Genomic DNA, 56,823 nt, shown 5'->3' with positions numbered 1-56,823 from the left:
CGCGCGAGCCACCAGCCGATCATTACAAAACACATGCCGAGCGCAGCGCAGACGATCAGCAATCCGGCTGTATTAGCCGCAACGCCTGCATAACCCAAGGTCTTGGCGTCGATAAAGGGATAAGGGTAGAAGCCGGACATCTTTCCGCGCACCAGGGCGAAGCCGAGATAGAACAGCGGGTAGATCAGCCACAGCAGCGGATCGTACCACCGCAGCCCTGCCTTGCGAACACACGTCAACCAGAACAGAACATAGGCCACCGGCATCACGGTATGCAGCGCAGTGTCTGCGAACCATTGCGCACCTTTCGGCTCCCACAGGTGACGCAGCAGGGTGTGATAGGTGAGCCCGACCATCGTGATATAGACCGCGACAGCGGACCGGACGAAGGGATGCACAAGCCACTCGTCCATCCCGGCCTTGATCGCAAAGGCCGTGAGCACGAGCGCTGCGAGGATATTGGTCTGCACGGTGAAATAGGAGAAGAAGCGGATCAGCGATTCCGCGAGCGAGAGGCCGAGCCCGTTCGTGACCTGAATGTGCAAAACGAGCTGAAGCAACAGCGAGAACCAGCAAAACGCCGCCAGCAATCCGACGCCCATGCGTTTGATTCTTGCCGATCCGATCGCCATCGCCATCGTGCCTCGCGTTTGATCAGAACGGACTGACCGAGAAATAGCGCAGCCACAAATCGGTGTAGCGGCCCTTTTCCCATAGCCGGAACATCGCCCAGTTCAGCGCCTGCCGCAGCAAGTCGTTGCCACGTTTCACGCCGATGCCGACGCCCTCACCAAAATAGCGGCTTTCGGTGAAAGGGCCGCCGCTGAACGCGCAGCAATCCGAAGAATCAGTGCCGTTGATCCAGAACGCCAGCGAAATCGCATCACCGAAAATAAAATCGACCTCGCCGCGGCGGAGCGCGAGGCGAAGCGCCTCATCGTTGGGAAAGCTGACAATCTGTGCATCGGTAAAAAGCGTTTTCAAATACGCTTCATGCGACGAGCCTGCGATGGCGCCGACCTTCTTGCCCTCGAGATATTCCGGCCGCACCTCCGCCATCACCGCATCGCGCCGCGACACGAAGCGCGCCGGGGCACGGTAGTAGGGATCGCTGAAATCGAGCTTTGCGCGCAACTGCGGCGTGACGGCCAGAGACGCGATGATCGCATCGCCGCGATTGCCGTTGATAGCATCCACCAGCGTCTCGAACCGCCGCATCTGGATCGTGCACGCCACCTTGATTTCTTCGCAGATCATCCGCGCGAGATCGACGTTGAAGCCAGCCGGATTGCCGTCGGGGCCAGTGAAATTGAACGGCGGGTAATCCGTCTCCGTCAAAAAGCGGATCACAGTCAACCGCGCCAGATCAGGCCGGTCGGGCCGCCGCCGCGGGTCCCAGAATCCCGGCACCGCTTGGGGGGCGGCGGGCTGTGGGACGATGGCGGGAGGCGGGGACGGTTGCGACGGCGTCGCGGATGGCGCGCCCTGCGCATGTGCGGGTGACATCGCGGGCACATGCATCGCGGAGATGCAGACCGCCGCCGCAGTTGCAACGGCTAGATCACGCAATCGGATGTTGAAGGGGAATACCATCTGTGGTTGCATCAATTGGGGGGTCCGCGTGCGGGTCTTATAGACCATCCGCAGGCGGATTCGAGTGCCGTTTGTGGCGTGGGGTGGCGGTCAAATGGCCGTGGCTGAGCGGACAAGGCGATTTGACAACGCACCTGAGCCGCGTTTCGGCCGTCTGGCGGATTCTGCCCGCCGTTTCAAAGCCGCGTTCACCAGCCGTCTTGGCTTTCCGCTGCGCAGCGACCAGATCGTCCTCCGCGACAGACCTGCTCTCGAACTGGATTGTCTGCGCGGCGTGCTTCCAGGTTCGTTTCTGGCCTCGGCCGAGCGCCGCGCCCGGGAGATCGGCGTTTGCGCCGACCGGGTCCTGATTCAACGGGGCGTCATCGACGAAGAGGTGTACCTTGATCGACTGGCCTCCTACACCGGCGTCGAGGTCGAGAACTTCACTGACATAGACCGGCGCGACTTTCCGCTGCCCGACAGTGCATTCCAGTTCGTCGCGCGGCACGGCTATCTGCCGATCCGCAGAAACGGCGAGTTGATCTACATCATCTCACCGCGCGGAAACACGACTCGCAACATAACGGAGTTCCTTCGCCGGTTTCCGGAGTTAGGCCATCGTATCCGGCTGACGTCGCAAGCCCGGCTCAACGAATTTCTCGAGCGCCAGTGCGGTGATTCACTTGCCCGCAAGGCCGCAAAAGGCCTCGCGGAGCAGTCTCCCGCATTGTCCGCAGCGCCTTCCGCGCCAACACAGCGTCATCCGCTGACATCGGCGGCCCGCCATCTGTTGCGCCTCGTACTTCCCGTGACTGTGCTGATCCTGGCGCCGCTTGCGGTACTCGACTTTTGCAGCATCGTGTTGTCGGTGTGGTTCCTGCTTTTCACAAGCCTGCGTCTGGCGGGAAGCATTTCGCCGCAAAAGCCCGTTGTTCCTCGCTCCCGGTTGTCCGACGATCAACTCCCTGTCTATACGGTGGTCGCAGCGCTTTATCGCGAAGCATCGTCGGTCGCGCCGCTGATGCGCTACATCGGTGAACTCGACTATCCACGCGAAAAGCTCGACATCAAGCTCGTCATCGAACTGGACGATCTCGGCACGCGCGCAGCCATCGCGCGGCTCGGACCGATGCCGCATGTCCAGGTCATTATTGCACCTGATGTCGGACCGCGCACCAAGCCGAAAGCTCTTAATTACGCGCTGACTTTCGCGCGCGGCACCTTCATCACGGTGTTCGACGCCGAAGATCGCCCTGATCCGGATCAGCTTCGCGCCGCGCTCGATATTTTCCTGACGCGCGATGAGGACGTCGCCTGCGCACAGGCCAGTCTTTGCATCGACAACACCAGCGACGGCTGGCTGCCGCGCATGTTCACGGCCGAATACGCCGGGCAGTTCGACGTATTCCTTCAGGGGTTTTCCAACTTCGAAATGCCGTTGCCGCTCGGCGGATCCTCCAATCATTTCCGGACCAGCGTACTTCGCGAGGTCGGCGGCTGGGACCCCTATAATGTGACCGAGGATGCCGATCTCGGTTTCCGGCTCGCCCGGTTCAAGTATCGCTGTGTGATGTTTCCCTCAACGACCTACGAGGAGTCTCCTGCGCGGTTTGGGGCATGGCTGCGTCAGCGTTCGCGCTGGATGAAAGGGTGGATGCAAACCTGGAGCGTGCACATGCGCTCTCCGCGGCAACTCTGGCGAGATGCCGGCGGCGGCGGATTTTTCACCCTGAATATCATTGTCGGCGGAAACGTTTTGAGCGCGCTGGCGCATCCGTTCCTGCTCGGCGAGATTCTCGTTCGGGCAGTCATGAGCGCGTTTGACAGCAGCGTGACATCGTTCTTCGCAAAACCGTTCATTGAACTTTATCTGGCGACGATTGCAGCCGGCTATCTCAGCACCGTCGTGATCGGGATGATCGGGCTGGCCAGACGAAACCTGCTGCATGAAGCATGGATTCTGCTGCTGACGCCGATCTACTGGATTTGCTTGTCCATCGCGGCCTGGCGCGCGCTCTACCAGTTATTGGCCGAACCATATCATTGGGAGAAGACCGAACACGGCCTCGCGCGACACTCGCGCATGGCGTCCCGACTTTCTCAATCAGAACCCATGCGTCACGCAAGGAAGCAGATCAGAGATAGCGCTTGAGATCGGCGGCGGCTTCTTCCGGCTTCCGCTTCAGATCGAAAGGCCGGACGAAATTACCCTTGCTGTCCATCAGATAGATCAGCGCGGTATGATCCATCGTGTAGTCGCCGTCTTTCAGAGGAATTTTCTTGGCATAGACCCTATAAGCCGAAATCACGCGCGCAATCTCTTCCGGGCTTCCGGTGAGGCCTTTCAGGTTCGGATCGAAGCTCGAAATGTAGTCCTTCATTGCGGCCGTGGTATCGCGCTCAGGATCGACCGACACGAAATACGCATTCACTTTGCTCGCGTCAGGCCCCATGGCGCGCAGGACCTCCGACATTTCAAACAACGCCGTCGGACAGACATCGGGACAATGCGTAAATCCGAAGAATATGATTGAAGGGCGGCCGATGAGGTTTTTCTCGGTGACGGCCTGTCCCGTCTGATCGGTGAGCCGAAATGGCCCTCCGATCGCCGCGGGCGCGGTGACCCCGCGGAAGCCGCCCAGCAGCCACAATGTCACCAGCAACCCGATGGCGAGACTGCCGGCAAACGCCGCGATGATCACGAGCGGCCGGGTTGTCCTGTCCATCGTATTGCGATCCTTGATCTTTCGTGCGGCAGGCGGTCCGCGAACGGAATGCCAGCGGCCTGTCCTCAACGTGCTTGGGATAGAGCGGGACGCCTGCGCAGGCAAGCGTCGCCCTCGCACCGGGGGATCACATGACAGGGAGCAAATACGGCAGACAACAGGCTTTTTGTCAGCGCGCGTGAGCCGACGCCTGCGCATCCATGTAACAGGGGCGATACATGCTGGTCAGTTCGCGCCCGCGCAGGAAGATCATGCGCTGTTTCAGGCCGCCGCGCCGCGAGATCCAGCTCCGGATCGAGGTCGGATACATCTCGTAAAGCATCCGCGTGGCTTCGAGGTTCGTTACCGGCCGGCCACCGGCTCCAAAATCCCAGGCGGCGTGAAATCCGAGACTGGCGCGGGATGTCACGCAAATCTTGTCGCGGGGAACAGCTCCAAGCACGATGGTGCAGGCCGACGCGCACAAGCCGTCGATCATGACGGTTTCACCCGACCCCTTGAGACTTTGATATTTGTCCACATAGGTGCCGATGCGGCCGCCCCGGTCCTCGGAAATCCGGACCACGGCGTGGCTGGCGCCGACCCCGATCACGAGAAGCACCGCCGCGAGAATCCCCGTCACAATCTTCATTGCCGGCCCCGTCGCCCCCTGCCTGTCGATCGTCGGGGCACTGTCAGCGTGTTGTGACTCAGCGATTTTGTCCAGATCGGTCAGCGCGATGGAGACAGAATCTGCCGCAGTGTTGCTGGCTTGCTGCACCTGCACGATGTGATCCCGATTTGGAACAGAGCGAGCGTGGTTCATTGAACGAGTTGAACTCGCAACCCGCTCCTTCGCGCGCAATTTTCGTTGACCGGACTTCGCACGCCGCGCTTCAATCATACCGGCTGGGGAGATTGCGAACTATGGCAAACGATGCGGACGTGATTGTCGTCGGCGCAGGGCTGGCGGGCCTTGTGGCGGCCACCGAACTGGCCGACGCGGGCAAGCGCGTGATCGTTGTCGATCAGGAAGGCGAACAGAATCTCGGCGGACAGGCTTTCTGGTCGCTCGGCGGGCTGTTTCTGGTCGATACGCCGGAACAGCGACGGCTCGGCATCAAGGATTCCCACGATCTGGCATTGCAGGACTGGATGGGAACCGCCGGTTTCGACCGCGACGAGGATCACTGGCCGCGAAAATGGGCCGAAGCCTATGTCGCCTTTGCCGCAGGCGAGAAACGCGGCTGGCTGCAGGCGATGGGACACCGGATTTTCCCGGTGGTCGGCTGGGCCGAGCGTGGCGGCTACGACGCCATGGGCCATGGCAACTCGGTGCCGCGGTTTCATGTCAGCTGGGGCACAGGTCCGGGTGTGGTCGAGCCGTTCGAGCGGCGCGCCCGTGAGCACGTCAAGACCGGGCGCATTGTTTTCAGATTTCGGCACCGCGTCGATGCGCTCGATATGACGAACGGAGCCGCAACCGGCGTCAGCGGAAAAGTTCTCGAACCGTCGTCCGAACCCCGCGGCGTCAGTTCGTCGCGCACCGAGACCGGCGACTTCACGCTGCAAGCACAGGCCGTGATCGTCGCGTCCGGCGGCATCGGCGGCAATCACGATCTGGTTCGCGAGAATTGGCCGAAACGTCTCGGCACCCCGCCCAAACACATGGTGAGCGGCGTTCCCGCACATGTCGATGGCCGCATGATAGGCATCACAGAAGCCGCAGGCGCGCGCCTCATCAATCGTGACCGCATGTGGCATTACGTCGAAGGCGTCCACAACTGGAACCCGATCTGGCCCGGCCACGGCATTCGCATCCTGCCGGCGCCGTCGTCGATGTGGTTCGACGCCATCGGCAAGCGCCTGCCCTCGCCGCTCTATCCCGGCTACGACACGCTTGGGCAACTCGATTACATCATGAAGACCGGCCACGACTATTCGTGGTTCATCCTGACTCAGAGCATCATCAAAAAGGAATTCGCGCTGTCGGGTTCGGAGCAGAACCCGGACCTCACCGGCAAGAGCTGGCGCATGACCATCCGCCGCGCCTTCAACAAGGGCGCGCCCGACCCGGTCGAAGCCTTCAAGCAGAAAGGCGCGGACTTCATCGTCCGCGACACTCTCGACGATCTCATTGCGGCCATGAACAAGCTCAGCGGCGCGAACCTGCTCGACACGGCGTCGATCAGACAACAGATCGAGGCGCGCGACCGCGAGATCGACAATCCTTACGTCAAGGATACCCAGGTCATGGGCATCCACAACGCACGGCGCTACATCGGCGACAAGCTAATCCGCACTGCCAAGCCGCACAAGATTCTCGACCCCGCGCATGGACCGCTGATTGCGGTCAAGCTCAACATCCTGACGCGCAAGACGCTCGGCGGCTTCGAGACAGATCTGGAGTCGCGGGTATTCGGCAACGATGGCCAGATCATTCCCGGGCTCTATGCCGTCGGTGAAGCCGCCGGGTTCGGCGGCGGCGGCGTCCACGGCTATCGCTCGCTCGAAGGGACCTTCCTCGGCGGCTGTCTTTTTTCCGGCCGCAACGCGGGGCGCGCCGCCGCGAAGGCCGTCGCCTAGCAAGCCACGTCACCAGCGCGCTTCGAGATTATCGTCCCATCTTGCGAGATGCGACAAAACGGCGCAGTCTATCCTCCTGAAAACAACAAGAATTCAGGGAGATGCCCCGTGACCGCCTCGGCCCCATCTGCGACGGCGCCCGTCAAAGTCGAGCAATCGAAGCTTGCCGCTGTACTGCGCGTCACCAGCGGCAATTTCCTCGAGATGTTCGACTTCTTCCTGTTCGGATTCTACGCAACCTACATCGCGAACGCGTTCTTTCCGGCTCGTGATGAATTCGCCTCGCTGCTGCTGACGTTCATGACCTTCGGCGCGGGATTTCTGATGCGGCCACTCGGCGCGATCGTGCTCGGCGCTTATGTGGATCGCGTCGGGCGCAGGAAAGGCCTGATCGTCACGCTGGCGATCATGGCGATGGGCACCGTGCTGATCGCCTTCGTGCCAGCTTACGCGACCATCGGTCTCGCCGCGCCAGCGCTCGTGCTGATCGGCCGGCTGCTGCAAGGCTTTTCCGCCGGCGTCGAACTTGGCGGCGTATCGGTCTATCTGTCGGAAATGGCTCCGCCGAACCAGAAAGGCTTTTACGTGAGCTGGCAATCCGGCAGCCAGCAAATCGCGATCATCGTCGCCGCGATCATCGGCTACGTTCTCAACACCACCCTGATGCCGCAAGCGATGTCGGACTGGGGCTGGCGCATCCCCTTCTTTATCGGCTCGCTGATCGTGCCGTTCATCTTCGTCATCCGGCGGTCGCTGCAGGAGACCGAGGCGTTCCTTGCACGCAAGCACCATCCAACTTTTTCAGAAATCTTCGTGTCGATCGTATCGAACTGGTGGATCGTGTTGGCTGGGATGCTGCTGGTGGTGATGACCACCGTGTCGTTCTATCTCATCACGGTCTACACGCCGACCTTCGGCAAGAGCGTGCTGAAACTCTCGATCACGGATTCGCTGATCGTCACTTTCTGCGTCGCGGTCTCGAACCTTTTCTGGCTGCCGGTGATGGGAGCGCTGTCGGACCGGATCGGACGCCAGCCCATCCTGCTGGGGTTCACAGTCCTCACCATTCTCACCGCCTATCCGGCGATCTCCTGGCTGGTCTCGCATCCTTCTTTCGAGCGAATGCTGATGGTCGAGCTGTGGCTGTCGTTCCTGTACGGAAGCTATAACGGCGCGATGGTCGTCGCGCTCACCGAGATCGTTCCAGCCAGCGTGCGAACGGTCGGTTTCTCGCTGTGCTACAGCCTTGCCACCGCGTTGTTCGGCGGCTTCACACCGGCGGTCTCCACCGCTCTGATCGAGGCGACCGGAGACAAGGCTGCGCCGGGTCTCTGGATGACGTTCGCAGCCGTCTGCGGGCTTGTCGCAACGCTCATGGTCTACCGCCGCGGCGAAGCCAATCGTCTTGTCACCGCGGCGGCTGGCTGATTCCGCGGTTACACGCGTCAGAAGCCGATCCAGTAGGCGTCGACTTCGCGCACGCGATTGCCCCAGTCGAACTCCTTGTCGGCTCCGAAGGACGGCGCTTTTTTCAGTTCTTCGTCGCTCATCAATGTTAGGAGTTCGTAGGCTTCAATCGCGGGGTTGTATTTCATGCTTCCCCACGGCAGCGGGCGATAATCTTCGCCGACCCCGAGAAAGCCACCGAAACACAGCACCGCGTAAGCGACGTTGCCGCTGGTCTTGTCGATCATCAGCCGTTTGATCGCGCCGATCTTTTTGCCGTCGGCGTTGAAGACCCGCGTTCCTTCGACCCTGTCGCTGGCAACAAGGCGATGAGGCGTGATTTTGATTGTGTCCGCAAGCATGTGAGCCTCCAATCGTTGAGGCCGATCTCACAAGACGATCCGTCACCGCGCAACATGTCCGGATCGTTCCGGAGCGAGGCCTGTCAGCCGGCAGGTATCGGGACTTATCGACGCCGTCCGGCATACGTACTGTAAGATATACAGCACGAGTCGCGGCTTCAACAGTCTGCGGTGAAGCATGCGGCAGTGCAGTACAAAAAGGCGAACGCTGCCTCCGTCAGACCGGGAGATGGCAGCGGCGATAAGCGTCGCCAAGATCAGGTCGTCGCCCGAATCTGATCCGGCGCAAGACCCGGCGAGCCCTTCCCCGTTTGCTCGGCATCGCGGATCAACGCCAGGATGCGCGCGGAGAGCGGCGCGCTCAGCCCATGACGTTCGGCGAGCGTGACGATCAGGCCCTGAAGGTGGTCGATCTCGGTGCGGCGGCCGCGCTGCAGATCTTCCCACATCGAGGAGCGCGCTGTCGGGTCGATCTTCACCATCGACGCGGCGACGCGCTGAAATAACGCATCAGGCAGCTTCAGAATGAACGGCGTGAGCGACGCCGGCAATGGCGTCGTCGATACGGGATCGATGCCTTCGGCTTTGACAACACGAAGCGCCTCCCGCCACTGATCCGCGAACAACGCGCGCCAGGGCCGTTGGGACAACTGCTCGCGCAGCGGCAGGTTGGAAAGAGCGACCAGCGCGTTGTTCAGATTGACCAGCAACTTGCCCCATTGCACGCCGGTGATGTTGTCCACCGCGCGAAACGCCAGTTCAGGCTGCCAAAGTTGCTTGGCCGTGTCGGCGTCATCCCTTTCCAGCAGGATGTCGCCGGAGGTGGCGCGATGGAAATGTCCGTCGCCGAGCGATAACACGTTGAAAGGCACCATGCCCGCAAGCACGTCATGATCCGGCAGCGCGTCGCGCAGCACCGAGACGTTGCCGGTGCCGTTCTGGAGGCTGACGATCACCGCATTTCTTGCTGCGTGGCGCGCGATCAGGCCCGCGATCTCTGGCGTGTCGTCGCTCTTGACCGTGACCAGAATAATTCCTGCATCTGCAAAAATCGCGGGGTCGTCCGAAAGTGCGATCTCCGCCGGGGTCAGGCGGTGCTCGATGCCTTCAAAACTGGTGACCTTGAGCCCGTTCCGATTGATGTCGTCGATCACGCGCGGCCGCGCCAGTAGCAAGACCGGGCGTCCGCCGGCACGCAACATGCCGCCGACGAAGCAGCCGATGCTGCCCGCGCCCGCGATGCAAATGGATTTTGACAAAGCCATGAGGGTTGACCCGATCCGCAATGAACCGGAGCGTCGCCTAAACCTTGCGAAATGGCAATGCGGGGCCGTTGAGCTTGCGCAGGCCCGGCTCGCGGCGCTCCAGCCACCAGCCGTATTGCTTGGGCCAGGAGTCGAACGTGCCGTCGCCAATCTCGCCCTTGGTGTCGCGCAACGCGAGTTCGGCATGGAGCGGCCAGTTCGGATCGAACAGCGCCTCGCGGCCCACCGCCACAAGGTCGGTCTTGCCTTCGGCGACGATGTCTTCGGCCTGTTGCGGATGCAGGATCAGACCGACCGCCATGGTGGCGACCTTGGTCTCGTTGCGGATCTGCTCGGCAAACGGCACCTGGAAGCTGTAGCCGCGCGGGATGCGGGCCGCCGTGGCCGATCCCATCAATCCGCCGGACGAACAGTCGATCACGTCGGCGCCCCGCGCCTTCGCTTCGTTCACGAACGCGACTGAGTCGGAAATATCCAGACCGCCGTCGATGCCGTCGATCGACGAGATGCGCACGAACAGCGGACGATCCTTGGGCCACGCCGCGCGCACCGTCTCGACGATCTGGAGCGGAAATTTCATCCGCCCGGCGCGGTCGCCGCCGTAAGCATCGCTGCGCTTGTTGGACAGGGGCGAGAGGAATTCGTGCAGCAGATAACCGTGAGCACAGTGAAGCTCGAGCACGTCGAAGTCCGCCTCGACCGCCCGCAACGTCGCAAGACGAAAATCCTCGCACAGCTGCTTCAGTTCCAGTTCGGTCAGTTCGTGCGGCATCAGCCAGCCGTCGCCCATGGGAATGGCGCTCGGCGCAACGATGATCCACGGCTTGTCGCCACGCGCGTGATCTGCGGCGGTGAGTGCGGCGTTGCCATACCACGGCCGCTGCATACTGGCCTTGCGGCCGGCATGAGCCAACTGGATCGCAGGCACCGAGCCATTGGCGCGCAGAAACGCCGCGATGCGTTTCAGCGGTGCAATTTGCGCGTCGTTCCACAGGCCGAGATCACCATGAGTGATACGGCCTTCGGGATTCACGGAGGTTGCTTCCGTCATCACGATTCCGGCGCCGCCCTGCGCGAATTTGCCGAGATGGACCAGATGCCAGTCGTTCGCCACACCGTCCTCCGCCGAATACTGGCACATCGGCGAGATTACGATTCGGTTTTTGGCGGTAATGTTTCGGAGCGCGATTGGCGTGAACAAGCGGGGCTGTGACATCAGGCCTCTGTTAATTGGATCATTGGAGGGCCCAACTTAACAGCCCGCCTGCGAAAGCCAAGGAACAGCTCTTGTCGCCTGGGACGAAGCGGTTTGGCGCGCGCGGTCTAGTCCGACGCCTGCGGCGGCCACGCCCGATCCGGCCTATAGAAGAGCGCCAGCTTGAGGCTTTCAGCAATGCGATTGGCCTTCTCGCGAAAAACGGCGCTGACTGTGTCGTCAAACATGTCCTCACACGTTTCGCCGAACAGTTTCAGCCAGACGGCAAACAGGTCGAACCGCATTCCATCCACCGCGAAATGTTTGACGACCGGATTCCCCTTGTAACGTCCGCTTGTCAGCATGACGGACGACCAGAAGGCATACATCTTTTCCAGATGCGGCTGCCAATCGCCGGGGATCGCGGTTGCAAAAACCGGTCCCAACTCGGGATCCGCACGCACCTTGACGTAGAACGCATCGACGAGCTGCCGAATGTTATCCTCGGAAACACGGTCATGTTTTTTTGTCAGGCCCATCATGCGACAACCCATACCACCACGACGCCAAGCACAGTCCAGACCAGCGAATTGACCAGCATCCGCACCAGCGAGCTGTGTTCGGCAGAGCCAATCGCGCGAGAGGCGATATTGCCCGGCAGTAAAAATGGCCACGCGATGATGTCACCTGGCGAAACGAATTTGCGCATTGGAGCAGTCCTTCAAGTGAGTGCTCAAGGCAGCTTATGACAGGACTTGCCATAAAGCAATATTTGAAATATATCTTATAATCCAGATACGAGGCTGACATGCGACTGACGTCATATTCCGATTATGCGCTGCGAATGCTGATGTATCTCGCAGTGAAGCAGGACCGGCTGGCGACGATTGCGGAGATCGCGGCGAGCTACGACATCTCGGAAAATCATCTGATGAAGGTGGCTCATCAACTCGGCGTCGGCGGCTATGTCGAAACCGTGCGCGGACGCGGCGGAGGGTTGCGGCTGGCAAAGCCGATGGAAGACATCCTGCTGTCCGACGTGGTGCAGTACACCGAGCCCGACATGGCGATCGCATCGTGCTTCGAACCGCTCGATGTACCTTGCGCGATCGGCTCTTGCTGCGTTCTCAAAGGCGCGCTGGCGAAGGCCCGCGATGCATTCATGGAGGTTCTGGAGGGCTATTCGCTCGCCGACCTGGTGCGCCCCCGCGCCCGACTTGGGAGCCTGCTCGGGATTTCCCCTGGCCCTTCGCCGCACTGATTAAATTCGTCGATACGGTCACAGGCAGGCTGGAGCGGGCGAAGGGAATCGAACCCTCGTATGCAGCTTGGGAAGCTGCCGTTCTGCCATTGAACTACACCCGCACAAGGCCGACCTTAGCCACACCCGGCGAGCCGCCGCAAGATGGCTTCCCGGACAGGATTCGGGTGGCGTGGGGTCTCGAAAAGCGCAAGATTCTCCAAGAATCATGAACTCAGCCATGCCAGTCTGGAACGCAATGACGACCGGTTTTGCATTGTTCGATACGGAGATCGGCCGCTGCGGCGTCGCCTGGGGCGACCGGGGCCTGCTGGGCGTGCAATTGCCGGAAGCGGACGACGCCCGAACCCGCGCGCGCATCCGGCAAAAGGCACCCGGCGCGCGGGAAGCGACAATGCCGGATCATGTCCGGCAGGCCTGCGACGCAATGGCGGGACTTCTGCGCGGCGAAGCAAGGGACCTTTCCTTCATTGTTCTCGACCTGGAGAAAATTCCTGCCTTCAGCCGCAGCGTCTATGACATCGCCCGGACCATCGCGCCCGGCGCGACGCTGACTTACGGCGATATCGCCACACAACTCGGCGACAAGCTCTTGTCCCGGGCCGTCGGCAAGGCGCTGGGCGAAAATCCATTGCCCATCGTGATCCCCTGCCACCGGGTGTTGGCCGCGAACGGCAAGACCGGCGGCTTTTCGGCCAATGGCGGGGTCACCACCAAGTTCCGGATGCTTTCCATTGAACGCGCGCGCATCGCTGGCCATGCATCCGAGGACGCGCCGATGCTGTTCGATCCCGGGTTGTCGATTGCCCCGCGACGGCGGCGCGGCTAGAATTCCGCGTATGCAGGTCACCTCGTTGCTGCACAACGCATCGCTCTCCGTGGTCGCCTACCGGTGCAACATGGGACCGGACGACGCTCCGTTCCTCGAACAGCACACATGTCACTCGCTGTCCTATGTCCGCAAAGGCAGCTTCGGCTACGACACACACGGCCACAGCCACGAGCTTGTGGCAGGCGCTGTGATGGTCGGTCACGCGGGCGACGAGTACACCTGCTCACATGATCATCATGTCTGCGGCGACGAATGCCTGTCGTTCCAGCTCGCACCCGCGCTGGCCGATGACATGGGCCTGCGCACAGATGCGCTGCGCCTCGGCAGCGTACCGCCGCTGCCCGAACTGATGGTCTATGGTGAACTCGCGCAAGCGGCGGGACGCGGCGACAGCGACATTGGGATCGATGAGGCCGCGATGCTGTTCGTGAATCGCTTCGTCGAAGCGACATCCGGGAAATCGCAGAAAACGCAATCGGCCACGACCCGCGACCGCCGACGCGCGGTCGAGAGCGCGCTGTGGATCGATGCCCACGCCGACAGCAACATCGATCTCGACACCACCGCATCGGCGGCCGGGATCAGTTCGTTTCATTTCCTGCGATTGTTTTCAAATGTGCTGGGCGTGACCCCGCATCAATATCTGGTGCGCTCGCGGCTGCGCCATGCAGCCAGGCTTCTGGCCGACGATGCGCGATCCATCACATCGATCGCATTCGACGTCGGTTTCGGTGACCTGTCGAATTTCGTGCGCACTTTCCATCGGGCCGCCGGCGTCTCGCCCCGGCGCTTTCGCGAGGCCGCGCGCGGCGACCGCAAGATTCTCCAAGAACGGTTACAGTCCGCCGCCGTAGGCTGATCTCCACAATCAGGGAGATCATCATGTACGACCATATCGGACTGAAAGTCAGAAACCTCGATGCCAGCGTGCGGTTCTATACCGCGGCGCTCGCACCGCTCGGCCATGTGCTGTGCTCACGCGACGACAGTGGCGCAGGATTTGGACCGAAAGACGCGCCCGCGCTGTGGCTGCATGTTTCAAAAGAGCCGGAAGGCCCCGGCGCGCATGTCGCGTTCCGCGCCGCTGATCACGATGCCATCAAGGCGTTTCACGCAGCGGGGCTCAGGGCCGGCGGCCGCGACAACGGCGGCGCGGGCCCGCGCGCGGATTACAGCCCCACCTACTACGCCGCTTTCCTGATCGATCCTGACGGCAACAATGTCGAAGCCGTTTGCACTTGAACCGTCTGCAACTTGCGAGAGCTCGATCCATGGCGTCAATTCACAAAGAAATCCTACTTGCTGCGCCCTCTGACGGCGTCTGGGAGGCGGTGCGCGACTTTCCTGCCGTGCACACGCGGCTCGCGCCGGGCTTCGTGACCGAATGCAAAATGGACGGCGATACACGAATCGTGACATTCGCGAACGGCACGGTCGCCCGCGAACTGCTGGTCGATTGCGACGACACAAGACGCCGGCTCGTCTATGCCATCATCGGCGAACGCATCAAGCAACACAGCGCTTCCGTGCAGATTCTCGACAACGGCGAGGGGCGCAGCAGATTTATCTGGACTGTCGATGTGCTGCCGAACGAAATCGCGCCATACATAAGCGCGCAAATGGACGAAGCCGTTATCAAGATGAAGAAAAAACTCGAAGACTGAGTTTGCCGGACGATATGCGCGCGACACATTCCGGCGACAAGCCGGAGTAAAACGCTCATCTCCTGTGCGAGACGGGAAAACCGCACTGAACAAGCGGGATACAAACAAACTGCTCGAATTTAATCGCTTAAATTCGAATCTCTTTCGCACCTTTAACCTTACCGAATTATACAAGTGGATGGTTCGGCAATTCCACATTTGCGACCGCCCCGTGACGCTAAGACATTCTCCTCGAAGAGCACGGAGAGTCGCGAATGCAGAATTCGAAACTTGCGGAAGCAGACACAGTAGCGACGTTCGGCCAGCGTAAGGTGACGCCGCGTGTGTGTATTGTTGACGAAAAAAGGCATATTCGCACCTTTCTCGCGGAAGCCCTTGATGAGCTCGGCTTCATCGCGTGCGAATGCGCGGCCGCCGACGAGCTTCCCGCACTGCTCGACCGTCACTTGCCTGACCTCGTAGTGCTTGGAATACCGCATGACGGCACTCAAGCTGGCCATATCCTGAAAGCCCTTACCAGCAAGCAGTTCACCGGCAAGGTGCTGCTGATCGGTCCGAAGGATTCGATCGTCCTCAATGCAGTGCGCCAGCTCGGTGAGGAAATCGGCATCGCGATGCTGCCGCCGCTTGCCACCCCGTTCAGCGCGGACGGGTTGCGCTCCAGCGTGGCCACCTTGCTTCCGGTCAAGGCTCCGCCGAGCCCGCCCGTCGATGTCGCGGAGGCGCTCAAGGCCGGCTGGCTGGAACTCTGGTATCAGCAGAAAATCGACGCGCATACGCTGGCGCCGCGCGGCGCAGAAGCGTTGATCCGTCTGCGTCATCCAGCGTGGGGCGTCGTTCCCCCCGCCTCTTTCATTCCCGACGCAAGTGACCCGCAGTTCAAGGCGTTGTCGGAGTTCGTGGTGAACCGCGCGCTGGAGGACTGGCACTATTTCGTCGACCAGTACGGTCCCGTCGATCTCTCGATCAACCTGCCGATCAGCTTTCTCGAGGATCCGGCTTCAGTCAGCGGACTCTGCCGCCAGATCCCTGATCATCCGGCATTCGGAGGTCTGATCATTGAAGTGAAAAGCAGCGAGATCATTCAAAATATCGACCTGGCCATCGATGTCGCCAAACGCGTCCGCTTTCATAACATCGCCATCTCTATCGACGACGTCGGCGTCGATTGGCCCTTGTTCGCGGATCTGCCAAGTTTCCCGTTTGTCGAAATGAAGGTCGACCGCGAATTCGTCACCGATTGCGCCGACAACCGGCTGAAGCAAACGGTCTGCCGCAGCATCCTTGAGCTTGCGGACCGGTCCGGGGCGCGCACTGTCGCCAAGGGCGTGGAGACGAGGTCCGATCTGGTCGCCACACACGAAATGGGTTTCGATCTGGCGCAGGGCTATCTGTTTGGCAAACCGGCCAACGCGAAAAAATTCGCACGCGCGACCTTGTCGCGCCCGGTCACGGCCCTCGCGTAACAGTCCCGATCATTTAGCGGCGGCGGATGAAGCTCTCGATCCCCAGTCGGTGAACCGCACAGCGGCGGCTGCAAGAACGCCGAGCACAACCATGGACGCTGCCGCCAGCCAGAAGAATTGCGGGCTGCTCGCGCCCTGCGACATCAGCCACCATCCTCCGGCAATGACGAAGACCAGTCGCGCCGTCTGCGCCAGCACGGGGCCAAGAACTTTAGCCGCGCCCTGCGATGAGAAGAAGAGCGAGATCGAAAGCCCGACGAACCCGAGGAAGGGCGCTGCCGTAGACAGGTATTGACGGCCCGCGGCGCGGACAGCCGCGTTATCGGTGAAGAGATTGACCCAGATATCCGGGAAAACGGCGAAGAACCCGCCAAGCACACCGACCGCCACGAACGACAGGCCTCCGGCGGTCCATGCGATACGCCGCGCCCGCGCGATACGGCCGGCGCCGATCGCCATTCCGATCATTGGCACCGACGCAATTCCGACAGCAAACGCCAGCGACGTCAGCATGAACTCCAGCCGCGCGCCAATACCATAACCGGCCAGCACTTCAGTGCCGAAGTTCGCCAGCAGGTGCGTGAAGATCGTCACCGTCAGCATGATTTGCAGCGGAGAGAAGCAACCGACCGCGCCCACCTTCAGAATGTCGTAGAACATTGCGCGCTGAAACCGGAAGCCCTTAAAGTTCAGCTTCACGCGACTACGGCCCGACAGCAGATACCATGTCATGATGGCAGCACCGATCAAGAATGCGATCAGCGTTCCGGCAGCGACGCCACGCATCCCGAACTGCGGCACGGGTCCGAACCCCAGGCCCAGAATGCCCCCGAGCAGAATCTGAAACAGCGCGGAAGTGAGAATGATCGCCGACGGCAGCTTCATGTTGCCGGTGCCGCGCAGCAGCGCCGCCAGCATATTCATGATCCACGGAATGACGGCGCCAGCGAAAAAGATCTGTGCGTAGCCGACGGCTTCGCTCAAGACGCGGCCCTGTCCTCCCAGCATCGCGAGCACCCACGGCCCGAACACAAGCATCGTGACCGTGAACGCCAGCCCGAAGCACAGGCCGATCATCAGCGCGTGGATCGCCAGGCTCGAGGCGCGCCCGGCATCGTCGGCGCCGAGCGCGCGCGCGATCGCGGATGCCACGCCGCCGCCCATCGCGCCGCCGGACATGGTCATCATCAGGATGACAAAGGGAAACACCAGCGCCATCGCCGCGAGCGGCTCCACACCGAGGCGGCCGATATAGGACGTTTCGGCAATCGCGACACAGGTGCCGGCGGTGAGCGCTATGACGTTGGGAGCCGCCAGCTTCAGCAATGTCGAGAGGATCGGCCCATCAAGCAGAGGATTCCTGGTCGGCCCTTTGATGGGCGGCAACGGTGGCTTGGTGTCCACCGCCACGACAGGTATCTCGGCAACCCCAAGCTCGGACATGCACTCCCCTGCGCGGCTATCGTTTATGATCGCAGCCGCTTGTCAGCGACACTTACCACCGAAATACCGCTCGGCAACACGACCGGCGCGCATGGCGGCTATCCGCTGCTCCGAACAAACCCGTTCAGGCCGGTTCGAGGAGGGCCGACGCATTGGCCATCGCCACCGGCCGGTCGCCAAGCAGCCGGTCGGCAATGGCGTCACCCCGCCCGTCGGACAGGACGGCAAACGGGTCCTGCGCAGTCAGCCGATGATCGACGACCAGCCGCGACAACAGCAGGCGGCGGGCATCGCCGCGCATCGCGTGTATCCTGCTGCCTTCCCATGCGAAGGTCACAGCGCTCGCGACATGATAAAGCGTGCTGGTGGCGCGGCGCGCCTCCGCTTCGTTTTCGGAGCGGCCCGCCACCTCGCGGGCAAAGCCGATAGCCTTGTCTGTCAGGCCGCGCAATCGGTCGCGCCAGACTTGCGGAATGCTTGCAGTATCGTCGATCCGCGCGTGCAAATCCGCGCCCAGTGCGGCTTCCGCGCCGTGACGACCAACCGCACGCTTCAGCGTATCAAGGGCGACGATGTTCCCCGTGCCCTCCCAGATCGAACCGAGATGAGCGTCGCGTAGCAGCCGGGGCGTCGCGAACTCCTCGATGTAACCGATGCCGCCGCGCATCTCGATCGCGTCGCCGCACACCTTGCGGGCGTCGCGCGTGGCGCGATATTTCAGCGTCGGTGTCAGCACGCGCAACAATGCCGCCGCATCCTGGCTGCCTGCCTCGGCGCGATCCAGCGCATCGGCGGTGACGAAGCTCATCGACACCGCCTGTTCGGTCGCGAGCATGATCTTCATCAGTTGCCGGCGCGCCAGCGGCATGTCGATGATGCGGCGGCCGAACACCACACGATTGTTGGCAACCGTGTTGGCGTCGTGATGGGCGCGCCGCATCAGCGCAGCAGACTTCACGCCATTCGAGAGCCGCGACCAGTTGACCATCTCGGCCATCTGCACGAAGCCGCGATCGAGGCGCCCTACGGCATAGGCGATCGCGCCTTCGAGCTTGATTTCGCCCGATGCCATCGAACGGGTGCCGAGCTTATCCTTGAGGCGAACGATGCGATAATGGTTGGGCGATCCGTCATCGAGTCGCCGCGGCATCAGGAACAGACCGACGCCCTGTGTGCCACCGACAGCGCCTTCGGGCCGCGCCAGCAACATCACGACTTCGGCGTCCGCATTCGAGCAGAACCATTTTTCGCCGTGCAGCCGCCAGTGATCGCCCTCCTGCACTGCCGTGGTGGTGAGCTTGCCCACATCGGAGCCACCCTCCTTCTCCGTCATGAACTGCCCGCCCTGCGTGAGCTTGCCCATGTCGGTCTGCGTGAGGCCGTCGAGATACCTTGCCTTGAGCGCATCGTCGCCGAAACGCGACAACAACCGCGCCGCGCCATCGGTCACGTTGATCGGACAGCCGAGTCCGAACTCGGCTTGATTAAAGAGGAATGTGAACGCGTGCTTGGCGACCGCCGGATAGGTCTCCGCCCAGCCGAGAATACCCTTGCGATGCGACATCGCGTGGATGCCAAATTCGCCGTAGGCGGCGCGTTCGAGTTCGCGGTAGGCCGGATGATATTCGATCCACTGCCGGTCGTTACCGAACCGGTCGCGCTGATGCAGCACGGGGCCATGCTTGTCGGCCAGCCGCGCGCACTCATCGAGATGACCGCCAGCGAGTGCGCCGAGACGATCCAGATGCGGCTCGATGTGCTGAAACAGCGCCGCAGAAAGATGGACGCGTAACAGATCGGCGAGAACCGGGTCGGCACGATAAAAATTCATACCCGACGTGTCAGGCGCGATCAGGCCAAGTTCCGGTTTCGGCGCGGGCGCACTCAGAGGCTTCGCTGCGGCGGTCATGGCGTTCTCCCGAACGATCTTTATCTCGGGAATGATCCGGCATTTGACGTGCAACGGCAAGCAGACCTGAAGATCGGACCGACATGGGAGAACTGTGCCGCTCGAAGATATAATCCGCAGAGCGGAACTGCGAAAAACCAGATCCCGAGATGCCTAGGTCCGGAAATGCTTCGACAACTTGAGGCCCTGCCCCTGATAGTTGGACGCAATCTTCTGGCCATAAAGCGCGTCCGGGCGCGACAGCATTTTCTCGTAGACAAGACGGCCGACGATCTGGCCGTGCTCGAGAATGAACGGCACTTCGCGCGAGCGCACTTCCAGCACCGCGCGCGAACCCTGCCCACCGGCGCCTGCGTAGCCGAAGCCCGGATCGAAGAAGCCTGCGTAGTGGACGCGGAATTCGCCGACCAGCGGATCGAACGGCACCATCTCGGCGGCAAAATCGGGCGGCACCTGCACCGCTTCCTTGGAAGCAAGAATATAGAACTCGCCGGGATCGAGGATCAGGCTGCGATCCGGCCGTGCACGGATCGGCTCCCAGAATTCGCCGACGGTGTAGCCGGAGCGGCGGTCGACATCGACCACGCCGGTATGACGCTTGGCGCGATAACCGACAAATCCGTCGGAGCCTTCGCCGCTGAGGTCGACACTGAGCGCCACTCCACCGGCGAGATCGGCGTCGTCGCTGTCGACCAGGCGCTCGGCCGCGTGCAGCGCGTGCAGTTCATCGGCATCGAGCAACGGATGACCAACGCGGAAACGGATCTGCGATAGCCGCGATCCTTCGCGCAGCAGCACCGGAAATGTCTTGGGACTGATCTCCGCGTAGAGCGGGCCGTGATAGCCCGCCGCGATCATGTCGAAGCGCCGCGTGCCGTCGGCGATCACGCGCGTGAAGACGTCGAGCCGTCCGGTCGAGCTTTTCGGATTGGCGGCTGCGAGAATCGTCGGCGGCAGCGCAAGGCTTTCCAGCAGCGGCACGATGTAGACGCAGTTGGTCTCCAGCACCGCGCCATCGGACAGGTCGATCTCGTGCAGCTTCAATTCGTCGATACGCTGCGCGACGGTGATGTCCGGCCCCGGCAGGAAGCTCGCACGCACGCGATAGGCAATCGCGCCAAGGCGCAGATCGAGGCTGGCCGGCTGGATCTGACTTTCAACGAACGGGTATTCGGGCAGGATCAATCCGGCATCCGCCATCGCCGCGATCATGCGGTCGGGCAGAATTCCTGTCGCGCCGGGGGCGAGCGTGAAAGCCACCTGTTCAATCCCTATCTGCCTGTCATGTCGGGCAAAACCCACGTTTACCCGTTATCCGATGAGGTGCTTGACGGAAAGACCATGCGGGATTAAGCCTAGGACTTATCCCGTGGTCATTTGAGCCGGCCGGCTTGCAGCCACGTTAAATAACTCGCTAAACAGGCCGGGGACAGTGTGATCCCGGCCCATGGATTAATTTCCAGGCCGGTTTTTTTGTGTCCACCGCAGGGTGGCCACGATGGAGTGCACATGTCCGAGACCAAGACGCCCGCGGCAAAGCCGCAATCCCCCACCCGCAACTATCGCCCCGAGACCCGCCTCGTGCATTCCGGCACGCTGCGCTCACAGTACGGCGAAACCTCCGAAGCGTTGTTCCTGACGCAGGGTTTTATCTATGACACCGCCGAGCAGTGCGAAGCACGCTTCACCGGCGCGGACCCCGGCTTCCTTTATTCGAGGTTCTCGAATCCGACAGTCGCGATGTTCGAGCAGCGCATGGTCGAACTTGAAGGCGCTGAAGCCGCGCGCGCCACCGCCACCGGTATGGCCGCCGTCACCACCGCAATTCTTGCCCCGCTGAAAACCGGCGATCACGTTGTCGCGGCCAAGGCGCTGTTCGGCTCATGCCGATATGTCGTGGAGGATCTCCTGCCGCGCTATGGCATCGAATCCACGCTGGTCGACGGCCACGATCTCGATCAGTGGCAAAAGGCGATGAGGCCGAACACCAAATCCTGTTTCCTCGAAAGCCCAACCAACCCGACCCTCGATGTGGTCGACATCGCAGCGGTGGCCGAGATCGCACACAGCGCCGGTGCGCGGCTGATTGTCGACAATGTATTCGCGACGCCGATCTGGCAGAGCCCGCTCGCGCTCGGCGCCGATGTCGTGGTGTATTCGGCGACCAAGCACATCGACGGCCAGGGCCGCTGCCTCGGCGGCATCATCCTGTCGTCGGATGACTTCATTCAGGAGCACATCCATACATTCCTGCGCCAGACCGGCCCTGCCATGTCGCCGTTCAACGCCTGGGTGCTGCTGAAGGGACTCGAGACGCTAAGCATCCGCGTCAAGGCGCAGACCGAGACGGCGGGAGCGATTGCCGACGTGCTGGCGAAACATCCGAAAATTTCGCGGCTGATCTATCCGGGCCGCGCCGATCATCCGCAGGCCGCCATAGTGAAGAAGCAGATGCGCGCAGGTTCGACACTGATCGGCTTCGAGGTGAAGGGCGGCAAGGCGGCGGCGTTCCGCACGCTCAATGCACTCAAACTGGCGCGGATTTCCAACAACCTCGGCGATTCAAAAAGCATCGTCACGCATCCGGCGACCACGACGCATCAGCGTCTCACACCGGAGGCGCGCGCCGAACTCGGCATCAGCGAAGGATTCATTCGCTTCTCGGCCGGGCTCGAACATCAGGACGATCTGATCGAGGATCTCACTGCAGGACTCGAGAAGGCGTGAGTCGAAACCCCGACCCGCGCGGGCAAAGAACGGCGTCGCTTCCGCTCGCCTTTGACCCGCGCATCCATCTAAAAAACTTTCGAGAAGGTGGATTGCCGGATCAAGCCCCAATGACAAATAGGAAAGCCCTTCGCTCTCACATCGGGCGGTAGGTCATGACATTGCTCGGGATGTTGACCCCGGCCTTCACCTGCCCGACCGACTTGATGATCGTGTCGCCGAGCAGCTGGGCGAAGCAGGCGTAGCCCCAGTCATTCATGTGCAGGCCGTCGCCGATCACGAATTTATCGAACGGCATTTTCTCGTCTTCGTGCCACTGACGCATCACTTCAAAACGCGGGAACACCGCCACGTTCTTGAGCTTGGCGACCTCGCCGATCACCTTCACCATCTTGCTGGCGTTTTCCGTTTTCGAGGCGACCGCAGGAACGTATTGCGGATCGATCAGCACAACATCGACACCCTTGGCCTGAAGACGTGAGATTCCGTCCTCCACCAGCGCCGCCGTCGCGGCGATATCGCTGGCCGTACCCTTGACGACGGTGTTAGTGCCGAGTTGCCAGATCACGAGATCCGGATTGGCATCGAGCACGGCGGCGTTGAACCGCTTCATCATTTCGGGGGCATCCTGTCCGCCCATGCCGCGATTGATGATGCTGATGTCGGCGGTCGGAAACTTGCGGCGCAACTGGTCAGCGAGACGGTTGGGATAGGTATAGGCGGGTGACGACGTACCGAAGCCCACCGTGGTCGACGAGCCGAACGCAACGATGGTAACCGGCTCGCCCGCCGCGATTCGCCGCGCAACGCGGGGCAGCGAACCCGGAACGTCCTTCAATCCCTTGGCGGGCAGGCATGGAACGCGGGTGAGAATATCCCCTGCGCCCTTGGCAGCGCTCTTCGCCGCTTCAATCGCTTTTGTGGTCAGGCTCTTCTGCTGCGCAGGCGCTGCGGGTGCAGCTTCATTCGGCGCCGCCTGAGCCAGCGCCGGGGACGTACCCAATAATTCGCACATCATCGCCACCGCCAACGCGGCAAACACAAACCGATCATCAAAACGCATCAACGTTGAATCCTGAGCTCCGCCGGATTGAGGCGCGACGCCTCGACAACCAGCGACGAGAGCGCGCGGCCGATGCAATCGTGAACCCGCTTCGCCATTCCATATCCGTGAGCCGAACCAAACAGGTCGAAATCGCCTGCGTCATTCCAGTGCCGCATGATCGAAAAACGATCGAACATCGGAATCTCATGCTCTTGCGCGACAACTCGGATCGTATCGTTGTATGGCGAAACCACGAGCATCGTCTCCATACGTGGGTTGTATTGGAGATTCATCAAGAGGACATCTGCACCGGTCTTCTGCAACGCACCAACACCACCCTCAAGCGCGCTCCGGAAATCGTCGGGATCGACCCCCCGTATCGCGTCGACGGTGCCGGTTTGCCAGATAACGAGATCCGGCTTCTGATCCTGTGGGAGCTTTTCGATCAAGTCTCCGAAATTCGAGGCCGCCTCGGCCGCCGTCTTCTTGCTTCGCAGATCGGTTCTCACGTTGATCGTCACGCCTGGAAATATCTCGCGCAACGCCGCCTCGAGCCGAGCCGGATAAGATGCATTGACCCCGTCGGGGCCCGCGAGCGCCGAAGAACCACTGCCCACGACGAGAATTTCGAGCCGCTTCCTGGTCTTGACCGCATCAGCCACCTTGGGAAGCGCATTCTCCGTCGCCAGGAGATACGCGGGCACGGCGCAGCCGTCCTCCGCCTTCACAGGAGAGAACGCCAGAAGGCCCATCACGACCGCTGCGATCAGCATCTTTCTCATGACCCGCCTCCGGCGAGATCGGCATCGCTATCCGCGCCTTTCACACGCTTGTCGCCCTTGCCGATCTCCGTCTTGTACCACGAAAACAGCCACGCAGCGCCGGACATAATCACGATCCCGGCGAGGCTGACGAAGAAATGCATCCATGCGCCGCCGGAAATCTCGGCCAGAGCGAAATGTCCCGCAAACGCCAGGAAGACGCCAAGGCAGAATATTTCCAGCGAATGCTGGCCGCACCGGATCACGGGGCGGAGCCACGGCGACTTGAGGCCGGGCCAGTCGGCGTGAAGGAAGCGCACCGTGATCGCCGCCAATGCGAGAAAGTGAACAAAGCGCAGCACGTCGAGATCGGTCTTGTTGATCGGATACATCCAGCTTTCGAGCCAGCGCGGCATGAAAACGTTGAGCTGCGGCACATGCCAGGTCAGCGTTACACAGAACGCAAACACGAGATAGGCAATGCAAAGCCACAGCGTAATGCGTGAGGACAGAATGCGCGCCATGCGCTTTGCGCCGCCCAGCGCACACCAGGCCCCGAACACGAAAAGAAGCTGCCAGGCGAACGGATTGAAGAACCATGTGCCGTTGGGATAAGCCGGCAGGGCAAGATCAAACTCCCATGTGATGGCATAGAGCAGTACAGATAAGGCCAACGCGAGATCGGCCTTGCGCTGCATGAGCCAGATGATCACCGGCAGAAAGATCATGAGCACGATGTAGAGCGGCAGCACGTCCATGTTGACGGGCCGGAATTTCAGCAGCAGCGCCTGGATGATCGTCACGTCGGGCTGCTTGAGGAAATCGAGAATCCCCATTTCTTCCGCATAGAGCGGGTTCTCAAATCGCGTCGCGATGTAGGAGATTTCCGCAAGGTAAATCGTGAACAGAAAAACGTGCGCCACGTAGATCTGCCACACGCGCTTGAAGATGCGCGCGCTCGCGACGACAAAGCCCCTGCTCAGCATCGCGCGGCTGTAAACGAAAGCCGCCGTATAACCCGAAATGAAAATGAAGATTTCGGTGGCGTCGCTGAAGCCGTAATTACGAATGGTGAACCAGGTCAGGATATTCGGCGGCAGGTGATCGACGAAAATAAGCCACAGCGCCATGCCGCGAAACAGATCGAGGCGCAGCTCCCGCTCACCCACGGCAACCGGGAGGGCCGCGGCCTTTGCGGTCGTCGCATCCGCCATCGCCTGATCGGTGATCTGGGTCGTCACGAGCGTCATTTCATTCCATGCGGCGCCATAAGAACGATACGAACCTGCGATCCACGACGCCGGTTTTACGAAAGATCGGGGCGGCCCGCAAATTGCTGGTATTCAAATTGAAGGCATTCAAATAGACGACCCTCAGACCATGCTGGATAAAGACGGTGGTGAAACAATGGTCGGGACAGTTGCGTATCCTGTAGCAGCCTACCCGCTTTAAACCCGGTCGGCAGCACTTAGGTTAGGATGGAGAATCTGCCATGATGCAACCAGACCGTGGACGGACCGCATGTACCGCGCCGTGACTCGTCAGATCGAAGTCATCGTCGAACCGAGCTTTCTGCCCGAGCGCTCGTCGCCGCAGGATGGCCGGTTCTTTTGGGCCTATACCATCGCCATCGTGAATTCCGGCAGCCAGACCGTCCAACTCAAGACCCGGCACTGGATCATCACCGACGGAACCGGGCGGAGCCAGGAAGTCCGTGGCGAAGGGGTGGTCGGCGAGCAGCCCGTTCTCGAGCCCGGCGAGCGGTTCGAATACACCAGCGGCGTCCCGCTTCAGACATCGTCGGGCTTCATGTCGGGCAGCTACCAGATGGTGACGGAGGACGGCGAGCCCTTCGACATCGACATCCCCGCGTTCTCGCTCGACAGCCCCGACCACAAGCGGACGCTGAATTAATTTTCAGCGCGCCCTTCTTCTGAAACCGTCACCACGCCGGCCTCGTCCGGCGTGAACTCATAAACCGAGCTGCAGAACTCGCAGGTCACGACCACCTTGCCGTTCTCGACCATGTCCGCGCGATCCTGCGGCGTGAAACTCGCAAGCATCCCCGCCACCGCATCGCGCGAGCAGGAACACTTGGCAAGAATCGGCTGCGTCGGGAACACCCGCACGCCGCGCTCGTGAAACAGCCGGAACAGCAACTGCTCTCCCGATAAATCCGGATCGATCAGTTCGACATCCTCGATGGTGCCGAACAGCGAGCGGCTTTCGGCCCATGCATCATCTTCAGGAATGTCATGCACGACAGCGCCCTCCGGCGCATCACCAGGATGCAGGTCGGGTTGCCGCGCGCGCTCCGGCGCTTTGGGCAGAAACTGCATCAACATGCCGCCGCCGCGCCAGCGATGCTTCGGACCGTCGCCGGCGCGAAACTCTTCGCCGACGGCGAGCCGCACCCGCGTCGGAATTTGTTCGGAGCGCAGGAAATACTCATGCGCGGCGTCTTCCAGATTGCCGCCCTCCAGCGCAACCAGCCCCTGGTAGCGGCTCATGTCCGGGCCCTGATCGATGGTCATCGCAAGATGCCCGTGGCCGAGCAGCGCGGCCGAATCCTGGCCCGCCTCAAGCTTGCTTGCATCGAACCGAGCATAAGCGCGCAGCCGATCGGGCGCCTGGAAATCGACAACGATCATCGACACCGGGCCATCGGTCTGGGTTTGCAGGATGAAGCGGCCATCGAATTTCAACGTCGTACCGAGCAGCGTCGTGAGCACGATGGCTTCGCCGAGCAGTTTGCCGACGGGCGCCGGATAATCGTGCTTGGTCAAGATCTCGTCGAGCGCCGGTCCCATCTTCGTGAGCCGGCCGCGCACGTCGAGCGCGCTGACCTCGAAGGGCAGCACGGCATCATCCACCGGCGTTGCGGAGGGAGCGCGAATTTGGCTTTCAGGCGTCATGTCGGAAGCATTCTCGGATCAGGAGGAAGCAGATTGCCGCAGCAGAAACTCAAACCATGTCCGGTTCGATTTCCAGCCGCAACGCAGTGGTGGGTCGAGGATCGCCCGCCCTATATAGGGTGCTTCGTTCCCCAAAAAAGGACCAGAGATGACCCGCCTGCCGCCGGAACATGACGACAGAAACGCGCAGCTTCAGCCAATCGCGTGCAGGCACCAGGCCAGAATGCCCTTCTGGGCGTGAAGGCGATTTTCCGCTTCGTCGAATACCACCGACTGCGGGCCGTCGATCACTTCATCGGTGACCTCGTCGCCGCGATGGGCCGGCAGGCAGTGCATGAAGATGGCGTCGGGATTCGCCAGCGACATCAACTTGGCGTTGACCTGATAGGGCTTCAGCAGGTTGTGACGGTGCTCACCGTCCTTGTCGCCCATCGACACCCAGGTGTCGGTGACGACGCAATCCGCGCCGCGCACCATGTCCTCGGGTTTATTGCCAAGCACGATCGGCGCGCCCGTCGTCTTGATCCAGTCCTTCAGCAGCTTGTTGGGCGCGAGTTCTGGCGGTGTCGCGATATTCAGGTTGAAGCCGAAGCGCTCCGCAGCGTGCGCCCACGACGCCAGCACGTTGTTGTCGTCACCGGTCCACGCCACCGTGCGCCCCTTGATCGGGCCGAGATGCTCCTCGAAGGTCATGACGTCCGCCATCACCTGACAGGGATGCGAACGCCGGGTCAGGCCATTAATGACCGGTACCGTGGCGTGCGCCGCGAGTTCGGCCAGCGCTTCGTGATTGAGAATCCGGATCATGATGGCGTCGACAAAGCGTGACAACACGCGCGCGGTATCGGCGATTGTTTCGCCGCGTCCGAGCTGCATCTCCGCACCGGTCAGCATGATGGCTTCGCCGCCGAGCTGGCGCATTCCGACATCGAACGACACACGGGTGCGCGTCGACGGCTTGTCGAAGATCATGGCCAGCGTCTTGCCATCGAGCGGCTTGCTGGACGTGTCGCCGGCCTTGCGCTTCTTCTTCATCGCCACGCTGGCATCGAGAATCGCGCGCAACTCCTTGGTCGGCACATCGAACAGGTCGAGAAAATGACGCGGGGACTTGCTCATCGCGCAGCCTCTCGCCGCGCCGAAATCCGCGTCAGCTTCGCGCAGACGCGCTCGACGCGCGACACCGCATCCTCAATCTCGGCCTCGGTCACGATCAGCGGCGGCAGCAGCCGCACCACATTTTCGCCCGCGCCGACCGTCAGCAGCTTTTCATCGCGCAGCGCACCGACAAGATCGCCCGCCGGAACCACCGCTTTCAAGCCGATCAGCAAACCATCGCCGCGCACCTCATCGACGACGTCGGGGTAACGATCGACGATCGATGCGAGTTTCTGTTTCAGCACCAGCGACGCCCGCTGCACATGGTCGAAGAATCCCGGCGCCAGCATCACATCGAGCGTGGCGTTGCCAGCAGCAGCAGCCAGCAAGTTGCCGCCGAAGGTCGAGCCGTGAGTCCCCGGTGTCATGCCGGCCGCAGCCGCAACCGTGGCTAGGCACGCGCCCATCGGAAAGCCGCCGCCGAGCGCCTTCGCCAGCGCCATGATGTCCGGCTCCACGCCAGTCTTCTCATAGGCGAACAGGGTGCCGGTGCGGCCCATGCCGGTCTGCACTTCGTCGAACACCAGAACCAGTTTGTTGTCGTCGCAGAGCTGCCGCAGCGCGCGGAAGAACGCGGGATCGGCTGCGCGCACACCGCCTTCGCCCTGCCACGGCTCGATGATGATGCCCGCCGTCTCGGGTCCGATCGCCTTCTTCACGGCGTCGAGATCACCGAGCGGCACCTGATCGAAGCCTTCGACACGCGGTCCAAAACCTTCGAGATATTTCTGCTGTCCGCCTGCGGCCAGCGTCGCGAGCGTGCGGCCGTGGAATGCGCCCTCGAACGTGATGAGCCGGTAGCGCTCCGGCTTGCCGTTCACCGCCTGGAATTTCCGCGCCATCTTGATGGCGGCTTCCATCGCCTCCGCGCCGGAATTACAGAAGAATACCACGTCGGCGAAACTCGCGTCGCACAGGCGCGTCGCCAGCCGCTCGCCTTCCGGAATCGTGAAAAGATTCGAGACGTGCCACAGTTTCGCGGCCTGCGCCTGCACTGCCGCGACCAAATGCGGATGCGCATGGCCGAGCGCGTTCACCGCCACGCCGCTGGTGAAATCAAGATAGCGGTCGCCGTTGGTTGCGATCAGCCACGGCCCTTCGCCACGCTCGAACGCCACGTCGGCGCGGGCGAAAACCGGCAACATGTGGGAGTCGAGATGCGGCTTGGCATGTTGGCTCATGGCGACCTGATCGATGGTATGGGCCAACAGCTTTGCGAGCGCGTCCGCGCGCTTGTTGCTCAGTTGCTTGCCCCGGAAACGAAACGTGCCGCCCGAAAAGGCGGCACGTGGCGGTTATTCTATTGGCGAGCCCTGTGGTGTCAATCCACACAAGGGCTCGCGGAGGCGCGGCGAAGGCCTGGTTGTCGCTGCGGCAAGGGCATATTCCGGCATTTTCAGACCCAATCCAGTGTCGCGCCACCCGGCTTGGGGCAAAAAAACCTCTGTTTAGGATGTCTCACAAAGATCGAATTTATTTGCTTTTTGACCGGAACATGTGGACGCGCAAAGCCCGACTCTTGCGCGTGAGTCACGCCATATTGTAGCATTCCTGGCGTTGGGTACGACATCTCGTGCGGCGGTTCTGATCCTCGATTGTCTTCGGTGCGGCGTAAACGCCCGGTCGCTTTTCATGCAACCGGCGAGGGCTAAGGGATTCTGCCCGCAGGGATTTCGGGAATTTGGCAATCGCGACGCCGCGTCAAAAATGGCCGGCGCGATACAAAAGGAAGAGTGCGATGACGGTAATGAGCTGGACCGACGATCGCGTTGAGCAGTTGAAGAAGCTTTGGGAATCCGGACTTTCGGCAAGCCAGATCGCCGCCGAACTCGGAAATATCACCCGGAATGCCGTGATCGGAAAGGTTCACCGGCTCGGCCTGTCGGGCCGCGCCAAGAGCCCCTCCTCGGCAGCGCCACGGCAGCGCAAGGTGCGTCCCGCGCAGCACATGATGCGGATCAATCGCCCGGTGTCGCGCGGCAATACAGCGCTGGCCCATGCCTTTGATGTCGAAGCCGAGCCCGATCCGATCGCCTACGACAACGTGGTGCCGATGAGCCAGCGCCTCAGCCTGCTCGAACTGAATGAAAGCACCTGCCACTGGCCGGTCGGTGATCCGGGCAGCGCGGACTTCTTTTTCTGCGGCGGCAAAGCGCTCAACAGCCTCCCCTACTGCGCGCATCATTCGCGCGTGGCCTATCAGCCGGCCTCGGATCGCCGCCGCACCTCGCGGCCGACCAAGTAGGCGAAAATCTCAATCGCTTGCGTGACATACAATGCAGAAAAGCCTCATCGGATCGATGAGGCTTTTTTGTTGCGAAGTGGCGGCGGAGCTGGCTGCAAAAGGCGGCTTTGCGACCATGCGGCAGAACTGCGGCCGCGTTCGCGCTATTCCTTCGCTGCCGTCGTCGCAGACCTGGTCGCCGGGAAGCAGGCGGTGAAGGTCGCGCCGTGTCCGAACACGCTCTCGATCAGCAATCGTCCGCGATGACGAATAAGGATGTGCCTGACCAATGACAGGCCCAGACCCGTGCCGCCTTGCGCGCGGCTGTCGCCGGCATCGACGCGATAGAACCGTTCCGTTAGCCGGGGCAAATGCTCGGGCGGAATGCCGGGACCGAAGTCGCGCACCGCGAAGCGAACCTCGCCGGCGCCATCCTCCGGGGAGGGCGCGGTCAGCGACACCACCACGCGGCCGCCGGATGCGCCGTACTTCAGACCATTCTCGATCAGGTTTTCAAACACCCGCAGTAGTTCTTCGGTTTCGCCCGCAATCTGCACGGGCGTCTCGGGCAGTTCGAGTTCGATGCTCACCTGACGCTCGCTCGCCAGCGGCTCCAGCCCGTCGATCACCTGACGGACCAGCGGCACAACGTCGACCATCTTTTCGGGACGCACATGAGCGCTCAGTTCAACCCGCGACAGCGACAGCAGATCGTCGATCAGCCGCGCCATGCGCGTCGCCTGCGCGTGCATGATGCCGAGAAAACGGTCGCGCGCCTTGGCATCCTCGCGCGCCGGACCTTGCAGCGTGTCGATGAAGCCGGACAGCGCCGCCAGCGGCGTGCGCAGTTCGTGGCTCGCATTGGCGACGAAGTCGGCGCGCATTTCCTCGACCCGGCGCAGCGGCGTCTGATCGTGGAATGTCATCAGGATACAGTACTCGCTGCCGCCGAACGCGGTCGGCAGCGACAGCGGCGTCACGATCAATTCCATCCAGCGGTCGATCGGAACGTGATCCACATAGCTCGCGCGCTGCGGCTGGCGGCTCGCAATGGCTTCGCGCAGCGCCGCGATGATTTCCGGGGAGCGCAGCGCGAACAGCGCGAGTTCATTCCTGCGCAGGGCCGGCGCGAGTTGTGCTGCGGCGATATTGAAATGCAGCACGCGCCCGGCGCGATCCAGCAGCACCGCCGCATCGGGCATGCCGCCGACCAGCGACGCCACCACCGGCATTTCCGCCGGCCGCACGCCGATCAGATCATCGGCTGCCGGAACGGACTGATGCAGATGCCACGGCACCAGCGCCGCGCCCCCGATCACCAGAAACACCAGCCCGGCTTGCGGCAGCGTGAGACCGCCGAACATCACCGACGCCGCGAGGCCAAGCGCCGTCGCGATCAGAATAATCGCCGACCGCCGCAGCCGGTCGGACCACGGCGCGAAACCTGAACCCGGAGATGTCATCGTCATGCGCCGTACCTGTTCCGCGTGACCCGATACAGCCGCGTCACGAAATCGGAGAACGTGTCGCCTGCGGTTTCGCGGCATCGTCGAGCCGCTGCAAGGCGGCTGCGACCCGCTTCGCCCGGAGACCGACAATAAGCTCCCGAAGCGAGAGCAAGATGACAGAAATAAAGAACGGGACGAGATAATAAAGAACCCGGAACAACAACATGCCGGCCAGCAGTTCTTCCCGGTCGAACTGAAACAGGCCGACCAGCATCGCGGCGTCGAACACGCCGAGGCCGCCGGGCGAATGGCTGGCAAAGCCGAGCAGCGTCGCCGACACAAAGATCACCGCCACGACGACGAACCCGACATGGGGCTCATTGGGCACCAGAATGTACATCGCCAGCGCACAGAACCCGAGATCGACGATGCCGATCACGATCTGGAGCAGCGTCAGCGGGCCGCCGGGCAGCGTGACGGTCCAGCTTCCGCGCCCGACTTCCCGCGGCTTCATCCAGACCCACGCGACATAGACCGTGAGGCCGATCAGGATGCAGATGGCGGCAAGGCGATTGAGCCAGATCGGGAGCTTGTCGATCGAAGCCGCAGCTTCAGGATGATAGGCGACGCCGAGACCGAGCACGGCGGCGTTGCCAAGCCAGAAGGTGAGACCGGCCAGGAAGCAGACTTTCGCAACATCGACGGCCGAAAGCCCCCATGCCGAGTAGACGCGATACCGCACCACGCCGCCGGTGAAGACGCTGGCCCCGACGTTATGGCCGATCGAATAACTGGTGAATCCGGCGAAGGCGGCAATCCGGTACGGCACTTCCGTGCGGCCGATGGCGCGCAGCGCGAACAGATCGTAGAACGTCAGGGTGAAGTAGCCGGCGGCGACGCAGAGCCCCGCGAGCACCACGGTGCGCATTTCGGTTTCGCGCAGCGCCTCATAGAGGTCGTCGGTGTCGAGACCCTTCAACATCTCGTAGAGGATGAAGCAAGCCGTGGCGATGATCGCGATGCTGATCGCAACGCCCAGCTTGTGCAGGATCTGCTTCTCGCGCAAGTACGCGATAGCCCCGCGTAGTGTCTCCAGCATCCAGACCTCGAAATTCGATCAGCACATTGTCCCGTTAGATGCTGTCCTAGCAGACCGGCTCGATGACCGCGAGGCCGGCGTGATCAATTTGAGCCCATTCACGCGCCGGAAGTCACGTTAACAATACCGTGACACGATCGCCGTCCATTGCACCGCAACGGTGTCGCCTCCGTGTCAGGACCATGAGGCCGATTTGACTTGCTCGCGCTGAAAAAACAGCAAGTCCAGTTCGGCGGACGGCTCGCCGAGCCCTGTCAAAAGCGCATGAGTCTGACCGCGGTGATGGGTCTGGTGATTGAACCAATGCGCCAGGGCGGGAGCCAGTTCCTGCACGAATTGCTCGGGGCTCGAGACACGCCGATAGGAAATCGTTCCGGCAATGCGCGCATCGTCCAGCCCCTCGACATAGGCCACGATCCGGGCGTCTTCCGCCATGCGGGCCATTCGAAGCGCACCGAACGTCTCGCACAGGATCGCATCCAGCCGATCCGGCGCATCGCCCTCGCCGGTAAAACGCTTCATCCAGATTCGATCCGTCGCGAGCAGATGATTGAGCGTGCCGTGGACCGATTTGAAGAAGGCGCCGCGATCGGCCCGGTAATCCGCCTCGCCGAGACGGCCGGCGGCCTCATACAGCCGCGCGTTCGCCCATGCATTGTAATGGCCAAGCATGCGGAAATGCGACGTCAGGCCGCTTGCCATCTTGTGTCAGCCTGCGGCCGTGTGCCGCGCGACCACAAGGCTGCGCAACCAGGAGCCCAGCGCGCAACCCAGGACATAAGCCGCGAACATCACAAGCCCGAGGTCGAGCCAATAGCCGGCGCGGCCGGGCGCGAGATGAAACACCGACGCGAGGATCAGCGCCGCCACCAGCACCGCGACCTTGCGCAGCGTCACCATGGTCCACCCCTGCCCGCGCTGCACCACCGCGATCCAGCCCATTGCAAGGCCGACCAGCGCTGCCGCCAGGATCCAGCCCCAATTGAATGTCGCAAGGTAGATCATGCTCATTTCACCACGAAATCGATGCGCCGGTTCTTGGCCTTGCCTTCGTCGGTATCGTTGACGGCAACGGGCTGCGAACTGCCGTATCCGACCGCCTTCAGCCGGTCCGCCGGCAATCCGGCCTTGATCAGATAATCCGCTACCGCCTGCGCGCGCTTTTCCGACAATGCCATATTGGTGTTGTCGTCGCCGTCGCTGTCGGTATGGCCCGCGACCTCGATATTGGCGGTCGGGCAACGCAGCGCGGTTTCGATCAGCCGGTCGAGCAGCCCCATGGAATCCTTGTCGATGGTGGCGCGGCCGGATTCGAACTTGATCCTCGCCTTGCCCAGCAGATCGAAAAACAGTTGCTGGCAGACCGTCGGATCGACGCCGCTGGCGACCGGCTTGACCGACACTTCGGCCTTCGAGGTCCAGCCCTGCGGCAGTTCGCCACCGAGGCCGTCGCGAATCTGATCGGCCGCGACAGCGTAAAGCGCGTCACCCGACAATTTGACTTCGCGGTCCGAGATCACCAGCGACCCGGTCGAGACCCGCGACAATGCGCCCAGCGCCGCAACCACGGCGTTCGAGAACCCCTGCGGCGCGCCGACGCTGGCCTTGAGATTGTCCACCAGCTTTCCGGAGAAAAACTTCCGGCCGACAGCGGCGACGATGGCGGCGTGGACGGCGTTGTCCGGCACATAACCGGCGAGCGTGATCGTGTTGGCGACCGGGTCCTTGTTGGCCTGGAAGACGTAAGGCGGCGCCTTGATCGCATTTTCCTTTACCGAATAGCCTTCGGGCAGATTGCGCAGCGCGGCCACGATGGCTTCGCGGCTGCCGATTTCCCGCGCCAGGCCGCTCAGGCTGACGCTGGTGTCGCTCAGCGCGATCTTGCCTTCCTTGAGCTTGCCGATCTGATCGACCAGCAGCAGCGCGGCGTTGTCGAAACGCGGCGGCGCGCCACGGGCCAGGATCATACGGTCCGACACTTCGGTCCCTCCGGCGACGGCGCGCGTGGCTTCCGCCAGCCGCGCCTTGCTCGCGGGCAGCGGCGCGCTGCCGCCGAGCGTGATCCTGACCACGTCGCGCTCGACCGACCACAGGAACGGTTTGGCTTCGACGATCAGGCGGGTGCCGTCATTCAACAGCCGCACGCCCGCGACAGCTTCGACTTCCGAGGCGGCACTGCGGCGTCCATCTTCCGAGAACGCCTCCGCCGACAGCGAAACGTCGCGGCCGGAGACGGTAATGCGGGTCTTGTCGAGCACATTATCGTTGAGGACGGCGCTTGACCGGGCGGCCAGATCGGCCTCAAGCGGCCCAGTCCCCGTCCAGATCGCCGCGATCCAGAGGAACGCCAGCGGAATGAGCCCTGGCCCCCATTTTCGCGCCCAACTTGCTAATCGGTTCATTCCGGACCTTCACCTGACAGAGTGCAGACAAAACAAACCCTTGCACGGGTGTCAAACTGGAAATGAACGCGGGCCCCATGCCGTCAGGCAAACGTCAAACCGGGCTTTAGGCCGCTGTTTCGGACGCGCGCATAACCGTTTGTTCAACCGTTTCTGCGACATGTCGGTGTCGGATCCTAAAGGATCGGCCCGAGCCATCGCCATGAAGCAGCTTCGCAATCACGTCATCCGCGCGGGCCTCGACGCGCTCTACTTCACCGGCGCGCATCACGTGCTGCGGCCACTGCTGGCCGGCGTCGGCGCTATCTTCATGCTGCACCACGTCCGGCCCGCCCGCGACGATTTGTTCCAGCCCAACCGCCACCTCGAAATCACGCCCGATTTCCTCCGCGAGGTGCTGGCGCATGTCCGCGCGCTGGATGTCGACATCGTTTCCATGGATGAAGCCCACCGCCGGATGCGGGAGCGCGAGTTCGCGCGCCGCTTCGCCTGCTTTACCTTCGACGACGGCTACCGCGACAACCGCGACCACGCCCTCCCCGTGATGCGTGACCATGATGCGCCGTTCACGGTCTATGTCGCGAGCGATTTCGCCGACGGACGCGGCCGATTGTGGTGGGTAGCGCTGGAGCGCGCCATCGCGCGCGCCGACATCATCGAGATCGTGCGCGACGGCGTGACGGTGCGTCTGGCCGCACACGACGCCGCCGCCAAGCAGGCCGCTTTCGACGAGGTGCACGGCTGGCTGCGCGGCATGGCGAACGACAAGCTGGTGCAGGACGAGGTCAGCCGGCTGTGCGCGCAACATGGCGTCGACGATGCAGCCATCGCGCGCGAGCTTTGCATGTCGTGGCAGGAGCTTGCGCCATTCGCCGCTGACCCGCTGGTGAGCATCGGCGCGCATACGATCAGCCACTGCAATCTGGCGCGTGAGACCGAAGCCGAGGCGGTGCATCAGATGCGCGACAGCCGCGCGCGGATCGAGAACGAGTTGCAGCGGCCCGCGCTGCATTTCGCCTATCCCTACGGCGACCGGGCGGCGGCGGCGGCGCGCGAATTCGGCTTCGCCCGCGAGATCGGATTCAAGACAGCCGTCACGACGCGCCCCGGCATGATCTTTCCCGGCAACGCCGCGCACATGACGGCGCTGCCGCGCATTTCACTGAACGGCAATTATCAGAACGTGCGTTTCCTGTCGGTGCTGACCTCGGGCGCCGCCACCGCGATGTGGAACGGCTTCCGCCGCGTCGACGCGGCGTAACCACGTTTCAAACAGAGTCCGCAATCCCGCCATTCCTTGACTCACTCCTTGCCGCTGGCGCTATATCGCCGCCAAAGCAACAGGAGGCGTTATGTTCAAGGATCTGTTTTCACTGAAGGGCCGCATCGCGGTCGTCACCGGCGGCTCGCGCGGCATCGGCAAGATGATCGCTTCGGGCTTTCTCGCCCAGGGCGCTGCGAAGGTCTACATCACCGCGCGCAAGGCCGGCCCCTGCGAGGAAACCGCCAAGGAACTCACCGCCGCCTATGACGGCGAGTGCATCGCGCTGCCGATCGACATGTCCACCGTCGCGGGCTGCGAGACGCTCGCGGCCGAACTCATCAAGCGCGAACCGAAAATCGACATTCTGGTCAACAACGCGGGCGCCGCGTGGGGTGCTGCGTTCGACGAATTCCCGGAAGCCGGCTGGGACAAGGTGATGAACCTGAACGTCAAGTCGCTGTTCTTCCTGACCAAGGCGCTGGCGAAGCCGCTGCGCGCAGCGGCGACCAAGGACAAGCCAGGCAAGGTCATCAACATCGCGTCGATCGACGGCATGTCCGTCAATCCGCTGGAGACCTATTCCTATCAGGCGAGCAAGGCGGCGGTGATCCATCTGACGCGCCGAATGGCCGCCAAACTCATTCACGACAATATCAACGTCACCGCGATCTGCCCGGGCGCGTTCGAGTCCGACATGAATACGGCAGCTCGCGACCATGGCGACGCGGTTGCGAAGGCGATCCCGTCCAAGCGCATCGGCACGCCGGAGGACATGGCAGGCATCGCGATTTATCTCGCATCGCGCGCCGGCGACTATGTGGTCGGCAACGCCATCGCGGTCGACGGCGGCATCGTCTACGCGAATCTCAGCCTGCCGGTCGCGGGGGAGTAAGAGCGATCTTCCACCTCTCCCCGTTTACGGAGAGAGGTGGCGAGCCGTCAGGCGAGCGGGTGAGGAAAAGATTTCAATACGTCTCGACGTGATAACGCCCGCTTTCGCGCATTGCCGGCTTGAGCGCCGCCCAGTCCAGTGATGCCGCGCGGCAGGCGTCGGCGAAGGCTTCATCGACACCGCTTTCCATGCCCTTGAGGCCGCAGATATAGACGTGGGTCTTCTCGTCGCGGAGCAGGGCCGCGATCTGCGGGGCCTCGGTGCGGATGCGATCCTGCACATAAACGCGCGGTTCGTTCGGCACGCGCGAATAGCAGAAGTATTTCGCCAGCAACTTCTCAGGCACTTTCTGCAACGGCCCGAAATACGGCAACTCTTCCGGACGCCGCGCGCCGAAAAACAGAAAAAGCCTGCCTGGCGCGTCGGGCATCGCGCGACGGCGGCGTTCGGTGAAGCCGCGAAACGGCGCGGAGCCCGTGCCGGTGCAGATCATGATGATGTTTGCGGCGGGATCGTCCGGCATCAGGAATGTCGCGCCGAACGGGCCGGTGATTTCCAGCTTCGCGCCGCGCGGCAGGTCGCACAGATAATTCGAGCAGACGCCACCTTCCTCGCGCTTCACGGTGAGCGCGAGATTGTTGGTGTTGGGCTTCTCACCGCCGCGCGGCGACGCCACTGAATAGAGCCGCGCAACATGCGGCTTGCCATTGGCATCCATGCCCGGTGCGACGATGCCGATGCTCTGGCCTTCCAGCACCGGAAATTTCTGGTCGCCGAAATCCAGGATGATATGCCGCACGTCGGAATCGGCATTGGCATCGGTGAGGCGGAAATTTCCGGTGACGGTCGCCGTCGCAGGTTTGCTGCGGTTGTAGAGATTGACCGTCGGCTTGCTGGCGGAATGCGGCGCGACCGGCTTGCCGCCGAGACCCTTGCGCGCCTCCTCCAGCAGCTTCGAGACGTCGTCCTCCAGCGCCTCGATCGCACCGCCCTCGCCCACCGCCACCGCCGCGACCTCTTCCTGCTTCGGCAGTTCTTCCCAGGAATACTGTTCTTCGAGCGAATAGGCTTTGGTCACCACGCGCCAGTTGTCGATCGAGCCCGTGGGGCACGGCGAGATGCAATCCATGCAGTGATTGCAGATGCTGGCATCGACGACATAATTGTTGCCGTCATGCGTCACCGCATTGACCGGACATGTTTCTTCGCAGGTATTGCAGCGAATACATATTTCCGGATCGATGAGGTGCTGCTTCAGCAATTCCTGCGTCGGCGCGTTCATGGGCTTTATCCGTCAGGCCGCGATCTTCACGTATTCGAAGTCGCCGGGCTTGTTGTCGATGCCGACTTTCGGCGGCGCGATCCAGTTCGCGAACTTGCCAGGCTCGGAGACCGGCTCCATCAGCGACGAGATGAAATCGCCGTCGGCGGCGGAGGGCAGATAGTCATGCTTGATCTTCGCCCATTCCGCGTCGCTGACAATGACGCCCTTCGGCGTCGCGTTGACGTTGGTGAACTCGCCGATCTGGCGATGGAACGCGGTGTGCGGAAGTTCGAGCCGGAACTTGACGCCGGTCTTTTCGATCACCTTGTTCCAGCGCTCCACGCCCTTCTCGCAATCCAGCGTGTAGTCGTCGCGCAGCCGCATGTTGAGCGCGGTCAATGCCGGCTCGTCCACCAGCGTGATCTTGCCGTCCACCAGCTTGAGCACCTTGTAGATGTCGTCGGTCAGACGGTGGTCGTCGTCGATCTTGGTTTCCTGGAAGCGGCCTTTCAACCCGGAATTGTAGAAGTTCGCGGCGTTGGTCGAGACTTCCGATCCGAACAGATCGAGCGACAGCGAATAATGCAGGTTCATTTTCTTCTGCATGGTCGGGAGGTCGATGACACCGAGCGCACGGACCTTCTCGATCTCGTTCGGGTCTTCGATGCCGGCTTCCTTCATCGCATCGCAAGTGCGCTGAAGAATCCGACTCACTCCGGTCTCGCCGACGAACATATGGTGCGCTTCTTCGGTCAGCATGAAGCGGCAGGTGCGCGACAGCGGATCGAAGCCGGATTGCGCGAGCGACTCGAGCTGCATCTTGCCGTCGCGGTCCGTGAAGAAGGTGAACATGAAGAACGACAGCCAGTCCGGCGTCGCTTCGTTGAACGCGCCCAGCATGCGCGGCGCATCCTCGTCGCCGGAACGGCGGCGCAGCAAGTCATCGGCTTCCTCGCGGCCGTCGCGGCCGAAATACTTCTGGAGCAGATAAACCATCGCCCAGAGATGGCGGCCTTCCTCGACATTGACCTGAAACAGATTGCGCATGTCGTAGAGCGACGGCGCGGTCTTGCCCAGATGCCGCTGCTGCTCGACGGAGGCGGGTTCGGTGTCGCCCTGGATCACAACCAGACGGCGCAGCATGGCGCGGTATTCGCCCGGCACTTCCTGCCATGCCTTCTCGCCCTTGTGCTGGCCGAAGTTCACCTGACGCTGTTCGTCCTGCGGCGCCAGCAACACGCCCCAGCGATATTCCGGCATCCGCACGTAATCGAATTTGGCCCAGCCCTTCGGATCAACACTGATCGCGGTGCGTAAATAAACCAGCGATTCCTGGAAACCTTCCGGTCCCATGTCGTTCCACCAGTCGAGATAGCCCGGGTGCCAGCCTTCCAGCGCTTTCAGCACCTGACGATCTTCCGCGAGATTGACGTTGTTCGGAATCTTGGTGGTGTAATCGACGTTCATGATGTTCATGGCGTGCTCCTGTTGTGCACTTTTGTTTCAGCTATCGGCCGCGGCGGCTGGCCGATGAAAATGTCTCAAACCCGCGTCATGTCGAACTGCGCTTTCACGCCGGTGCCGTAGCGCAGCAACGCGCCTTCCGGTCCGACCGCATTCGGGCGCTGGAAAATCCAGTTCTGCCACGCCGTGAGGCGCGAGAAGATTTTCGATTCCATGGTCTCGGGACCGGCAAAGCGTAAATTCGCTTCCATGCCGGTGAGGCTGTCGGGGGAAAACGACGCGCGCTCCTCGAAGAACACGCGCACCTCGTCGTCCCAGTCGATGTCGTCGAGCGCGAAGGTGACGAGGCCCAGTTCCTCGGCGGTCTCGGCGTCGAGCGCTTCGCCGATCTTAGCCTTCGCCGTGTCCACGTCGGACGGATCGGCCTGAAACCGCGACTCCAGCCGCGTCAGCCCGTGGCTCATCGGATAGGCGCCGAAATTCGCCGATGACAGAATGATCTCGGCGGGCGCTCGGTTGTCGCCCTGCTTCTCACCGATCAGCATGTAAGAGCGGTCTGCCGCGAACACGAGTTCGGCCAGCGTGCCGACGAAGCACGAGCCGGGCTCAACAAGCGTCACCAGCGTGCGCGAGGTGACGTCGACGCGCTTGAGCACGCGCTTCCAGTAATGCCGGATTTCGTTGACCAGCCAGTGCGACTTGTTGGCATCGAGGAAAGTGTCATACGCCAGCACCCGCGCACGCTCGCCGTGCGACTTGAACACGAACATCGCCGTCTCAAGCTCGTTGATACGCAAATGAAGAATCGCGTCGTCGAGTTCGCGCGCCACCTGCAACGGCCAGAAGTCCGCGCCCTGCGCCGTCATGCCCGCAACATCGGCGGGCGCATCCTTTTCCGGCGCCTTGATCGTGATGGTCGCGATGCGCTCGGCGCGGTTGAGATCGACGCTGACGAAGCCATAGCGGATACCGTTCTCGGTGAACTCGCGCTTCAGCGGTTTCAGCGCGATGCCGCTACCCTCGCCGTTGCGCTTCGAGCTTGCGGCGAATTCCCTGGCGCGATCCGCGACCTTGGCTTCGAGCTTGGAGTTGGACACGATTTCGTCCACCAGCCGCCACTGCACGGCGCGCTTGCCCTTGATGCCTTCCTCGATGGTGCAGAAGAAATCCGCATGGTCGCGACGCACCTTGCGCTTGTCGACCACGCGCGTGAGGCCGCCGGTGCCGGGCAGCACCGCGAGCAGCGGCACCTCGGGTAGCGCGACCGCGGCTGCGCCATCGTCCGCCATGATGATATGATCGGTGGCGAGCGCAAGTTCGTAGCCGCCGCCCGCCGCAGTGCCGTTCACGACAGTGATGAAACGCTGGCCCGAATTCTCGCTGGAGTCTTCGAGGCCGTTGCGGGTCTCGTTGGTGAATTTGCAGAAGTTCACTTTATGCGCGTGGGTCGATCCGGCGAGCATCCGGATATTCGCGCCGGCGCAAAACACGCGGTTCTTGCCGGAGCGCATCACCACCGCCTTCACGCCCGGATGCTCGAAGCGCAGCCGCTGCACGGCGTCCGCCAGTTCGATGTCGACGCCGAGGTCGTAGGAATTGAGCTTGAGAAGATAGCCCTCGAACAGGCCGCCGTTCTCGTCCACATCCATGGTCAGGGTGGCAACATCGCCCGCGACATCGAGCTTCCAATGCCGGTATTTCGACGGCTCGGTCTGGAAATCGATAAAGGTCGCGCTGTTGGCGAGTTTCCGGTCTTCGGCGGCCATGAGTAATCCTCGATATGGCTGAAATCTGAATTATAATGCACAATAGTGCAGTTTTTTACCCCTGTCCAGCGGTATACTGCCATCAACATGCATTTTTATGCATGTCAGGCAGCGCGCTCCAGGGCGCCTTCGCCATGCAGGGACAACAGCCGGTTCGCGAATTCCGCCGCCGCTTTCAGGGTCATCTCGGGTGCTTCGCGTTGAGGGGAATGCCCCGCGTCGGGAATGATCGTCGCGTCCACCGGGCAATAGCACTCGGCCTCCGCGATCTCGATGTGCCGCAGCGTGCCGTACTGATCGTCCGCGCCCTGGATGATCGCGACGGGCACACGCACATAGGCAAGGGATTCCGAAATATCCCAGTCGCGGAATTTCGGATCGAGCCAGACATCGGCCCAGCCGTTGAAAGCGTCGTCGGCATCCTTGTGCCAGCGCGCGAGTTTCGGCTTGAGATCGGCGGTATCGTAATTCTGTTTGGTCTTCGCGATAGAGGCGAGCCCGAATTCCTCGACAATAAAATGCGGCGCGATCAGCATGACGCCGCGCACGCGGTGATCCTGCACCCCGCCGGCATAGATCGTTGCGATCGACGCGCCATCGGAATGGCCAAGCAGCAATCCGCGGCGGAAGCCGATGGCGTCGAGCACCTTCGGCAGCACATCGAGCGCTTCGATCTCCATGAAGTTCAGCGGACGCGGCAGCTTCGCAGGCGAGGAGTTGCCGTAACCCGCGCGCGAATAAACGAACACGCCGGCGCCGGTGGCGGCTTGCAGCTTCTCGGGAAAGTCGCCCCACAGCCCGACCGAGCCGAGACCTTCATGCAGCATCACAATGGTCGGCGCCTTGTCAGGCATCGGCCCGATCATGCGGTATTCGAGTTCGCTCGCACCGATAGCCAGCGTGCCGGAGGGTTGCAGCGTCATTGTCGTTGTCCCTTATTATCAGCCGCGCAGCTTGAAGCGCTGGATTTTTCCGGTCGCGGTTTTCGGCAAGCTCTCCACCACCTCGATCCAGCGCGGATATTTCCACGGCCCGATCTTCTGCTTGACGTGCTCCTTCAGAGCGCCGTTGAGGTCGCTCACCGACGCACCCTGCTTCAGCACGACGAACGCTTTCGGCTTCAGCAGGCCCTCGGAATCTTCCGCAGGCACCACGGCGGCTTCCGCCACGGCCGGATGGGTGATCAGCGCGCTCTCGACTTCGAACGGCGACACCCAGATGCCGGAGACCTTGAACATGTCGTCGGAACGGCCACAGTAGGTGTAACGGCCTTCCGCATCGCGCGTGTACTTGTCGCCGGTGCGGGTCCAGCCGCCCTCGAATGTCTGGCGGCTCTTGCTGCGCTGGTTCCAGTAGCCCTCGCCCGCCGATGGCGCATTGACGATCAGTTCGCCGACTTCGCCGTCCGGCACATCCGCGCCCGTGTCATTGACAAGGCGCACCGCATAGCCCGGCACGGGCTTGCCCGATGTGCCGTACTTGATGTCGCCCGGCGCGTTGGACAGAAAGATGTGCAAGAGTTCGGTGGAGCCGACGCCGTCGAGAATATCGACCCCGAAACGCTGCTTCCAGTTCTCCCCGACCAGTTCGGGCAGTGCCTCGCCGGCGGAGGTGCAGACGCGCAGACGTTTGGTGCGTGGCTCGTTCTTGAACGCTTCCTCGTTCAGCATCGCCGCGAACAGCGTCGGCACGCCGAAGAAGATGCTCGGGTCGTGCTTGCGGATCAGCTCGAACATCACCTGCGGTGTCGGGCGCTCGGGATTGAGGATCGTGGTCGCGCCGACCGACATCGGAAACGTCAGCGCGTTGCCGAGGCCGTAGGCGAAAAACAGTTTCGCCGCCGAGAGACCCACATCGTCCTCGCGGATGCCGAGAACTTTTTTCGCATAGGTCTCCGCCGTCGCCTCAAGATTGGAATGCAGATGACGCACGCCTTTCGGCATTCCGGTCGAGCCCGAAGAATAGAGCCAGAACGCAGGCTCGTCGGGATGGGTCGCTGCGGTCGCGAATTGATCGCTCTCTTTCGCGAGTTCATCCTTCAGCGACAGATAGCCGTTTGCAGCCGCGCCGGAGACAACGACATGCTGCAAGTCCGGCATCCGGCCGAGCACATCCTTGACCACCGGCAGCAGCGCCTCGGAGATAAAGAGAACCCGCGCGCGGCAATCCGCCAGCACGTAGGCGTATTGTTCGGCGGTCAGCAGCGTGTTGAGCGGCACCGGCACGATGCCGGCGCGGATCGCGCCCAAAAACACGACGGGAAAATCGACGGTGTCGAGCATCATCATCGCGACGCGCTCTTCCCGCCGCACGCCGAGGCGCTTCAGCACATTCGCAAGCCGCCGCGTCTGCGCCTGCAACGCGCCATAGGTGATCTCGGAGACCGGATCCTTGAACACGACCTTGGCCCCGCGCCCCGCATCCACATTGCGGTCGAGCAGATAGGTCACGGCATTGTATGTGCCGGGTGAATCGCTCATGACTTCCATGCCGGGCTGATGCCCGGCCCCATCCCGATGCCCACGGCGTTTCGCTCCACGTTTCTAATTTAGAATTATAATTCACATAAAGTCACCCTACGCGCTTGCTGTCAACCTTTTCCGGCATTATGTTTCAGGTTGATCTGCGAATGACCGGGATCCGAAACACGACATGACCTTGCAGGCAGAGCCGGAAAACCAGTTTCTTGAACAACTTGGCCAGCGCGTCCGCACCATGCGCGCGCTGCGCGGCATGTCGCGCAAGGTGCTCGCCAAGGTGTCCGGAATCTCCGAGCGCTACATCGCGCAGCTCGAAAGCGGCAAGGGCAACGTCTCCATCGTGCTGCTGCGGCGGGTGTCGGCCGCGATGGGCGCGCATGTGGAGGATCTGATCCCGACCGCCGACACGAGCCCGGACTGGCTGGTGATCCGCGACCTGATGCGCAACGCGACGCCGGCCCAGATCGCGCAGGCCAAGGATATTCTCTCGGGCAACGGATCGGCGCGGCACGGCAACAGTTTCGCAGGCATTGCACTGATCGGCCTGCGCGGCGCGGGCAAGTCGACGCTCGGAAAATTGCTGGCGAAAAAGATCGGCTGGACCTTCATCGAGCTCAACAAGGAGATCGAGCAGCAGAACGGCCTCTCCGTCGCCGAAATCATCGCGCTCTACGGCCAGGAAGGCTTCCGCCGCATGGAGCAGGCCGCGCTGGCGCAACTGCTGGCCCGCAACGAGCCGATCGTGCTGGCGACCGGCGGCGGCATCGTCTCCGAGCCGGTGACGTTCGATCTGGTGCTGTCGTCGTTCTACACGGTGTGGCTGAAGGCGAAACCTGAAGAGCACATGGGGCGCGTGCGCAAGCAGGGCGATTTGCGGCCGATGGCCGACGACCGCTCCGCGATGCAGGAACTGCGCACCATCCTCTTGAGCCGCGAACCGCTCTATGCGCGCGCCGCCGCGCAGGTCGATACGGCGGGCCTCGGCATCGAGGCGGCTGCCGCGCGTCTGGCTGAAACCGTCGCGCCCATGCTGGCGAAACAATCGCTTGCCGCAGCTCCGCGCACCGTCGCCGCGCGATGAGCGCCGCTCTGGACATCATCGAACCGCCGACTGCGACGACCGGAGCCGGAGCGAAACGGCACACGCGGACGCTGGCGGATGTGCTGGCCGCGCGCGGGCTCAAAGCAGCAGGCATGATCGTCGTGCGCAACACGCTGCATCCCTCCGACATGTCGAACGATTTCCGAAACCTTGACGACGTCATCGCCGCCAACGCGCTGCCGATGCTCGACCGGATGCAGGACGGCCCGTGCATCGCGCACGAGGCGCTGGTGCTGTCGTTCGCCGCGCTCGATGCGAGCCGCGCAAGGCTGACGGGATTTCGCCGCTTCATGATGCGGCGCGCGGGCATCGTGCCGGCGGATATTGTCTACGACTACGACGCCGCGCATCTGCTGCACGCCTTCATCGCCCGCGCCCATGCGCCGGTGTTTTACGATGCGTTCGACGAGGATGGACTTGAGGATTTGATCGGCGCGCTCGTCGTGCAATGGCCGCAGCCGGTGGAGCGGCATATCGTCGATGCGGGCGATGCAGGGCTGGTGGTCGCGAATTAATCCCTGTCGTCATCCTGAGGTGCGAGCTCTTGCGAGCTTCGCTACCGGGTGACGGCAAGAATTACCGCGCCGCCTCACACTCCGAGATGTTGCTCCAGCAGTTCCTGTTTCTCCGCCAGCACAGCGGGCGTGCCGTCGAACACCACGGTGCCCTTCGACAGCATCACCATGCGGTCGGCGATTTTCGACAGGCTGCGAAAATCCTTGTCGACCACGATGGTCGCGACGCCTTCGGCGCGGATCACGCCGAGCGTCTTCCAGATGTCCTTAGCAACGAGCGGCGCAAGGCCTTCGGTGGCCTCGTCGATCAGGATCAGGTCGGGATTGGTCATCAGCGCGCGACCGATGGTGAGCATCTGCTGCTCGCCGCCTGACAGTTGATGCCCGCCGTTGGTGCGCCGCGCATGCAGGCGCGGAAACAACTCGTAGATCTTGTCCAGCGTCCAGACCCGGCGTCCGTCGGTGCCGGGCCGCGCGGCCATGATGAGATTTTCAACCACCGACAACGATCCGAAAACGCCGCGGCCTTCCGGCACCAGCGCCACGCCGGCGCGCGCGATCATCTCCGGTGCTGCCCGCATGATGTCGCGGCCATTGAGATCGACTTTCCCGCGCCGGTCGGCGACCAGCCCCATCAGCGAACGCAACAGCGTGGTCTTGCCCATGCCGTTGCGGCCAAGCAGCGCCACCTGTTCGCCGCGTGCAATCGTGAAGCCGATGCCGTGCAGCACCTGCCCCGCGCCGTAGAACGCCTCGAGTTTCTGCACATCGAGAAGTGCGCTCATGCCGCGGCCTCCTCGACGCCGAGATATGCGACGCGCACGGCGGGATCGACGCGAACCTGCTGCGGCGATCCGCTGGCGATGACATGGCCGTCCGCCATCACCGTCAGGCGATCCGCCAGTTCGAACACCGCATCCATGTCATGTTCGACCACCAGCACCGCGCGGCCTTTCTTCAGCGACGCGATCAGGTCGACTACCTTGCGCGCTTCGGATTGGCCCATGCCCGCAAGCGGCTCATCGAGCAGGATGATGCGCGGCTGCGTCGCCAGCACCATCGCGATCTCGAGCTGCCGCTGTTCGCCGTGGGACAGATGCGTGGCGATCATCCGCGCGCGCGCCGCGAGTCCGGCCTGCTCCAGCGCGTCAGTTGTGCGGTGATTGACATCAGCGTCTGAAAACACGTTGCCGAACATTTTCAGCGGCGACGCGGCATGGGCCTGCGCCGCCAGCCGCACGTTCTCCTGCGCGGTGAACTGCGGGAAGATCGTGGTCTTCTGATAGGACCGCCCAAGCCCCGCGCGGGCGCGGCGATCCGGCGCGAACCGCGTGATGTCCTGAAATCCGGAAGCGGTCTGGCCGCTCAGCAGAACCTCTCCCGCGCTCGGCGTGAGATCGCCGGACAGAAGATTGATCAGCGTGGATTTGCCCGCGCCGTTCGGCCCGATCACGGCATGGATTTCGCCGACATGAACGTCGAGCGAGACATCCGCGACGGCCGTGAGCCCGCCGAAATGTTTCTTCAGACCTGTCGCGCGAAGCGCGATTTGCGGCTCAGCCATGACGAGCCTCCGTCGCTTTGGAAACGGGGACGGATTGCTTCGGGACATCCTTGTCCGACTCCACATCCTGCGCCGGAAGAATCATGTTGAGCAGGTCACGCACGCCGTTCGGCAGCGCCAGCACGATCAGGATGATGATCAGGCCTTCTGCAAGCTTCCAGTGTTCGGTGAGCGCCTTCAGCACCTCTTCCAGCCCGATCAGCACCAGCGCGCCCACCAGCGGCCCCGCCACCGAGCGCAATCCGCCGATCAGCACCATCACCAGCACCGTGGCCGACAGATGCCAGCCCAGCATCTGCGGCGCGACGAAGCCGAATTGCGCGGCGGCGAAATAGCCCGCGATCCCGGCAATCGCGCCCGAGATGATGAAAGCGGTCAGCCGCACACGGAACACCGGGAAGCCCAACGCGCGCGCGCGACGCTCGTTGTCGCGCGCCGCCGCCAACGCATGGCCGAACGGCGAGCGCACGATCATGGTGAGCAGCGCGATCACCGCCACCAGCACCGCCAGCACCACGAAGTAATAGGCCATCGGCTTTTCGAGATTGAGCAGCGTGATGTTGCCGAGCATCATCGATGGCTTGTTGTAGATAAACGCGCCGTCGGAGCCGCCGGCGAACTTGGCATCGTGAAACAGGAAGAACAGCATCTCGCCGAAGGCCAGCGTCACCATGATGAAGTAGATGCCGCGCGTGCGCAGCGCGAGCGAGCCGATAGCGGCGGCGGTGGTGGCGGACGCCGCGACCGCGAGCGGCAGCGTCCACCACAATGAGGCGGGATCGTATTTCGGCGAGGCCAGCGCCAGCACATAGCCCGCGATGCCGAAAAATGCCGCATGGCACAGGCTGACAAGCCCGCCATAGCCGACCACCAGATTGAGCGACATCGCCAGGATGCCCATGATGAGCGCCTTGCTGACGAACTGCACATAGTATGTGGGTGCGATGAACGGCAGCGCGACGGCGAGCGCGAGAAGGATCGCGGGAACCAACCACACGCGCGAATTTGTTTGCGCATTCATGCGGTCAAATCTCCCGCCGACCGAGAATGCCGTTCGGACGCCACAGAAGGACCGCCGCCATCAGTACGTAAATCAGAACGCTGGACACGCTAGGGAAAAACACCTTGCCGAATGTATCGGTGAGGCCGATCAGGAGCGCGCCGATGGCCGCGCCGCCGATCGAGCCGATGCCGCCGAGCACGACCACGACGAACGACAGGATGAGCATGCTGTCGCCCATGCCGGGATAGACAGTCGATACCGGCGCAACGACGATGCCGCCGAGAGCGGCGAGCGCGATGCCGACCGCGAACACGTAGCGGTTCACGGTATCGAAATTGATGCCGAGGGTGCGCGTCATCTCGCGGTTCTCCGCACCGGCACGCACGATCATGCCGATTTTGGTGCGCGTGATGACAAGGAAGATCACAGCGGCGGCGATCAGGCAGAACACGCAGATCGCCAGCCGATAAACCGGATAGGACAGGTTGTCGGTGAGCTGGATGGCGCCGCGCAGTCCTTCCGGCGGCAGCACCGAATGCACATCCTTGCCGAACAGCAGTTGCCGGACTTCATCGATCACCAGGATGAGACCGAACGACAGCAGCACCTGCGCGAGATGATCGCGGCCATACAGCCTGCGGATGAAAACCGTTTCCAGCAGCAGCCCGACCACGAAAGCGATGGCCACGCCGCCGGCCAGCGCGATCCAGAAGCTGCCGGTATAGGCCGCGATCCAGTAGGCCAGATACGCGCCCAGCATGTAGAACGCGCCGTGCGCAAGATTGATGACGCCGAGAATGCCGAACACCAGCGTCAATCCGCTGGCGACCAGGAACAGGACCATTCCATACTGGATCGCATTCAGAAGCTGAACGCCGAGCGTCACGAGGTCCATTGCGAAATTCCGGACGAAGCAATCATAAAGAGGCTTTCAACAATATCAGGCCGTCATTGCCGGGGCTTGACCCGGCAATCCATCGCTCGATGAACTTTTGTCTTTAGATGGATGGCCGGGTCAAGCCCGGCCATGACACCGTGTGCGGATCGATCTACAGCGCCCGCCTCAAATCAGGATCACGTCATCTTGCAGCCGCGCGCCGGATCGTCGACAGCGGCCTGCGCAATCGAGACCATCTCGTTGCGGCCGTTGCGGACCTCACGCAGGTAGATGTTCTGTATCGGGTTGTGCGCCTTGTTGAAGCTCAAGGGGCCGCGCGGTGAATCGATCTTCGCGGAACCCATCGCCGCGATCATCTTGTCGCGCGCGCCGGCATCGCCGCCCACCGCCGTGAGGCCGATGTCGTAGAGTGCGGCGGCGTCATAGCCCTGCACGGCATAGATGTCGCCATCCAGATTGGTCTTGGCCTTGAACGCTTTCAGGAACGCGACGTTCGCGGGATTGTCGAGATTGTCGGCGTAATGCAGCGTGGTCTTGATGCCGTTGGCGGCTTCGCCCTGCGCCTGAATGGTGCCGTCGGTGAGGAACCCCGCGCCGTAGAGCGGAATGGACTTGTTGAGACCCGCTGCTGCGTAATCCTTGACGAACTTCACGGCGCCGCCGCCGGCGAAGAACGAGAACACCGCGTCCGGCTTCAGTGTCGCGATGCGGGTGATCAATGCCTGGAATTCCACTTCGGGGAACGGCAGCGTCAGATCCTCAACGATCTTGCCGCCGGATTTCGTGAAATTCTCAGTGAAAGCGCCGATCATTTCCGCGCCGGCGGTGTAGCGCCAGGTGATGGTGACGACGTTCTTGATGCCGGCATCGAACAGCACCTTGCCGGCGGGGAATGTGGTCTGCCAGTTCGAGAACGAGGTCCGGAACACATTCGGCGCGCACAGCGGGCCGGTGGCGTCGTTGGCGCCTGCATTGGGAATGATCATCATTGTGTTGGTGTCGCGCGCGACCTTGACCATCGCCATCGCGACGCCGGAATGCACGGTGCCGACAACGATGTCGGCTTTCTCCCGGCCGACGAGGCGGTTCATGTTGTCGGTGGCGGCTTCGGGCTTGGATTCGTCATCCACCTGCACGAACACGATCTCGCGTCCGCCGAGCTTGCCGCCCTTCTGTTCGACATAGAGCTTGAAGCCGTTGTCGATGAACTGGCCGAGCTTCGCGAATGTGCCGGTGTAAGGCAGCATCAGGCCGACCTTGAGCGGCGCCTTTTGCGCGATCGCGGGGCTGAACAGGCGCGGCGTCACCGCCAGCGTGGCCGCACCGGCGGCGCCGGACAACAGCGTTCTCCGGGTGACTTTCAGAATCTGATTGGACTTGATCTCGTTGGACATGGACGTGGCTCCCTCTCGTTTTTTGATTGTTTGAATGTCGTCGGGCCGTTCAGGCTCCGGGCGCAACCGCCCGCTTTTTGAATTTCCCTATGCAGGCTGCAATCTCTCGATTGCAGCACATATCTCCTGCCGTCTCCAGCGCCGTCTCCTGCAACGAAAGTGGCAGATCGTCGCCCTCCGTGGGGTCAGACCGGACATCCGATCCAGTCGCCGCCATCATCGTCATCGAGCCTCGCGCGTTCGGATGCGCGGCGCGACAGCACCGCGCGCTGATTGATGTAACCCTTGTCGGTGATCTCGCCGTCGTCCACCGACGGCAATTCGGCCATCAGCAACGCCCGCGTCGCAAAGCTCGATGAGCCGCCGCCGTTTGCCTTCAGCCGCGACAGGCCCAGAGCGATTGCATCTCGCACGACCTGTGCGCCCAGCACATCGGCCACGGCGGCGTCGGGCAATTGCGCCAGCGCGCGGCAGGCCGGAATGTTGGGAAAGACCAGGAAGCGGACGTCGTTCGCGTCATGACCCGTGACCACGATGTCCTGCGCCAGCGGCGCGAGTGCGGCGATGCCGGCGACGCGCAGCGCACCGACACTGACCCAGGTGCCGGAGGTGAGCTTGAAATCCTCGGCGACGCGGCCGTCGAAGAACAATCCAAGTTCGGGACGCGCGGGGTCGGCGAACGCCATCGCATCGCCCATCAGATAGAAGCCGTCGCTGTCGAACGCTTTCGCGGTCTGCTCCGGTGCCTTCCAGTAACCCGGCGTCACGTTCGGCCCGCGCACCCGCACCTCGAGCTTGTCGCCCGCAGGCACCAGCTTGATATCAGTTCCGGGGACAGGCACGCCGATGTTGCCGGAACGCTGCGCCTGAAAGTGACAGTCGGTAGCGAGCGGCGCGGTTTCCGTCGAGCCCCACGCCGACACCATCGGGACAGCGTGTCCGACGGTGGCGACGGACAGCGCTTCCAGTGCGTCCCATAAATTCTGCGGCAGCGCCGCGCCTGCATAGAACATGAACTTCACGCCGGTAAAGAAACGGCGGCGCAGATCGTCATCCTCGCGCAATGCCGCGATCAGCATGTCGTAACCGCGCGGCACGTTGAAATACACCGTCGGGATCACGTCGCGCAGATTCGCCAGCGACAGCGCGAACAGGCCCGGCGCAGGTTTGCCACCGTCGATGTAAAGCGTGCCACCGTTGCGCAGCACACAGTTGAAATTGTGGTTGGCCCCGAACGTATGGCTCCACGGCAGCCAGTCCAGAATTGTCAGCCCGCCGTCGTCGAGAAACGGCCAGACCTGCGCCTTGGCGGCCTGGTTCGAGGTCATCATGCGCTGCGTGTTGATGACGGCCTTCGGCGTCCCGGTCGAGCCGGACGTGAACAGCAGTTTGGCGACGGTGTCAGGTGTGATCCCCGCGAAGGCGCGCGCCACATCGGCGCTCTCAGGTGTCGCCGCCACCGACGAGAACGCAAGCGCGCCCTCGAAGCCGTCGGGATTGCCCGCGACAATGGTGGCGCTGTGCAGTGGCGCGATGGCGTTGAGCGCCGGCGCGAACAGTTTCGCATTCGAGACATAGATCGCGCCGGGGTCCAGCAGCGAGATCATACCCTTCAGCTTGTCGAAATCCTTCGAGACCAGCGAATAGGCCGGCGACAGCGACGCCGCCGGCACGCCGACATGCATCGCCGCCAGCATGAAGACGGCATGGTCGATGGAGTTGTCGGATAAAATCGCGAGCGGGCGTTCCGCGCTCATGCCCTGCGCGAGAATCCACGAGGCGGCGGCGCGCACGCGCAACCGCGCATCGCGATAGGTCAGCCGGGTCCACGGCGCATCGGCGCTCGCACGCTCGGCCAGAAAAACTGTCTCGGGAGTCTCGCGCGCCCATTGCTCCAGCCAGTCGCCAGCGCAGCGCGCGTAGGATTGCAGCGGCGTCGCCGACCTGAGCCAGATGCTGCCGTCGGCCTTACGCTCGGCCACGATCGCAGGCGTCGCGAACAGCGCCTGCGGATCGCTGCGACGATGGGCGGTGGCCGGCGTCATGACGCCGGACGCAGGATCGGATTCGTCGCGGGTGCGGCGAACGCAAACATGGGTGGTCCCTCTCCTCGGCGACTGCACTTGAGAATAATAATGCAGTTCTCTTTGTCGCTCTTTGGCGATTGATGCAATATAATGCAGATCGAGGGCAACCTGTCAATCGCTCCGTGGCGGCCCAAGGCGCGCAGCCAATTGCCTGAATTTTAATCGTCCGCCCCGTTCCGGACGACGCTTTCGGCCCCCGGCAGGAGCGGCGATCATCGCTCAAGCCTCTGCCTTTAATCGGGAATTCGAGGATCGAGAGTGACCGACCCGAGATGTACACAATGGCACATGCCTTGCTTCGATAGGAGCGACGGGCAGGATGACTGAGGCTGCCGGAAATAACTAACCGGGTCCGCGCGAACAGGCGGCAGGACCAACCACCAGAATGACGGGAAGCGATTTGTGACCGAGACTGTTGCCGAGATCGTTGCCGCGCATCGCGCCGGAACGACATCGCCCGCGAAAACCGTGGCGCGCACCTTCCAGCGCATCCGCGATCACAGCGACCCCGCCATTTTCATCAGCCTGCGCGACGAGGCCGACGCGGTTGCGGAAGCCGACGCGCTGGCGGCGAAGGGCGATGCTTCATTGCCGCTGTTCGGCGTGCCCGTCGCGGTGAAAGACAACATCGACGTCGCGGGACTTGCGACCACCGCCGCCTGCCCTGCTTTCTCCTACAGGCCGACGCAGGACGCCAACACCGTGGCGCGGCTGCGCGCGGCCGGCGCCATCGTGATCGGCAAGACCAATCTCGATCAGTTCGCCACGGGTCTTGTGGGCGTACGCTCGCCCTACGGCATTCCGAAAAATCCCGTGCGCGGCGATCTGGTGCCGGGCGGATCGAGTTCGGGATCGGCGGTGGCAGTATCGGCGGGACTGGTGCCGCTGTCGCTCGGCACCGACACCGCGGGTTCTGGCCGCGTGCCGGCGATGCTCAACAACATCGTCGGACTGAAACCATCGCTCGGCCTGATGTCGACCTCCGGCGTGCTGCCGGCATGCCGCACGCTCGACTGCGTATCGATCTTTTCGCTGAACGTCGACGACGCGATGACCGCGCTCAACGTCATGGCCGGATACGACGCCGCCGATCCGTATTCGCGCGACCGTTTTGTCGGCGCGGTGACAGGCTTTCCGCCCGGAATCAGGCTCGGCATCCCGCGCAAGGGACAATTGAAATTCTTCGGCGATGAAGCCGCAGAAGCCGGATACGACGCAGCGGTGGCGCGACTGATCGCGCTCGGCGCAACGCCGGTCCTGTTCGATCTGGCGCCGTTCTATGAGACCGCGCGGTTGCTCTATGAAGGGCCGTGGGTCGCTGAACGCTATCTCGTCATTCGCGATCTGCTCGCGTCAAACCCCGATGCGGTGCATCCGGTTACGCGCGAGATTACGCTGCAAGGCGAGAAGCTCACTGCCGCCGACACTTTCGCTGCACTCTACAGGCTCGAAGCGATGCGTCAGATCAGCCGCAAGACTTTTGAGAGCATCGACGCGATGGTGCTGCCGACCGCGCCGAGCGCCTACACCGTCGAACAGGTGCTGGCGAACCCCATCGAACTCAACAGCCGCAACGGCACCTATACGAACTTCGTCAACCTGCTCGACCTGTGCGGCCTTGCCGTGCCTGCGTCGATGCGCGCGGACGGCATTCCGTTCGGCATCACGCTGCTCGCGCCCGCAGGACACGACGCGCAGCTCGCCAGCATCGGGCGGGTGTTTCATGCCGACACGAAACTCGCCGTCGGCGCGAAGAACCTCAAGCAATCGCCGCTCGCGCCGGTCTCGAAAAAACCCGGCGCGGATGAAGTCGCCATCGTCGCCGTCGGTGCACATCTGTCCGGCATGGCGCTGAACCACGAACTGCGCATCCTTGGCGGGCGGCTGATCGAAGCGACATCGACGACGCCGGACTACAAGCTCTATGCGCTGAAAGGCACTGTGCCGCCGAAGCCCGGCCTGCTGCGCGCGGAGAGCGGAGGCGCCGCGATCGCGGTTGAAGTGTGGGCGCTGCCGACACAGGCATTCGGCGCATTCGTGGCTACGATCCCGTCGCCGCTGTCCATCGGCACCGTGCGTCTCGCGGATGGCTCCGGCGTGAAAGGCTTTCTGGTTGAAGCTGCCGCCATCGACGGCGCGCGCGACATCACGCAGTTCGGCGGATGGCGTGCGTTCATCGCGGCGCAGACAAAATCGGCGTAGCGAAAAGGGGAAGCGAATGGTTCGCTTCCCCTCTGCTCACATCGCAAATACAATTACGAGTGTTCTAGAATTTGGCAATGGCCGACACCCGGAATGCCCGGGGCGAGCCCGGCGATATGTTGTTGTTCGCGTCGGCTGTCGCATAGTATCCGGTGTTGAAGATGTTTTCGATGTTCAACTGCGCGCGCCACATTTCATTGATCTTGAGATAAACGGCGGCATCGACACGCGTAAAGGCAGGCAGCCGCACGGTGTCGTCTGAAGTCGCATAGAAATCGTCGTAGTGGATCACGCCAACAGCCGCGGCCCACATCGGGTCGATCTGGTATTTGTTCCACATCGTGAACGTGTTGTACGGCACGAGGCCAACACGGTTGCCCTTGACGATGATGAGCGAATTATCGCTGACGACGCGGGCGTCAGTATAGGCGTAACCACCCGTGACCTGCCACTGGTCGGTCACGTAACCGGTAAGAGCGACTTCAGCGCCCTTGGTATTGGTTTTTCCGGTTGTAAGAATGAGGCCTGTATTGGTTGTGAATCTCTGATTATCACGATCGAGATCGTAGATAGCAGCGGTGAATTGCGTCCGCGGCGTAATATCCCATTTCACGCCGACTTCGGTGTTGGTGAATTTTTCCGGCTCCGTGACCGCAAGGCCAGGAGACAGCGCGCTGAACTGATCGCCCGAGCTTGGCAGATAGGATACGCTATAGCTGCCGTAGACAGACACATTGTCGACGGGCTTGAACACGACACCGGCCCGAGGCGATACGAGGTTGTCGACCCTGCTCGTCGTCAGATTGTTGTTTCTGTTGTTAACCGTCAGGTCGAACTGGTCGAAGCGCACACCTCCGATAAACTGAAGATACTTTGTGACTTCGATCTGATCTTGCACATAGGCAGATGCGAGGTTGAGAGATGAGAGGGCATTTGCGTCGGAGCCGCCGTTGTTCGCGAAGCTGACCGGAACAAAGCTCGCAGGATTGAAAGCCGAAACAACGTTCGAGCCGAGGAAGGTGCCTGTCATACGCAGGCTGTCGCTGGTTTGCCGCCCAAATTCCGTCCCGAACACAAGGGTATGCAGCACCGGCCCAGTATTGGTCTTGTAGGTCCAATCGGTCTGATTGAACAAATTCTGGCGCTTGATACCGTTGTTATACGCGGAGAGCGTCAGCTGACTTGTAGCAGGATTGACCGCGCTGCCCGGAAATACGTTCTGGTAAAACTTGTCGTAATAGGCATAGCGCGACGTATTTTTGACCTTCAGACCATTGTTGAAGTCGTGTTCGATCACGGCGTCCGCGATGTGCGCGTCGACCTTCGCATAACTCAGATCCGGATTTCCGAAGAACGTTGCAGGATCGGTCGGATAAGGAACCGTGGGATTGAAACGCGTTGCCGCTGGAACAGTGCCCAATGAGGGAATACCGCGATCCG

The 56,823-nt window shown here is 62.3% G+C and carries 50 protein-coding genes, 1 tRNA gene, 1 pseudogene and 1 riboswitch (2 of these 53 cut by a window edge); of the genes and pseudogenes, 17 read left to right on the top strand and 35 right to left on the bottom strand.

Features of this window, described 5'->3' with window-relative positions; translation table 11 throughout:
* Together AC1RKJ_RS14860 and AC1RKJ_RS14855 are read right to left on the bottom strand one after the other, a co-directional pair.
* On the bottom strand, nt 1–638 hold the 5' portion of the coding sequence (locus tag AC1RKJ_RS14860; RefSeq protein ID WP_492791701.1) for a Pr6Pr family membrane protein. The gene continues 16 nt to the left of window position 1, outside the view; only the first 638 of its 654 coding nucleotides appear in the window; the start codon lies at nt 636–638; its stop codon lies off the left edge, out of view.
* Between the two features lie 16 nt (nt 639–654).
* On the bottom strand, nt 655–1,605 hold the full coding sequence (locus tag AC1RKJ_RS14855) for a transporter substrate-binding domain-containing protein (RefSeq protein ID WP_492792756.1): 951 nt from the start codon (nt 1,603–1,605) through the stop codon (nt 655–657).
* Between the two features lie 82 nt (nt 1,606–1,687).
* Between AC1RKJ_RS14855 and AC1RKJ_RS14850 the strand changes: the two genes are divergently transcribed.
* Nucleotides 1,688–3,727: a glycosyltransferase family 2 protein gene (locus tag AC1RKJ_RS14850; protein WP_492791700.1), complete on the top strand. Its 2,040-nt coding sequence runs from the start codon at nt 1,688–1,690 to the stop codon at nt 3,725–3,727.
* Here the strand turns inward: AC1RKJ_RS14850 and AC1RKJ_RS14845 are convergent.
* Nucleotides 3,711–4,301, bottom strand: a complete 591-nt coding sequence (locus tag AC1RKJ_RS14845) for an SCO family protein (RefSeq protein WP_492791699.1) — start codon at nt 4,299–4,301, stop codon at nt 3,711–3,713. The genes AC1RKJ_RS14850 and AC1RKJ_RS14845 overlap by 17 nt on opposite strands.
* A gap of 169 nt (nt 4,302–4,470) precedes the next feature.
* The gene (locus AC1RKJ_RS14840; protein ID WP_492791698.1) at nt 4,471–4,932 is read right to left on the bottom strand and encodes a hypothetical protein; all 462 of its coding nucleotides are present in this window, start codon (nt 4,930–4,932) and stop codon (nt 4,471–4,473) included.
* Nucleotides 4,933–5,207: 275 nt separating this feature from the next.
* Between AC1RKJ_RS14840 and AC1RKJ_RS14835 the strand changes: the two genes are divergently transcribed.
* Nucleotides 5,208–6,866 (top strand): FAD-binding dehydrogenase, encoded by a 1,659-nt coding sequence (locus tag AC1RKJ_RS14835; protein WP_492791697.1) that lies wholly within the window; start codon nt 5,208–5,210, stop codon nt 6,864–6,866.
* Between the two features lie 108 nt (nt 6,867–6,974).
* The gene (locus AC1RKJ_RS14830) at nt 6,975–8,294 is read left to right on the top strand and encodes an MFS transporter (RefSeq protein WP_492791696.1); all 1,320 of its coding nucleotides are present in this window, start codon (nt 6,975–6,977) and stop codon (nt 8,292–8,294) included.
* Nucleotides 8,295–8,311: 17 nt separating this feature from the next.
* Here the strand turns inward: AC1RKJ_RS14830 and AC1RKJ_RS14825 are convergent, their stop codons facing one another.
* The 4 genes from AC1RKJ_RS14825 to AC1RKJ_RS14810 form a co-directional block, all read right to left on the bottom strand.
* On the bottom strand, nt 8,312–8,674 hold the full coding sequence (locus AC1RKJ_RS14825) for a PRC-barrel domain-containing protein (protein ID WP_492791695.1): 363 nt from the start codon (nt 8,672–8,674) through the stop codon (nt 8,312–8,314).
* Nucleotides 8,675–8,931: 257 nt separating this feature from the next.
* The gene (locus AC1RKJ_RS14820; protein ID WP_492791694.1) at nt 8,932–9,939 is read right to left on the bottom strand and encodes a 2-dehydropantoate 2-reductase; all 1,008 of its coding nucleotides are present in this window, start codon (nt 9,937–9,939) and stop codon (nt 8,932–8,934) included.
* 37 nt (nt 9,940–9,976) lie between these two features.
* Nucleotides 9,977–11,155 (bottom strand): NADH:flavin oxidoreductase/NADH oxidase, encoded by a 1,179-nt coding sequence (locus AC1RKJ_RS14815; protein WP_492791693.1) that lies wholly within the window; start codon nt 11,153–11,155, stop codon nt 9,977–9,979.
* 107 nt (nt 11,156–11,262) lie between these two features.
* Nucleotides 11,263–11,808, bottom strand: a complete 546-nt coding sequence (locus AC1RKJ_RS14810; RefSeq protein WP_492791692.1) for a group III truncated hemoglobin — start codon at nt 11,806–11,808, stop codon at nt 11,263–11,265.
* Nucleotides 11,809–11,942: 134 nt separating this feature from the next.
* On the opposite strand from AC1RKJ_RS14810, the gene AC1RKJ_RS14805 reads away from it, so the two are divergent.
* Nucleotides 11,943–12,395: an RrF2 family transcriptional regulator gene (locus AC1RKJ_RS14805; protein ID WP_492791691.1), complete on the top strand. Its 453-nt coding sequence runs from the start codon at nt 11,943–11,945 to the stop codon at nt 12,393–12,395.
* Between the two features lie 30 nt (nt 12,396–12,425).
* Here AC1RKJ_RS14805 and AC1RKJ_RS14800 read toward each other — a convergent pair.
* Nucleotides 12,426–12,499: transfer RNA gene (locus AC1RKJ_RS14800), tRNA-Gly, on the bottom strand.
* A 134-nt stretch (nt 12,500–12,633) separates the two neighbouring features.
* Between AC1RKJ_RS14800 and AC1RKJ_RS14795 the strand changes: the two genes are divergently transcribed.
* From AC1RKJ_RS14795 to AC1RKJ_RS14775, 5 genes are all read left to right on the top strand, one after another.
* Complete coding sequence (locus tag AC1RKJ_RS14795) at nt 12,634–13,224, top strand: methylated-DNA--[protein]-cysteine S-methyltransferase (protein WP_492791690.1); 591 nt, start codon at nt 12,634–12,636, stop codon at nt 13,222–13,224.
* Between the two features lie 10 nt (nt 13,225–13,234).
* Nucleotides 13,235–14,086: a helix-turn-helix transcriptional regulator gene (locus AC1RKJ_RS14790; RefSeq protein WP_492791689.1), complete on the top strand. Its 852-nt coding sequence runs from the start codon at nt 13,235–13,237 to the stop codon at nt 14,084–14,086.
* 23 nt (nt 14,087–14,109) lie between these two features.
* On the top strand, nt 14,110–14,469 hold the full coding sequence (locus AC1RKJ_RS14785; RefSeq protein WP_492791688.1) for a VOC family protein: 360 nt from the start codon (nt 14,110–14,112) through the stop codon (nt 14,467–14,469).
* Between the two features lie 29 nt (nt 14,470–14,498).
* Nucleotides 14,499–14,891: an SRPBCC family protein gene (locus AC1RKJ_RS14780; protein ID WP_492791687.1), complete on the top strand. Its 393-nt coding sequence runs from the start codon at nt 14,499–14,501 to the stop codon at nt 14,889–14,891.
* Between the two features lie 254 nt (nt 14,892–15,145).
* Nucleotides 15,146–16,357: an EAL domain-containing response regulator gene (locus AC1RKJ_RS14775; RefSeq protein ID WP_492791686.1), complete on the top strand. Its 1,212-nt coding sequence runs from the start codon at nt 15,146–15,148 to the stop codon at nt 16,355–16,357.
* 9 nt (nt 16,358–16,366) lie between these two features.
* Here AC1RKJ_RS14775 and AC1RKJ_RS14770 read toward each other — a convergent pair whose 3' ends face one another.
* From AC1RKJ_RS14770 to AC1RKJ_RS14760, 3 genes are all read right to left on the bottom strand, one after another.
* A complete protein-coding gene (locus tag AC1RKJ_RS14770) occupies nt 16,367–17,800 on the bottom strand; it encodes an MATE family efflux transporter (protein WP_492791685.1) in 1,434 nt (477 codons plus the stop codon).
* 124 nt (nt 17,801–17,924) lie between these two features.
* Nucleotides 17,925–19,709 (bottom strand): acyl-CoA dehydrogenase family protein, encoded by a 1,785-nt coding sequence (locus AC1RKJ_RS14765; protein WP_492791684.1) that lies wholly within the window; start codon nt 19,707–19,709, stop codon nt 17,925–17,927.
* Between the two features lie 153 nt (nt 19,710–19,862).
* A complete protein-coding gene (locus tag AC1RKJ_RS14760) occupies nt 19,863–20,969 on the bottom strand; it encodes a 2'-deoxycytidine 5'-triphosphate deaminase (protein WP_492791683.1) in 1,107 nt (368 codons plus the stop codon).
* Nucleotides 20,970–21,068: 99 nt separating this feature from the next.
* Nucleotides 21,069–21,148, top strand: a riboswitch (SAM riboswitch).
* A 70-nt stretch (nt 21,149–21,218) separates the two neighbouring features.
* Here AC1RKJ_RS14760 and AC1RKJ_RS14755 point away from each other — a divergent pair.
* Complete coding sequence (locus AC1RKJ_RS14755) at nt 21,219–22,436, top strand: O-succinylhomoserine sulfhydrylase (RefSeq protein ID WP_492791682.1); 1,218 nt, start codon at nt 21,219–21,221, stop codon at nt 22,434–22,436.
* A gap of 136 nt (nt 22,437–22,572) precedes the next feature.
* On the opposite strand, the gene AC1RKJ_RS14750 is transcribed toward AC1RKJ_RS14755, so the two are convergent.
* From AC1RKJ_RS14750 to AC1RKJ_RS14740, 3 genes are read right to left on the bottom strand one after another with little or no spacing between them, the layout of a single operon-like run.
* Nucleotides 22,573–23,499 (bottom strand): SGNH/GDSL hydrolase family protein, encoded by a 927-nt coding sequence (locus AC1RKJ_RS14750; protein ID WP_492791681.1) that lies wholly within the window; start codon nt 23,497–23,499, stop codon nt 22,573–22,575.
* Entirely contained in the window at nt 23,499–24,263 is a 765-nt protein-coding gene (locus AC1RKJ_RS14745) for an SGNH/GDSL hydrolase family protein (RefSeq protein WP_492791680.1), read from the bottom strand. The genes AC1RKJ_RS14750 and AC1RKJ_RS14745 overlap by 1 nt, the downstream gene beginning before the upstream one ends.
* Nucleotides 24,260–25,492 (bottom strand): OpgC domain-containing protein, encoded by a 1,233-nt coding sequence (locus AC1RKJ_RS14740; RefSeq protein ID WP_492791679.1) that lies wholly within the window; start codon nt 25,490–25,492, stop codon nt 24,260–24,262. Before AC1RKJ_RS14740 ends, AC1RKJ_RS14745 begins: the two co-directional genes overlap by 4 nt.
* A gap of 271 nt (nt 25,493–25,763) precedes the next feature.
* On the opposite strand from AC1RKJ_RS14740, the gene apaG reads away from it, so the two are divergent.
* On the top strand, nt 25,764–26,156 hold the full coding sequence (gene apaG / locus AC1RKJ_RS14735) for a Co2+/Mg2+ efflux protein ApaG (RefSeq protein ID WP_492791678.1): 393 nt from the start codon (nt 25,764–25,766) through the stop codon (nt 26,154–26,156).
* On the opposite strand, the gene AC1RKJ_RS14730 is transcribed toward apaG, so the two are convergent.
* From AC1RKJ_RS14730 to AC1RKJ_RS14720, 3 genes are all read right to left on the bottom strand, one after another.
* Nucleotides 26,153–27,157 carry an Hsp33 family molecular chaperone gene (locus AC1RKJ_RS14730; protein WP_492791677.1) on the bottom strand — a complete coding sequence of 335 codons (1,005 nt, stop codon included), beginning with the start codon at nt 27,155–27,157 and terminating at the stop codon, nt 26,153–26,155. The two genes, apaG and AC1RKJ_RS14730, sit on opposite strands and share 4 nt — an antisense overlap.
* A 192-nt stretch (nt 27,158–27,349) precedes the next feature.
* Entirely contained in the window at nt 27,350–28,276 is a 927-nt protein-coding gene (gene argF / locus AC1RKJ_RS14725) for an ornithine carbamoyltransferase (RefSeq protein WP_492791676.1), read from the bottom strand.
* Nucleotides 28,273–29,496, bottom strand: a complete 1,224-nt coding sequence (locus AC1RKJ_RS14720; protein ID WP_492792755.1) for an aspartate aminotransferase family protein — start codon at nt 29,494–29,496, stop codon at nt 28,273–28,275. The genes argF and AC1RKJ_RS14720 overlap by 4 nt, the downstream gene beginning before the upstream one ends.
* 557 nt (nt 29,497–30,053) lie before the next feature.
* Between AC1RKJ_RS14720 and AC1RKJ_RS14715 the strand changes: the two genes are divergently transcribed.
* Complete coding sequence (locus tag AC1RKJ_RS14715) at nt 30,054–30,560, top strand: GcrA family cell cycle regulator (protein ID WP_492791675.1); 507 nt, start codon at nt 30,054–30,056, stop codon at nt 30,558–30,560.
* Nucleotides 30,561–30,703: 143 nt separating this feature from the next.
* Here the strand turns inward: AC1RKJ_RS14715 and AC1RKJ_RS14710 are convergent, their stop codons facing one another.
* The 5 genes from AC1RKJ_RS14710 to AC1RKJ_RS14690 all read right to left on the bottom strand — a co-directional run bounded on the left by AC1RKJ_RS14710 (nt 30,704) and on the right by AC1RKJ_RS14690 (nt 35,488).
* Nucleotides 30,704–32,008 carry an ATP-binding protein gene (locus AC1RKJ_RS14710; RefSeq protein WP_492791674.1) on the bottom strand — a complete coding sequence of 435 codons (1,305 nt, stop codon included), beginning with the start codon at nt 32,006–32,008 and terminating at the stop codon, nt 30,704–30,706.
* Nucleotides 32,009–32,045: 37 nt separating this feature from the next.
* A complete protein-coding gene (locus AC1RKJ_RS14705; RefSeq protein WP_492791673.1) occupies nt 32,046–33,086 on the bottom strand; it encodes a lysylphosphatidylglycerol synthase domain-containing protein in 1,041 nt (346 codons plus the stop codon).
* 174 nt (nt 33,087–33,260) lie between these two features.
* Complete coding sequence (locus tag AC1RKJ_RS14700) at nt 33,261–33,776, bottom strand: DinB family protein (RefSeq protein WP_492792754.1); 516 nt, start codon at nt 33,774–33,776, stop codon at nt 33,261–33,263.
* Between the two features lie 18 nt (nt 33,777–33,794).
* Nucleotides 33,795–34,091, bottom strand: a complete 297-nt coding sequence (locus tag AC1RKJ_RS14695) for a hypothetical protein (RefSeq protein ID WP_492791672.1) — start codon at nt 34,089–34,091, stop codon at nt 33,795–33,797.
* A 2-nt stretch (nt 34,092–34,093) separates the two neighbouring features.
* A complete protein-coding gene (locus tag AC1RKJ_RS14690) occupies nt 34,094–35,488 on the bottom strand; it encodes an OmpA family protein (RefSeq protein WP_492791671.1) in 1,395 nt (464 codons plus the stop codon).
* A gap of 202 nt (nt 35,489–35,690) precedes the next feature.
* On the opposite strand from AC1RKJ_RS14690, the gene AC1RKJ_RS14685 reads away from it, so the two are divergent.
* Both AC1RKJ_RS14685 and AC1RKJ_RS14680 read left to right on the top strand, forming a co-directional pair.
* The gene (locus AC1RKJ_RS14685; RefSeq protein ID WP_492791670.1) at nt 35,691–36,749 is read left to right on the top strand and encodes a polysaccharide deacetylase family protein; all 1,059 of its coding nucleotides are present in this window, start codon (nt 35,691–35,693) and stop codon (nt 36,747–36,749) included.
* A gap of 91 nt (nt 36,750–36,840) precedes the next feature.
* Nucleotides 36,841–37,644 (top strand): SDR family NAD(P)-dependent oxidoreductase, encoded by an 804-nt coding sequence (locus tag AC1RKJ_RS14680; protein ID WP_492791669.1) that lies wholly within the window; start codon nt 36,841–36,843, stop codon nt 37,642–37,644.
* 73 nt (nt 37,645–37,717) lie between these two features.
* On the opposite strand, the gene boxA is transcribed toward AC1RKJ_RS14680, so the two are convergent.
* The 5 genes from boxA to AC1RKJ_RS14655 all read right to left on the bottom strand — a co-directional run bounded on the left by boxA (nt 37,718) and on the right by AC1RKJ_RS14655 (nt 44,618).
* A complete protein-coding gene (gene boxA / locus AC1RKJ_RS14675; protein WP_492791668.1) occupies nt 37,718–38,926 on the bottom strand; it encodes a benzoyl-CoA 2,3-epoxidase subunit BoxA in 1,209 nt (402 codons plus the stop codon).
* Between the two features lie 12 nt (nt 38,927–38,938).
* Nucleotides 38,939–40,384, bottom strand: a complete 1,446-nt coding sequence (boxB, locus tag AC1RKJ_RS14670) for a benzoyl-CoA 2,3-epoxidase subunit BoxB (RefSeq protein ID WP_492791667.1) — start codon at nt 40,382–40,384, stop codon at nt 38,939–38,941.
* A gap of 65 nt (nt 40,385–40,449) precedes the next feature.
* Nucleotides 40,450–42,138, bottom strand: coding sequence for a 2,3-epoxybenzoyl-CoA dihydrolase (gene boxC, locus AC1RKJ_RS14665; protein WP_492791666.1), 1,689 nt, complete (start codon nt 42,136–42,138; stop codon nt 40,450–40,452).
* Nucleotides 42,139–42,242: 104 nt separating this feature from the next.
* Nucleotides 42,243–43,061, bottom strand: coding sequence for an alpha/beta fold hydrolase (locus tag AC1RKJ_RS14660; protein WP_492791665.1), 819 nt, complete (start codon nt 43,059–43,061; stop codon nt 42,243–42,245).
* Nucleotides 43,062–43,079: 18 nt separating this feature from the next.
* Entirely contained in the window at nt 43,080–44,618 is a 1,539-nt protein-coding gene (locus AC1RKJ_RS14655; RefSeq protein WP_492791664.1) for a benzoate-CoA ligase family protein, read from the bottom strand.
* Between the two features lie 145 nt (nt 44,619–44,763).
* Between AC1RKJ_RS14655 and AC1RKJ_RS14650 the strand changes: the two are divergent.
* Both AC1RKJ_RS14650 and AC1RKJ_RS14645 read left to right on the top strand, forming a co-directional pair.
* A pseudogene (locus AC1RKJ_RS14650) lies at nt 44,764–45,699 on the top strand (helix-turn-helix transcriptional regulator); the annotation flags it as partial.
* Nucleotides 45,696–46,235 (top strand): hypothetical protein, encoded by a 540-nt coding sequence (locus AC1RKJ_RS14645; protein ID WP_492791663.1) that lies wholly within the window; start codon nt 45,696–45,698, stop codon nt 46,233–46,235. The pseudogene AC1RKJ_RS14650 and the gene AC1RKJ_RS14645, both read left to right, overlap by 4 nt.
* Before the next feature lie 74 nt (nt 46,236–46,309).
* On the opposite strand, the gene AC1RKJ_RS14640 is transcribed toward AC1RKJ_RS14645, so the two are convergent.
* The 6 genes from AC1RKJ_RS14640 to AC1RKJ_RS14615 form a co-directional block, all read right to left on the bottom strand.
* A complete protein-coding gene (locus AC1RKJ_RS14640; protein ID WP_492791662.1) occupies nt 46,310–47,020 on the bottom strand; it encodes an ABC transporter ATP-binding protein in 711 nt (236 codons plus the stop codon).
* Nucleotides 47,017–47,799, bottom strand: coding sequence for an ABC transporter ATP-binding protein (locus AC1RKJ_RS14635; RefSeq protein ID WP_492791661.1), 783 nt, complete (start codon nt 47,797–47,799; stop codon nt 47,017–47,019). Before AC1RKJ_RS14635 ends, AC1RKJ_RS14640 begins: the two co-directional genes overlap by 4 nt.
* Nucleotides 47,792–48,820 (bottom strand): branched-chain amino acid ABC transporter permease, encoded by a 1,029-nt coding sequence (locus tag AC1RKJ_RS14630; protein WP_492791660.1) that lies wholly within the window; start codon nt 48,818–48,820, stop codon nt 47,792–47,794. Before AC1RKJ_RS14630 ends, AC1RKJ_RS14635 begins: the two co-directional genes overlap by 8 nt.
* A gap of 4 nt (nt 48,821–48,824) precedes the next feature.
* Nucleotides 48,825–49,697 (bottom strand): branched-chain amino acid ABC transporter permease, encoded by an 873-nt coding sequence (locus AC1RKJ_RS14625; RefSeq protein ID WP_492791659.1) that lies wholly within the window; start codon nt 49,695–49,697, stop codon nt 48,825–48,827.
* 179 nt (nt 49,698–49,876) lie between these two features.
* Nucleotides 49,877–51,094 (bottom strand): ABC transporter substrate-binding protein, encoded by a 1,218-nt coding sequence (locus tag AC1RKJ_RS14620; protein WP_492791658.1) that lies wholly within the window; start codon nt 51,092–51,094, stop codon nt 49,877–49,879.
* Nucleotides 51,095–51,279: 185 nt separating this feature from the next.
* Complete coding sequence (locus tag AC1RKJ_RS14615) at nt 51,280–53,139, bottom strand: feruloyl-CoA synthase (protein ID WP_492791657.1); 1,860 nt, start codon at nt 53,137–53,139, stop codon at nt 51,280–51,282.
* Between the two features lie 444 nt (nt 53,140–53,583).
* Between AC1RKJ_RS14615 and atzF the strand changes: the two genes are divergently transcribed.
* Nucleotides 53,584–55,383, top strand: a complete 1,800-nt coding sequence (gene atzF, locus AC1RKJ_RS14610; RefSeq protein ID WP_492791656.1) for an allophanate hydrolase — start codon at nt 53,584–53,586, stop codon at nt 55,381–55,383.
* A gap of 64 nt (nt 55,384–55,447) precedes the next feature.
* On the opposite strand, the gene AC1RKJ_RS14605 is transcribed toward atzF, so the two are convergent.
* On the bottom strand, nt 55,448–56,823 hold the 3' portion of the coding sequence (locus tag AC1RKJ_RS14605; RefSeq protein ID WP_492791655.1) for a TonB-dependent receptor. The gene runs 787 nt beyond the window's last position; only the last 1,376 of its 2,163 coding nucleotides appear in the window; its start codon lies beyond the right edge, outside the window; it ends in the stop codon at nt 55,448–55,450.

It is taken from the genome of Afipia sp. GW822-FHT04G07, from assembly GCF_058800765.1.
Note: the sequence above shows the minus strand (reverse complement) of the source record. Positions and strands in the feature narration are given on the sequence as shown.

Bases quoted from the DNA above. Each gene is read 5' to 3' on its own strand.
- AC1RKJ_RS14770 (WP_492791685.1), bottom strand. From the start codon at position 17,800: ATGTCCGAGCTTGGGGTTGCCGAGATACCTGTCGTGGCGGTGGACACC.
- AC1RKJ_RS14820 (WP_492791694.1), bottom strand. From the start codon at position 9,939: ATGGCTTTGTCAAAATCCATTTGCATCGCGGGCGCGGGCAGCATCGGC.
- boxC (WP_492791666.1), bottom strand. From the start codon at position 42,138: ATGGCCGCCGAAGACCGGAAACTCGCCAACAGCGCGACCTTTATCGAT.
- AC1RKJ_RS14785 (WP_492791688.1), top strand. From the start codon at position 14,110: ATGTACGACCATATCGGACTGAAAGTCAGAAACCTCGATGCCAGCGTG.
- AC1RKJ_RS14780 (WP_492791687.1), top strand. From the start codon at position 14,499: ATGGCGTCAATTCACAAAGAAATCCTACTTGCTGCGCCCTCTGACGGC.
- boxA (WP_492791668.1), bottom strand. From the start codon at position 38,926: ATGAACGCGCCGACGCAGGAATTGCTGAAGCAGCACCTCATCGATCCG.
- AC1RKJ_RS14620 (WP_492791658.1), bottom strand. From the start codon at position 51,094: ATGTCCAACGAGATCAAGTCCAATCAGATTCTGAAAGTCACCCGGAGA.
- boxB (WP_492791667.1), bottom strand. From the start codon at position 40,384: ATGAACATCATGAACGTCGATTACACCACCAAGATTCCGAACAACGTC.
- AC1RKJ_RS14655 (WP_492791664.1), bottom strand. From the start codon at position 44,618: ATGAGCGATTCACCCGGCACATACAATGCCGTGACCTATCTGCTCGAC.
- AC1RKJ_RS14815 (WP_492791693.1), bottom strand. From the start codon at position 11,155: ATGTCACAGCCCCGCTTGTTCACGCCAATCGCGCTCCGAAACATTACC.
- AC1RKJ_RS14635 (WP_492791661.1), bottom strand. From the start codon at position 47,799: ATGGCTGAGCCGCAAATCGCGCTTCGCGCGACAGGTCTGAAGAAACAT.
- AC1RKJ_RS14630 (WP_492791660.1), bottom strand. From the start codon at position 48,820: ATGAATGCGCAAACAAATTCGCGCGTGTGGTTGGTTCCCGCGATCCTT.
- argF (WP_492791676.1), bottom strand. From the start codon at position 28,276: ATGAGCAAGTCCCCGCGTCATTTTCTCGACCTGTTCGATGTGCCGACC.
- AC1RKJ_RS14750 (WP_492791681.1), bottom strand. From the start codon at position 23,499: ATGCGTTTTGATGATCGGTTTGTGTTTGCCGCGTTGGCGGTGGCGATG.
- AC1RKJ_RS14845 (WP_492791699.1), bottom strand. From the start codon at position 4,301: ATGGACAGGACAACCCGGCCGCTCGTGATCATCGCGGCGTTTGCCGGC.
- AC1RKJ_RS14720 (WP_492792755.1), bottom strand. From the start codon at position 29,496: ATGAGCCAACATGCCAAGCCGCATCTCGACTCCCACATGTTGCCGGTT.
- AC1RKJ_RS14805 (WP_492791691.1), top strand. From the start codon at position 11,943: ATGCGACTGACGTCATATTCCGATTATGCGCTGCGAATGCTGATGTAT.
- AC1RKJ_RS14710 (WP_492791674.1), bottom strand. From the start codon at position 32,008: ATGACGATGACATCTCCGGGTTCAGGTTTCGCGCCGTGGTCCGACCGG.
- AC1RKJ_RS14730 (WP_492791677.1), bottom strand. From the start codon at position 27,157: ATGACGCCTGAAAGCCAAATTCGCGCTCCCTCCGCAACGCCGGTGGAT.
- AC1RKJ_RS14680 (WP_492791669.1), top strand. From the start codon at position 36,841: ATGTTCAAGGATCTGTTTTCACTGAAGGGCCGCATCGCGGTCGTCACC.
- AC1RKJ_RS14850 (WP_492791700.1), top strand. From the start codon at position 1,688: ATGGCCGTGGCTGAGCGGACAAGGCGATTTGACAACGCACCTGAGCCG.
- AC1RKJ_RS14840 (WP_492791698.1), bottom strand. From the start codon at position 4,932: ATGAAGATTGTGACGGGGATTCTCGCGGCGGTGCTTCTCGTGATCGGG.
- apaG (WP_492791678.1), top strand. From the start codon at position 25,764: ATGTACCGCGCCGTGACTCGTCAGATCGAAGTCATCGTCGAACCGAGC.
- AC1RKJ_RS14745 (WP_492791680.1), bottom strand. From the start codon at position 24,263: ATGAGAAAGATGCTGATCGCAGCGGTCGTGATGGGCCTTCTGGCGTTC.
- AC1RKJ_RS14695 (WP_492791672.1), bottom strand. From the start codon at position 34,091: ATGATCTACCTTGCGACATTCAATTGGGGCTGGATCCTGGCGGCAGCG.
- AC1RKJ_RS14825 (WP_492791695.1), bottom strand. From the start codon at position 8,674: ATGCTTGCGGACACAATCAAAATCACGCCTCATCGCCTTGTTGCCAGC.
- AC1RKJ_RS14645 (WP_492791663.1), top strand. From the start codon at position 45,696: ATGAGCGCCGCTCTGGACATCATCGAACCGCCGACTGCGACGACCGGA.
- AC1RKJ_RS14715 (WP_492791675.1), top strand. From the start codon at position 30,054: ATGACGGTAATGAGCTGGACCGACGATCGCGTTGAGCAGTTGAAGAAG.
- AC1RKJ_RS14795 (WP_492791690.1), top strand. From the start codon at position 12,634: ATGACGACCGGTTTTGCATTGTTCGATACGGAGATCGGCCGCTGCGGC.
- AC1RKJ_RS14835 (WP_492791697.1), top strand. From the start codon at position 5,208: ATGGCAAACGATGCGGACGTGATTGTCGTCGGCGCAGGGCTGGCGGGC.
- AC1RKJ_RS14640 (WP_492791662.1), bottom strand. From the start codon at position 47,020: ATGAGCGCACTTCTCGATGTGCAGAAACTCGAGGCGTTCTACGGCGCG.
- AC1RKJ_RS14615 (WP_492791657.1), bottom strand. From the start codon at position 53,139: ATGACGCCGGCCACCGCCCATCGTCGCAGCGATCCGCAGGCGCTGTTC.
- AC1RKJ_RS14790 (WP_492791689.1), top strand. From the start codon at position 13,235: ATGCAGGTCACCTCGTTGCTGCACAACGCATCGCTCTCCGTGGTCGCC.
- AC1RKJ_RS14660 (WP_492791665.1), bottom strand. From the start codon at position 43,061: ATGACGCTGCAACCCTCCGGCACGCTGGCTATCGGTGCGAGCGAACTC.
- AC1RKJ_RS14855 (WP_492792756.1), bottom strand. From the start codon at position 1,605: ATGCAACCACAGATGGTATTCCCCTTCAACATCCGATTGCGTGATCTA.
- AC1RKJ_RS14625 (WP_492791659.1), bottom strand. From the start codon at position 49,697: ATGGACCTCGTGACGCTCGGCGTTCAGCTTCTGAATGCGATCCAGTAT.
- AC1RKJ_RS14690 (WP_492791671.1), bottom strand. From the start codon at position 35,488: ATGAACCGATTAGCAAGTTGGGCGCGAAAATGGGGGCCAGGGCTCATT.
- AC1RKJ_RS14705 (WP_492791673.1), bottom strand. From the start codon at position 33,086: ATGCTGGAGACACTACGCGGGGCTATCGCGTACTTGCGCGAGAAGCAG.
- AC1RKJ_RS14755 (WP_492791682.1), top strand. From the start codon at position 21,219: ATGTCCGAGACCAAGACGCCCGCGGCAAAGCCGCAATCCCCCACCCGC.
- AC1RKJ_RS14765 (WP_492791684.1), bottom strand. From the start codon at position 19,709: ATGACCGCCGCAGCGAAGCCTCTGAGTGCGCCCGCGCCGAAACCGGAA.
- AC1RKJ_RS14685 (WP_492791670.1), top strand. From the start codon at position 35,691: ATGAAGCAGCTTCGCAATCACGTCATCCGCGCGGGCCTCGACGCGCTC.
- AC1RKJ_RS14740 (WP_492791679.1), bottom strand. From the start codon at position 25,492: ATGACGCTCGTGACGACCCAGATCACCGATCAGGCGATGGCGGATGCG.
- AC1RKJ_RS14775 (WP_492791686.1), top strand. From the start codon at position 15,146: ATGCAGAATTCGAAACTTGCGGAAGCAGACACAGTAGCGACGTTCGGC.